This window comes from Actinomyces haliotis (genome assembly GCF_015355765.1).
Lineage (GTDB): Bacteria > Actinomycetota > Actinomycetes > Actinomycetales > Actinomycetaceae > Actinomyces > Actinomyces haliotis.
Window position 1 is genome coordinate 1 of record NZ_JACWNA010000019.1, and the last position, 57671, is coordinate 57671.

The following is a 57671-nucleotide window of genomic DNA, read 5'->3' on the forward strand; positions in this document are numbered from 1 at the left end:
GGCAGGGCCTTGTCGAACAGGCGCTTGCCGTCCCTGTTCAGGGCGGTGGCCCAGTGGTCGGACTTGCCGACATCGATTCCGATGAACACATCGATCTCGTCGGTGCGCATCGCGGTGCTCCTTCGTCTCGCAGGACACGGGGCCAGCCTCGAGCGGCTGGTCCCGCACCCACGTTACGAAAGAACTCGAAGGCGGCCCTTCGGTTCGTTCCCCTGATCAGCGGTGAGCAGCAGCCCTTGCGGTGGCCGGTGACAACACCCCCCGGATCATTGTGAAGACAGGGGCAAGACATCATGCCGACCACCGCTGGCCCGGCCACCGGCATCCCTCGCCGGCAACCACCAACAAGGTAACGGGCAGGACGGCCTGCGCGTGACGAGTCCCTCCACTCCTCGACACCGCGAGATTTCCCTGTGATTCCAACGATCGTGATCCGATCGTGACACGGGTGCGACCGCTGTGGGGATGGAAGGGGAGGGAAGTGGAGTAGGGTGGAGTCGTACGGATCGTCGAGGGGAAGGAGACCCGGAATGTTCCTGGGTACCCACGCCCCCCGGCTCGACGAGAAGGGCCGCCTCATCCTGCCGGCGAAGTTCCGCGAGGAGCTCGCCGGCGGCATCGTCCTCACGCGCGGGCAGGAGCGCTGCCTCTACGCCTTCACGAGCGCGGAGTTCGAGCGCATGTACGCCCAGCTCCGCGAGGCCCCCCTCGCCCAGAAGCAGGCGCGCGACTACGTCCGCGTCATGCTCTCCGGCGCCGACTCGCAGATCCCGGACAAGCAGGGACGCATCACCATCCCCGCCCCGCTGCGCGCCTACGCCGGCCTCGGCCGCGACCTCGCCGTCATCGGCGCCGGGGCCCGCGTCGAGATCTGGGACGCCTCCGCCTGGGAGGCCTACCTGGCCGACCAGGAGCAGGTCTTCGCCGACCAGGCCGAGGAGATCATCCCCGGCTTCTTCTGAGCCGTACCGCCGGCGACGGCCCGCCCGCCGCCACCCACAACACAGCACGCAGGCACGGCGCTCCGACGCCGCCCACGGCCCGTCCCGTGAGGTCTCCGCCCGCCGCGCAGTCCGACGTCACTTCCCCGGCGCCGGAACCTGCGGGAGGAGTCCTGGCGGAACGGGCTCGGGCTGAGCCCGCACCGAACCCGCACTGAATGAGCCAGCACCGTGCCAGCCGAGCCGAGCCGGCACGCACGAGGACACCGAGGAGGATCGCGATGACCGACGCTGCGCAGCGCCACGTCCCCGTCCTCCTCGAGCGCTGCCTCGACCTCCTCGCGCCCGCCATCCAGCCGGCGGGCGCGTCCGAGCGCTCCGTCACCCCGGTCCTCATCGACTGCACCCTCGGCATGGGTGGTCACACCGAGGGCGCCCTGACGCGCTTCGAGAACCTCACCGTCATCGGCATCGACCGCGACCCTGAGGCCATCGCGCTCGCCTCTGAGCGCCTCGCCCGATTCGGCGACCGCTTCCGCGCGGTCCGCACCACCTACGACCACGTCGACGACGTCGCCCGCGAGGCCTCCCCCTACGGCGACGGCACCGTCGACGCCGTCCTCATGGACCTCGGTGTCTCCTCCCTCCAGCTCGACGACGCCGATCGAGGCTTCTCCTACGCCCGCACCGCGCCCCTCGACATGCGCATGGACCAGTCCCAGGGCCGCACCGCCCAGGAGATCCTCGACACCGCCGACGAGCGCGAGATCGGCCGGATCCTGCGCGTCTACGGCGAGGAGCGCTTCGCTCCGCGGATCGCCCGCACCATCGTGCGCCGACGCGAGGACGGCGACCCCGTCGCCACGACCCAGGGCCTCGTCGACGTCGTCCGGGCCTCCGTGCCCGCGGCCGCTCGCCGCACCGGGGGCAACCCGTCCAAGCGCACCTTCCAGGCGCTGCGGATCGCCGTCAACGCCGAGCTCGAGGTCCTCGAGGCCGCCGTGCCGCGAGCCCTCAACTCCGTGCGCGTCGGAGGCCGTCTCGTCGTCGAGTCCTACCAGAGCCTCGAGGACCGCATCGTCAAGCAGGCCATGGTCGCCGGTGCCACGACGAACGCCCCCGCAGACCTTCCCTTCGTGCCCGAGGACGCCGCCCCGTACCTCGAGCTCGTCACCCACGGCGCCGAGCGTGCCGACGAGGAGGAGCAGGCCCGGAACCCGCGCTCCGCCCCTGTGAGGCTGAGAGCCGCGACGCGCCTCCGGCCCGCCTCCGACGCACCAGCCCCTGAGCCTGGTACAGGTACGGGGGGAGCCCGCCGAGACCGTCCCCGGCCCGCCCCGAGCCGCCGGAGCGGCACCCGATCAGACACACGAGACCACGCACGAGCACGAGGGAGGAGGAGCCGATGAGCGCCGCCGCCAGCACCGCCACCACGACGAGGACCGACACGCCGTCGCGCGGCCGCGCGCGCACCGCGCGACGCGCCGTCAGCGCCTCCGCGGCTCCCGCGCGCCGTCCCCGTCAGCGCCGCGAGTCCTCCGAGTCCGAGCAGCCGCAGCTCTACGTCGTGCGCGGCCTCGCCCCGGCCCGCTCGACGCTGCCCTTCATCCTCCTCATCGTCGCCATCCTCATCGGCGCCCTCGCGAGCTCGATGGTCCTCAACGCGCGCATGGCGGACACCGCCTACAAGATGCAGAAGGCCCAGATCGAGCTCAACGTGGTCAACGACCACATCGACACCGTCCAGGGCCAGGTGCTCGACGAGTCCTCGCCCGAGCAGCTCGCCCAGCGGGCCTCGAAGCTCGGAATGGTGCCGGCCCAGGCGCCCGGCGTCATCGACCTCACCAGCTCGACCGTCTCCGGCGGTACCGCCGCCTGGTCGGAGTAGGTCGGCGTGAACCCCAGCCGCCGTCGAGCCCTCCAGTTCCTCGGCGTCGCCGGCTTCGCACTGCTCACCGGGAAGACCGCGTGGCTGCAGGCCGTCGACGGCCCCGCCCTCGCCGCCCAGGCCAAGGCCGAGCGCACCTCCGTCTGGATCAACCGCGCCGCCCGCGGAGACATCAAGGGCCGTGACGGCTCCGTCCTCGCCTCCTCGACGATCTCGTACGACGTCGGCGTCAACCAGGTGACGATCGCCCAGTACGAGGAGACCTCCACCGACGGCTCCACCAGCACCGATGGCGCGCCCGCCGTCGTCGGTCACGGCGCCGTCGCGGCCGCCAAGCAGATCGCGCCGATCCTCGGTGTCGACCCCCAGGTGCTCGGCGCCAAGATGGTCGGCAGCTCGACGTACGCCGTCATCGCCGAGAACGTCGACCCCGACACCTGGCGCCGCATCAACGCGCTCGACATCCCCGGAGTCGAGCCCGACCAGCGCATCCGGCGCCTCTACCCTGCCGGCAAGGTCGCGGGCAACGTCGTCGGGTACACCTACGAGGGCGCCAACCGCCAGCTCATCGGCTCGGCGGGGCTCGAGCTCACCCAGAACAAGAGGCTCACCGGCACCAACGGCAAGGGCAGCGTCGAGATTGGCAAGACCGGGGCCATCATCCCCACGGGGGACCAGACCGACGTCCCAGCGGTTCCCGGGCAGACCGTGCGCACCACGATCAACCCCGATCTCCAGGCCGTCGCCCAGGACGCGCTCGACGAGGTCGTCAAGGTCCAGAACGCCGACTGGGGCTCGATCGTCGTCATGGAGCCGAGCACCGGCAAGCTCCTCGTCCTGGCCGACTCCAACTCGGTCGACCCCTCCGACCCGTCGGCCACCGACGCGAAGGACCGCGACGCCCGCAGCGTCCAGGCCATCTTCGAGCCCGGCAGCGTCGGCAAGGTCGTCACCTTCGCGACGGCGCTCCAGGAGGGGTACCTCACCCCCACGGACTCCTACACCGTCCCCTACCAGTGGACCGCCTCGAACGGGCAGACCTTCAAGGACTCCCACGAGCACGCCGTCGAGTACCTCACGAGCTCCCAGGTGCTCGCCCAGTCCTCGAACGTCGGCACCGTCCAGATCGGCGAGAAGGTCCCGGACGACCTGCGGTACCAGTACATGCAGAAGTTCGGCTTCGGCTCGCTCACGGGCATCGAGATGCCCGCCGAGTCCGCGGGACTCCTCTACCCGCCCTCCAAGTGGGACGACCGCACGCGCTACACGACGATGTTCGGCCAGGGCTACGCCGGCACCGCCCTCCAGGCCGTCCAGGCCCTCGCCACGGTCGCCAACAAGGGCCGGCGCGTCCCGCCGCGCGTCGTCGACGCCTGGATTGACGCCGACGGCAACGAGACCGCCCAGGACCCCGGCGAGGGCGTCGAGGTCATCAGCGAGGACACCGCCTCGACCCTCACCGAGATGCTCATCGGCGTCACCCAGTCCGGCGGAACCGCCCAGGAGGCGTCCCTGGACGGCTACCTCGTCGCCGGCAAGACCGGAACCACCGAGATCCTCACCGAGTCGGGGACCGTCGCCTCCTTCGTCGGCTTCACGCCCGCGCGCGATCCCGCTATCGCGGTGGCCGTCATCGTGTACAGGCCCGACGGCACCTACGGAGGCACGGTCTCCGCCCCGGTCTTCCGCAAGGTGGCCATCGCGGCCCTCCACCAGCTCGGCATCGCCCCGGACCCAACCGTCATCGCCGCCCAGGCCGCCACCGACGCCGAGGCGCAGGCCGAGGCGAAGGCGCAGAAGGCCGCTCAGCAGGAGGCGCAGGCACGCAATGCGGACTGAGCCGGCACCGCACCCCCTCCCCGGCGCGACACGCGTCTCACCGCACCGCTGACCGCCTGCCGCCAGCCCCGCACCCGTCACGACGGACGTCACGATAGATTGAGGAACCATGAGCAACCACGCCTACGAGTCGGCGGCGGCCCTGCGGCCGCACCGCTGCGCGCCGACCGCCCTCACCGAGCTCGCGAGCCGCTTCGCGCTCGCCGCGGCGCCGGGCGCGGGCGACCTCGAGGGCGTGAGCGTCACGGGCGTCAGCGTCGACTCCTCCGACGTCGCCGACGGCGAGCTCTTCACCGCGATCCCCGGCTTCAAGCGCCACGGCGCCGAGTTCGCCGCCCAGGCCGTCGGCGCCGGCGCCGTCGCCGTGCTCACCGACGCCGTCGGGGCGGAGATCGTCCTGCGCGACCGCCCAGGCACACCCGTGCTCGTCACGGAGGACCCCCGCGCCGTCGTCGGCCCCCTCGCCGCCGAGGTCTACCACCACCCCAGCGCCGAGCTCCTCGCGACCGCCGTCACCGGCACCAACGGCAAGACGACCACCTCCTACTTCGTCGAGGCGATCCTCTCGGCGCACCTGGGCGGCTGCATGCTCGCCGGCACCGTCGAGCTGCGGGTGGGGGAGCAGCACGTCGAGTCCCCGCGCACCACGGTGGAGGCCCCGGTCCTCCAGCGGCTCATGGCCCTCGCGCTCGAGGAGGGAGTCCCCGCCGCGAGCCTCGAGGCCTCGAGCCAGGCCCTCGACCTGCACCGCATGGACGGCACCGTCGTCGAGGTCGCGGGATTCACCAACCTCCAGCGCGACCACCTCGACTACCACAGGACGATGGAGCGCTACCTCGAGGCCAAGTCGATCCTCTTCACCCCGGACCACGCCCGGCGCGCCGTCGTCTGCGTCGACGACGAGTGGGGCGTCCGGCTCGCGGAGAAGGTGACCGCCGACGGCGCCCTGCCGCTGGACCGCGTGCGCGCCTACCCCGGCGAGGCGGACACCGACTGGTACGTCACCGACGCCGCCGTCTCCATGACGGACTCCGCGACGACCTTCGTCCTCCACGGCCCGGACGGCGAGGAGATCGCCGCCTCCTGCCCGCTGCCGGGGCTCGTCAACGTCCAGAACGCGGCGCTCGCCCTCGTCATGACGATCCGCGCGGGCGTGCCGGCCGCCACCGCCGTCGAGGCGCTCTCCCACGCCCACAACATCCCCGGCCGCATGCAGCGCATCAGCCAGCGCGACGGCCAGCGCGGTCTGTGCATCGTCGACTTCGCGCACACGCCGGACGCCATGCGCCTCACCCTCGAGGCCGTCCGAGCCATCACGCCGGGGCGCCTCATCGTCGTCTTCTCCTCCGACGGCGACCGCGACCACGGCAAGCGCCCCATGCTGGGCGCCGTCGCCGCCGAGCTCGCCGACGTCCTCGTCCTCACCGACGAGAACCCTCGCAGCGAGGACCCGCAGTCGATCCGCGACGCCATCCTCGAGGGGGTCCGCAGCGTGCGGCCCGACCTCCACGACGTCGAGCAGGTGACCACGTGGCGCGGCGACGCCGTCAAGCGCGGCGTCGAGCTGTGCGGCCCCGAGGACACCGTCATCGTCACCGGCAAGGGCCACGAGCCCTTCCTCGAGATCGGCGGCGAGTTCATCCGCTACAACGACGCCCCCGTCATGCGCGAGGCCGTCGAGGCCAAGTGGGGGCCGGTGGCCGCCGACGAGACCGGAAGGGACGGCCGGGCATGATCGAGCGCACCCTGACCGAGATCGCCGCCGCGGTGGGCGGCGAGCTCCTCGACGCCACCGCCAGCGGCGCGCGCACCGCCGGCACCGAGCCCGCGGCCGCCTCAACCGTCGGCTCCGCCGTCAGCTCTGTCGTGACTGACTCCCGCAAGGCCGGCCCCGGAACCCTCTTCGTCGCCATCGCCGGCGAGCGCACCGACGGCCACGCCCACCTGGGCGGCGTCCTCGCCGCAGGCGGCGCGGCCGCCCTCGTCTCCGACCTGCCCGCCGCCCGAGCCGCCCTCGAGGAGGCTGCCGCCGGGGCGGACGGTGCGCTGGGCGGCCTGCCGCTGATCGTCGTCGACGACACCGTCGAGGCCCTCGGCCGCCTCGCCAGGGCACACCTCGCGGACCTGCGCGAGCGCGCTGTCGCACGGGGGAGCGAGCTCACCGTCGTCGCCATGACCGGCAGCGTCGGCAAGACGACGACGAAGGACCTCACCCGCCAGCTCCTCGCGGCCCAGGCGCCGACCGTCGCGCCGGTCGCCTCCTTCAACAACGAGATCGGCCTGCCCCTCACGGTCCTCGAGACCGACGAGTCCACCCGCTACCTCGTCCTCGAGATGGGCGCCTCCGGCTTCGGGCACATCGCGTACCTCACGGACATCGCCCCGCTCGACGCGGCCGCCGTCCTCATGATCGGCCACGCCCACATGGGCGGCTTCGGCTCCGTCGACGGCGTCGCCAAGGCCAAGTCCGAGATCGTCCAGGGCCTGGTGCCCACCGGCACCGCGGTCCTCAACCGCGACGACGAGCGCGCCTGGGCCATGCGCTCCATCGCCCCCGGCACGGTCCTGTCCTTCTCCGCGAGCGGCGACCCGGCAGCCGAGATCCGCGCCGAGAACGTCGAGGCGGACGCCGAGGCGCACGCCGTCCTCGACCTCGTCGCCCCGGGCGCACCCACGACGCGCCTCCGCCTCGGCCTGCCCGGCCTCCACAACGTCGGCAACGCGCTCGCCGCGGTCGGCCTCGCGATCGCCGCGGGTGTCCCCGCCGCCGCCGCCGTCGCAGCCCTCGGGGACGCGGTCATCGAGAGCCCTCACCGGCTCGACGTGCGTGCCGTCGGCGCGCCCGCCGGCGGCGAGCTCCTCCTTATCGACGACTCCTACAACGCCAACATCGACTCCATGACGGCCTCGCTGGCCTCCCTGCCGGCCCTCGCCGGCGACCGGCGCCGCGTCGTCGTCATCTCCGAGATGCTCGAGCTGGGGGAGTCCTCCGACGCCGACCACGCCCGCACGGGCGAGCTCGTGGCCGGCGCGGGCGCGAGCCTCCTCGTCACCATCGGCGAGGGCGCCGCCCCCGCCGCGCGGAGCGCTCGAGCCGCCGGCGTGGCGGAGGTCGTCGAGCTGCCCGACGCCGACGCCGCCCTCGAGCGGATCGACACCCTCGTCCGCCAGGGCGACGCCGTGCTCGTCAAGGGCTCGAACGGGTCCGGCGCCTGGCGCGTCGCGAACCATCTCGCTGAACGACCCGTCGAAGGGACACCGGGAGGCACCGAACGATGACCGCCATCCTCATCGCCGCCGCCGTGGGCATGGTCGTGACCCTGCTGGGTACGCCCGTGCTCATCGGCTTCCTGCACAAGCGGCAGTACGGCCAGTTCATCCGCCAGGACGGGCCCCAGGGCCACTTCACCAAGCGTGGCACGCCCACGATGGGCGGCCTCGTCATCATCGTCGCCACCGTCCTCGGCTACGCGGTCGCCAACCTCTCCGAGCTGCGAGCGCCACGGGCGAGCGGAGTCCTCCTGCTCTTCCTCATCGTGGGACTGGGCCTCATCGGCTTCCTCGACGACTTCGAGAAGATCTCCAAGCAGCGCTCCCTGGGCCTGACACCCTGGCAGAAGATGCTCGGGCAGGCCTTCATCGGCATCACCTTCTCCGTGTGCGGCCTCTTCTTCGCGGACCGCAACGGGCTGACGCCGGCCTCGACGCGCATCTCCTTCGCACGGGACTCGCACCTCGACCTCGCCTTCGCGGGCGTCGGGCTCGGCATCGTCCTGTTCATCCTGTGGTCGAACTTCCTCATCACGGCGTGGTCCAACGCCGTCAACCTGACGGACGGCCTCGACGGCCTGGCGGCGGGCTCCTCGGCCATGGTCTTCGGCGCCTACACGCTCATCGGCGTGTGGCAGACGAACCAGTCCTGCCTCTACGGGCACGCCGACGTCGTCGTCACCACCTGCTACCAGGTCCGCGACCCGCGCGACCTCGCCATGATCGCCGCGGCCCTCATGGGAGCCTGCTTCGGCTTCCTGTGGTGGAACGCCTCCCCGGCCAAGATCTTCATGGGGGACACCGGCTCACTCGCCCTGGGCGGCGCCGTCGCCGGCCTGTCGATCCTCACCCGCACGGAGTTCCTGGCCGTCATCCTGGGAGGCCTCTTCCTCGCCGAGGTCATGAGCGACGTCATCCAGATCGCCTCCTTCAAGTCGACCGGCAAGCGCGTCTTCCGCATGGCGCCCCTCCACCACCACTTCGAGCTCGGAGGGTGGAGCGAGGTCAACGTCGTCATCCGCTTCTGGATCATCGCCGGCGTGTGCGTCGTCGCGGGGCTCGGCGTCTTCTACACGGAGTTCCTCCTCTCCTGACCCGCTACGCACGCCCTCTCGCGCACGACTCGTTGCGGGAGGGGTCGTGCGAGCAGGTCGCTGGTCGACCGCTGACGGTGCACCGCGCCGCGCGTGACGTCGGCCGCGTCGCGCGCGTGGCTCCACCTCCCTCCCAGGTCGATGGGGGAGCATCGACCACGACGCCGGACCTCGCCCGACGCCCCGGCGCCGCCCAGCACGGGCCCGCCGTCCGCACCACAACCCTCCCGACGCCCGGCCCTACGGCTCGCCGGCCGCCCACAGACAGGAACGAGAGACCCCGTGACCAGCAGCGGCACCAGCACCCTGAGCACGAGCGACCTCACCGGCGCGCGCGTCGGCGTCGTCGGCCTGGGCCGCACCGGACTCGCGGTCGTCGACGTCCTCACCACCCTCGGCGCCCAGGTCACCGTCCTCGACTCGCGTGAGAGCGCCGTCGAGGAGGCTCGAGCCGGTCACCCCGGACTCGCGGGCGCCGTCGCGGGAGACGACGCGGCCGTCGCGCAGGCCGTCACGGGCTCCGACCTCCGCCTCCTCATCGTGTCGCCCGGCGTCCCCGCCACCGGTCCGGTCCTCACCGGTGCCGCGGCAGCGGGCCTGGAGACGTGGAGCGAGATCGAGCTCGCCTGGCGGCTCCAGCAGGCTCAGGACCGCGAGACCGGCCGCACCGTGCCGTGGATCGCCGTCACCGGAACCGACGGCAAGACGACGACCGTCGGCATGCTCTCCGCCATCCTCACCGCTGCCGGGCTCAACGCGCCGGCGGTCGGCAACATCGGCGTCCCGACGATCAGCGTCGTGGCCGAGGGGCGTGCCGACGCCCTCGCCGTCGAGCTCTCCAGCTTCCAGCTCCACACGACGCGCACCCTGAGCCCGTTGGCGGCGGCCTGCCTCAACCTCGCCCCCGACCACCTCGACTGGCACGGCGGCTTCGAGGCCTACGGCGCGGACAAGGCCCGCGTCTTCGAGCGCGCCCAGAGGGCCGCCGTCTACAACGTCGCCGACCCCGCCACCCAGGCCATGGTCGACGGAGCCGACGTCGTCGAGGGCTGCTACGCCGTCGGCTTCACCCTCGGCGTGCCCGCCCTCGGACAGGTGGGCGTCGTCGAGGACATCCTCGTCGACCGCGCCATGCACGCCGACCGCTACCGCGCCGGGCTCGAGCTCGCCACCCTCGACGACCTCGCCCACCTCGCGCCCGGCGGCCAGGCCGACCGGCTCCCCGCCCACGTCGCCGCCGACGCCCTCGCCGCCGCCGCCCTCGCCATGGCGCACGACGACGTCGCCGCCCACCCCGTCGCGGTCCGGGAGGGCCTGCGCGCGTACCGCCCCGGCGCCCACCGCATCGTCACCGTCGGCACCACCGACGGCGTCACCTGGGTCGACGACTCCAAGGCCACGAACCCGCACTCCGCCCAGGCCGCCCTCATGAGCCTCCCCGAGGGAACCGGCGTGTGGATCGCCGGCGGTGACGACAAGGGCGCCGACTTCCATGAGCTCGTCCGCGCCGTGCGCCCCGCCCTGCGTGGCGTCGTCGTCATCGGTCGTGACGAGGAGCCCCTCCTCGCCGCCCTCGCCGACGAGGCGCCCGACGTCGCCCTGACCCGCGTCCCGGACGGCTCCTCGCAGGCCGTCATCGACGGCGCCGTCGAGGCCGCCGCCTCCCTGGCCCAGCCGGGCGACACGGTCATGCTCGCCCCGGCCTGCGCCTCCTGGGACCAGTTCACCTCCTACGGCGAGCGGGGAGACATGTTCGCCGCCGCCGTCACCAAGCGGATCCCGGGGGCCCGCGGTTGAGCCCCGCACGCACCAGCCGCCCCGGCGAGCGCCCGGGGAAGCGGCGGACGGAACGTAGCCGCGGCACGGCCCGAGCCGATCGGACGCCGGGCCGGGGCCGTCGCGAGGCCCCGAGCGCCTCGAGCGCCTCGAGCGCCTCGAGCGCCTCGAGCGCCTCGAGCGCCGACGGCCCCGAGAACGCCTCTGAGCCCCGCCGCCGGCGCACCCTGCGCCCGGGATCTCCCGCAGCCTGGTGGCACCGCGTCTCCGGTGCCGACGGACCCGTGCGGGGCGAGAGCCCCGTCGTCACCTACTACGTCCTCCTCGTGGCGACCTTCATGCTGCTCTTCATCGGCCTCATGATGGTCTACTCGGTGCAGTCGGTCTCGAGCGCCGCCGCCGGGACGAACAGCCTCACGGCCTACGCCAAGTACCTCGTCTTCGCCGTCGTCGGCGTCGCCAGCATGCTGGCGGTCTCCCGCGCCCGGATCTCCACGCTCAAGAAGAGCGCCTGGTGGGTCATGGGCCTCGCCCTCGCCCTTCAGTGCCTCGTCTTCGTGCCCGGCGTCGGCATCGACATCATGGGCAACTCGAACTGGATCAGGCTCCCGGGCGGGATGACCCTCCAGCCCTCCGAGTTCATCAAGCTCGGCCTCTGCCTCGTCCTCGGGCGCACGGCCTGGAAGCACGCCGCGGACATGCGCGACGGCGTCCGCACCTGGGCGGAGACGAAGCCCTTCCTCCTGCGCGTCGGCCTTCCCGTCATGCTCGCCGTCGGCCTCGTCCTCGGCGGCGGCGACATGGGCACGTCGATCGTCATCGTGGTCGCCGCCTTCGGCGCCATGTGGATGGCGGGACTCTCACGCCGCTGGTTCGTCGGCGTCGGCGCCTTCGGGCTCGCCGGCTTCGCGCTCGTCTCCATCCTCAGACCGAGCCGTCGCGCACGCATCACGGCCTGGCTCAACCCCGACGGCTCCGACCCGCTCGGCCTGGCCTACCAGCCGAACCACGCCAAGTACGCCCTCGGCACCGGCGGACTGCTCGGCGTCGGACCCGGCGGGTCGCGTCAGAAGTGGGGCTACCTCACCCAGGCGGACTCGGACTACATCTTCGCGATCGTCGGCGAGGAGCTCGGCCTGGTCGGAACCGTCCTCGTCATCGCCCTCTTCATCACCGTCGGCTGGTGCTGCGTGCGCATCATGCGGCGCAGCCGGGACCGCTTCGCCGTCGTCACCGCGGCGGGCCTCATGACCTGGATCGTCGGGCAGGCGCTCATCAACATGAGCGTCGTCGCCGGGCTGCTGCCTGTCCTCGGCGTACCGCTGCCCCTCATCAGCGCCGGAGGCTCCGCGCTCATCGCCGTGCTCGGCGGCATCGGGGTGCTCCTCGCCCTCGCCCGGCACGAGCCCGGGGCGCAGGAGGCCCTCTCCGCCCGCGCGGGCTCCGTGCGCCGTACCCTCACCGTCATCACACCCCGCAGGAGGAACCGTGCCTGACACGTCCCAGAACGAGCCCACCGGACCCCGGGCGCTGCGGGTCCTCCTGGCCGGCGGCGGCACCGCCGGCCACGTCAACCCGCTCCTCGCCACCGCGGCCGCCCTGCGCGACCCGGCAGCCGGGGGAGACCCCGCCACCGAGATCCTCGTCCTCGGCACCCGGCAGGGGCTCGAGTCACGGCTCGTCCCCGAGGCCGGGTACGAGCTCTCCTACGTCCCCCGCGTCCCGCTCCCGCGCCGCCCCAGCCTCGACCTCCTGCGCCTGCCCCGGCACCTGCGACAGGCGGTCGACGCCGCCGGACGTGCCATCGAGGCGGTCGGGGCCGACGTCGTCGTCGGCTTCGGGGGCTTCGTGTCCACGCCCGCCTACCTCGCCGCCCGGCGGGCCGGCGTCCCCGTCGTCATCCACGAGCAGAACGCCCGCCCGGGCCTCGCCAACCGCCTCGGCGCCCGCTGGGCCGCCGCGGTCGCCCTCACCTTCGCCTCCACCCCGCTCAAGGCCGCGACGGGCAGCACCACCGTCACCGGCCTCCCGCTGCGGCCCGCCATCGGCGAGCTCGTCGCCCAGCGCGGCACCGAAGAGGGCGCCCGCGTCGCCCGCCTCACCGGGGCGACCGCCCTCGGCCTGGACCCCGAGGCCACGACCCTCCTCATCACGGGTGGCTCGCTCGGCGCCCAGCACCTCAACGAGGTCGTCGCCGCCGCCCTCGGCGACCTCCCCGCCGGGCTCCAGGTCCTCCACCTCACCGGCAAGGGCAAGGACGAGCCCGTCCGCGACGCCCTCAGCGAGGCCGTCGACGCCGGGCGCGCCGCCGCCGACCTCGCCGGGCGATACCACGTCCTGGACTACCTCACGGCCATGGAGCAGGCCTACGCCTGCGCCGACGGAGTCGTGTGCCGCTCCGGCGCCGGCACCGTCGCCGAGCTCACCGCCCTCGGGCTGCCGGCCCTCTACGTCCCCCTGCCCATCGGCAACGGCGAGCAGCGCCTCAACGCCGCCGACGTCGTCGCCGCCGGCGGAGGGCGGCTCGTCGCCGACGGCGACCTGATCCCCGCTGACGTCGCCGGCTTCGCCACCGAGCTCGCCGACGACGAGCGCCGCGCCGCGACCGCGAGCGCCGCCGCCTCCACCGGCGTGCGCGACGGCGCCGCCCGCCTCGCGGCCCTCGTGCGAGCCACCGCCCAGGACGCCCCGACGACCAAGGAGAAGAACGCGTGAGCACCACCACAGCCACGACCGACCCGTCCGGGGCCCAGGAGCGCAGCCTGGCCGGACGCGCCTTCCACCTCATCGGCGTCGGCGGCGCCGGCATGAACGTCGTCGCCCAGCTCCTCGCCTCCCGCGGCGCCACCGTCACCGGCTCCGACGCGCACGGCGGCCCCGCCTTCGAGCACCTGCGCGACCTCGGCCTCGACGTCACCCTCGGGCACGACGCCGCCAACGTGCCGGTGGACGCGACGGTCGTCGTCTCGACCGCCATCAAGGAGACCAACCCCGAGCTCGTGGCCGCCCGCGAGCGCGGGCAGGAGGTCATCCACCGCTCCCAGGCCCTCGCCCTGGCCGCGCAGGGCCGCGCCTTCGTCGCGGTCGCCGGCGCCCACGGCAAGACGACCACCTCCGGCATGCTCGCCGAGGCCCTCACCGCCGCCGGTGCGGACCCCTCCTTCGCGATCGGCGGCGTCGTCCGCGCGCTCGGCACCGGCGCGCACCTGGGCTCGGGACCCGCCTTCGTCGCCGAGGCCGACGAGTCCGACAAGTCCTTCCTCAACTACGCGCCGACCATCGAGGTCGTCACCAACGTCGAGCCCGACCACCTCGACAACTACGGCACCGCCGAGGCCTTCGCGGCGGCCTTCGTGGACTTCGCGGGCAGGCTCGTGCCCGGTGGTCTCCTCGTCGCCTGCGCCGACGATCCCGGCGCGCACCGGCTCGCCGTCGCTGCCGCGGCTGACGGGCACCGCGTCCTCACCTACGGCACGAGCGCGGCCGACGCCCTCCCCGGTGGGCCGGTCCCCGGCTTTGAGGCTCACGTCCGGCTCGAGGTGACGGGCCGTCGCGGATCGGGCACGTCCGCCCGCCTCACCCGCACCGGCTCGGACGGCGCCGTCACCGCCGGCCCCGTCGACCTCGAGCTCGCCGTGCCCGGTGACCACGTCGCCCTCGACGCCGCGGGCGCCTGGGCGGCCGGCCTCGAGCTCGGCGTCGCCCCCGCGACGATGGCTGACGGGCTCGCCGAGTTCGGCGGCACCGGCCGCCGCTTCGAGGACCGCGGCGAGGCCGACGGCGTCCGCGTCGTCGACGACTACGCCCACCACCCCACCGAGGTGGCCGCCCTCCTGACGACGGCCCGCGAGGTCGCCGACGAGCGCGGCGGGCGGGTCCTGGCCCTCTTCCAGCCGCACCTCTTCTCACGCACCCGCAACTTCGCCGACCGCTTCGGCGAGGCACTCACCTCGGCCGACGTCGTCGTGCTCGCCCCGATCTACCCGGCCCGCGAGACCCAGGCGGACTTCCCGGAGGTCACCGGCGCCACCGTCGCCGACCTCGTGCCCGGCGCCCGCTACGTCGCCGACCGCGTCGCCTCCGCCGAGGCCGTCGCCGACGCCGCCCGCCCCGGGGACCTCCTCCTCACCGTGGGCGCCGGCGACGTGACGGAGCTGGCGGACGTCGTCCTGGCGCGCCTGCGTCGGCGCGAGTCACTGACTGGGGAGACCACCGCCCGATGAGGAAGCCCTCCCGTCCGCGCCCCGTGAGCCAGCAGCCGTCCCACGACGCCTCCGAGGTGCCTGTCCGCCCCGGCCGCGTCCCGGCCGCGGGCACGGCAGGCACGGCCGACTCAGCGGACTCGGCCGCCACGGCCGGTCGACCCGGAGGCGCGTCCCGTCGCCGGCGCACGGGCACTGCGCCGTCCGCCGCCTCGAGCCGGTCGACCGCCTCCGCCGCGTCGAGCGTGGAGCCTCCGACCGCCTCGACCCCGGAGCTGCCCCCGCGCCGTGACCACGACGCCCTTCAGCCCGGTGGTCGCGCCCTGACGCTGTTCGGGCGCCGCTCCGGCCGCAGCGCCGTCACGGCCGACGAGGGCCGGGGGAGCGGTGCGGTCGCGTCGCCCGCCGACCGCGTCGTCTCGACCGGGTTGACGGACCGTCTCGCCGAGCGCCGACGCGCCGTCCGATCGCTGCGGCTGCGCCGCGCGGGCGCCGCGGCGGGCGTCGTCGTGCTCGTCGCGGTGCTCGTCTGGGCGCTCCTCTTCTCCCCGCTGCTCGCGCTGCGAACCTCGGCCGTCACGGTCAAGGGCTCGGACGGCACGGTCAAGGCCGCCCAGGTCCGCAAGGTGCTCGAGAAGGACGAAGGCACCTCGATCCTCAGGCTGAGCACCGGGGACGTCGAGCAGGAGGTGACCGACGCCCTCGTGCGCGTCCGCTCGACGAAGGTCTCCCGCGACCCCCTCCACGGTCTCACCGTCACCCTCACCATGCGCGTGCCCGTCGCGGCACAGGAGACGGACGCCGGCTGGAAGGTCATGGACGGCGACGGCGTCGTGCTCGGGACCGCCCAGGAGCAGCCGAGCGGAGTCGTCGTGATCGCGGCGCCGGACGGGCAGACCGCGCTCACGGGCACCCAGGTCAAGGCAGTCGCCAAGGCGGTCGGCTCGCTGGACAAGACCACCCGCGGCAAGGTCGCCCAGGGCACGGCGTCGTCGACCGGCCAGGTCACCCTCACCCTCACCTCGGGGGCGAAGGTGGTGTGGGGCGACACCTCCGAGTCCGAGCTCAAGGCGCGGGTGCTGGCGGTGCTGCTCAAGCAGGGGGCTCAGACCTACGACGTCTCGAGCCCGCGCACCCCGACGACCGCCTGAGGGAGAGCACGGACACGCCGAGCCCGGATGGCGTCAGCGGTGCGAGCGCGATAACGTTGCCCTCGTCATCGACAGAATGACATAAGTATAAACCTTCACCTGAGGTTGAGGGTTGGCACCGGGGCTCCACCAGGGGAGTCCCACTGAGCTCGTGGAGGCAGACAGTGGCTGAGTCGCAGCACTACCAGGCAGTCATCAAGGTGGTGGGCGTCGGCGGCGGCGGCGTCAACGCCGTCAACCGCATGATCGAGGCCGGCCTTCGCGGCGTCGAGTTCATCGCGGTCAACACCGACGCGCAGGCCCTGCTCATGTCCGACGCGGACACCAAGCTCGACGTCGGCCGGGACCTCACCCGCGGGCTCGGCGCCGGCGCCGACCCCTCGATCGGCCGCAAGGCCGCCGAGGACCACGAGGAGGACATCAAGGAGGCCCTCGACGGCGCCGACATGGTCTTCGTGACCGCCGGTGAGGGAGGCGGCACCGGTACCGGCGCCGCGCCCGTCGTCGCCAAGGTCGCCCGCAGCCTCGGCGCCCTCACCATCGGCGTCGTCACCCGTCCCTTCGCCTTCGAGGGCCGCCGCCGCGCCAACCAGGCCGAGGACGGCGTCCAGAACCTCCGGGACGAGGTCGACACCCTCATCGTCATCCCCAACGACCGCCTCCTGCAGATCGCGGACCGCAACATCTCCGTCGTCGACGCCTTCAAGCAGGCCGACCAGGTCCTCCTCCAGGGTGTTCAGGGCATCACCGAGCTCATCACCACTCCCGGCCTCATCAACGTCGACTTCAACGACGTCAAGTCCGTCATGCAGGACGCCGGCAGCGCCCTCATGGGCATCGGCTCCGCCACCGGCGAGGACCGCGCCCTCACCGCGACCGAGCAGGCCATCGCCTCCCCGCTCCTCGAGACCAGCATCGACGGCGCCCACGGCGTCCTGCTCTTCTTCCAGGGCGGCTCCGACCTCGGCCTCTTCGAGATCTCCGAGGCCGCCAACCTGGTCCGCGAGTCCGTCCACCCCGAGGCGAACATCATCTTCGGCAACGTCGTCGACGGCGCCCTCGGCGACGAGGTCCGCGTCACCGTCATCGCGGCCGGCTTCGACGAGGAGCCCGTCGCCACGGGCAAGCTCGAGAAGGCCGCCGCGGGCGCCCAGTCCGCGCAGTCGCCGGCCCAGACGGCCCAGCGCCCGGCCCAGACGCGCTCCACCTCGAGCCTGCGCCCCGCGCCCTCCGCCGCCTCGGCCTCCCTCGCCGGCTACTCCCGGGCCTCCGTCGTCGAGCCCCCGGCCGTCCGCTCGGCCCACTCGGCCGCCGCCGCCCCGGGTTACCGGACGGCCGCCCCGAGCGCCGCGTCCAGCGAGGTCCCCGCCTACGTCGACGACGCGGCCCCGGCCGCGCGCCGCCCCGAGCTCGACGTCCCGCCGGTCATCGGACGCGACGCCGAGCCGGACGACATCGACCTGCCGGACTTCCTGCGCTGACCGCGCACCGTCCCGGCGTCCGGAACCGGCCCACCTGGAGGGCCGTGGCAGACTGGCGCGCCGCAGGGACGGTCGTGTGACACTGGTGCCATGCGCACCAGCACCACGCGTGACGACCTCCTCATCGAGGTCGACCTGGGCCCCCGCGCCCGTGGGTACTTCACGACCCGCGGCACGGGGGCCCCGTCCGTCCCCGAGGCGACCACCGGTCCGAGCGCGGGGGAGGGGGACTACGCCGGACTCAATCTCGCCGCCCATGTCGGCGACGACCCTGCCCGCGTCGCCGCCTCCCGCGCTCTCCTCGAGGACGCCCTCGGCCTCGAGCGCGGCGGGATCGCCTGGATGAACCAGGTCCACTCGGCCACCGTCGCACGGGCCGTCCCGGGCGACGTGCCGACCGCCGACGCGCTCCTCCTCGACACCCGCGGCGCAGGCCCCCGCCCGCAGGCGGCAGCCGTCCTCGTCGCCGACTGCGTCCCCGTCCTCCTCGCCTCCGACGACGGCGCCGTCGTCGCCGCGGTCCACGCGGGCCGCAAGGGGATGCTCGACGGCGTCGTCGAGGCGGCTCTCGGGGCGATGGCGGAGGCCGGCGTCGAGCCGTGCGCCGTCCACGCCGCCATCGGGCCCTGCGTGTGCGGGCGCTGCTACGAGGTCCCGGAGGACACTCGTGCCGAGGCAGGTCTCATCGAGCCGACGAGCGCCTCGACGACGAGCTGGGGAACCCCGGCCCTCGACGTCGCCGCCGGCGTCCTCGCCCAGCTCGAGCGCAGTGGCGTCACCTCCATCACCCGGACCGGGCTCGGCGCGCACGCGGGGGAGGGGTCCTGGTGCACCCTCGAGGACGAGCGCTTCTACTCCTACCGCCGCGACGGCGTCACCGGCCGGATCGCGGGCGTCGTCGTGGCCGCGCCGCGGGACGGACGGGGCTGAGCGCGGTCCCGGGCTGGGGAGCTGACCCGGGCGCGCCTGACCGGGACCCCGGGCAGGTCACGGTGACACGCCGGTGCGAGATGAGGTGCCGGTTTCCGCCCACCCGATAACGTCTGCGTGTCCGGGCCGCCAGGGATCCGGACGGACAAGGAGCCGAACGATGAGCGCGCTGCGCAAGATGACGAACTTCCTGGGCTACTCAGAGCCCGCCGAGGACTCCTACGCGGACGAGGGCTACGCCCCCGTCGGCGAGGGGTACGCCGAGGACGGCTACGCCGCGACCGGCGCCACCTCCTACGCGCCCGCCGAGGAGACCGGCGAGTACGAGGCCTACGACTCCTACGAGGACGATGCCGCGCCGCGGCCGGTCGCTGTCCCCGACCTGCGCCGCATCGTCACGGTGCACCCCTCCACCTACAACGAGGCCCGCGTCATCGGCGAGTCCTTCCGCGACGGCGTCCCGGTCATCGTCAACCTCACCAACATGAGCGAGTCCGACGCCCGCCGCATGGTCGACTTCTCCGCCGGCCTCGTCTTCGGCCTCCACGGCGCCATCGAGCGCGTGACCCCCCGCGTCTTCCTCCTCACCCCCGCCAGCGTCGAGATCGACGGTGGCGACGGCGCCGAGGAGCCCCACGGCCGCTTCTTCAACCAGTCCTGAGCGAGGGCGCCCACGTGAGCGTCCTCTCGCCGATCCTCTCGATCATCTCGAGCCTCCTGGGGCTCTACCTGCTCATCCTCCTGGTTCGCGTCATCCTGGACTGGATCCAGCTCTTCGCGCGGCAGTGGCGTCCGAGCGGCGTCGTCCTCGTCATCGCGAACGTCGTCTACGGGCTCACCGATCCCCCGCTCAACTGGCTCCGTCGAGTCGTGCCCGTGCTCCGCATGGGCGCCATGGGGATCGACCTGTCCTTCCTGGTGCTGTACTTCGTCGTCGTGCTCGTCCAGAACCTCCTGGGCTTCACCTCGCGGCTCATGTGACCGGGGGAGCGCATCGGTCGACGCCCCCGTGCGTCAGCCGCTGCGGCCCCGTCCGCCCGACGCCCTCGCCGATCCCCTCGGCGAGGGCGCCCTCGTGTTCCGGCCTGCCCCCGTGCCTCGTGCCCAGGGGCGTCGGGGTCCTCCCGGGGCCGGCGCGGGATGCGGCGCCGCACACGGCCGGCCGCCTCGTGGGAGGGGGCGCGCTCACAGGGTCCTCCCAGTGCGCTGATGGGGCGCCGCAAGGGTTTCGGGTACTCTGTTGTCACGAGCGGCTACCGGTCGCACGATCAATCTTCCGCACAACATGAGGTGACGACTATGACGCTGCTTGCAGACGACGTCCTCAACAAGAAGTTCACGGCGACCAAGTTCCGCGAGGGCTACGAGCAGGACGAGGTCGACGAGTTCCTCGACGAGGTCGTCGAGGCGATGCGTCAGCTCGAGGCCGAGAACACCGACCTCAAGGCCAAGCTCGACGCCGCCAACGCGCGCGTCGAGGAGCTCAGCGAGGGCGGCACCACCGCGTCCTCCATCACCCCTGTCGAGGAGACCAGCACCGTCTCCGACGAGCCCGCCGAGGTCGTCGTCGAGGAGGAGTCCGTCGAGGAGACCGCCGCGCCGGTCGCCACCACCTCCGCCCAGGAGGCCGCTCCCGTCACCGCCGCTCCCGCGACCAGCACCTCCGCCCCGGCTGACGCCGCCGGCATGCTCGAGCTCGCCCAGCGTCTCCACGACGAGCACGTCGCCAACGGCAAGGCCGAGGAGCAGCGCCTCATCTCCGAGGCCAAGGCCTCCAGCGAGCAGATCCGCAAGGACGCCGAGGACCAGCGCGACCGCACCCTCGCCCAGCTCGAGAAGGAGCGCTCCGGCCTTGAGCACAAGATCGACGAGCTGCGCCGCTTCGAGTCGGACTACCGCGCCCGCCTCAAGAGCTACCTCAACAACCTGCTCACCCACGTTGAGGACGGCGACGACTCCGCCTCCCCGAGCCTGTGAGCCCTTCGCGGCGCTGAGACGCCCCGCCCACCCGAGGCGGACGCACCGGCACCGCACCCACCGTCGAACGAGGGCGGCGACCCGCACCCGGGTCGCCGCCCTCGCCGCAGCCACCGCCCCTGGAGGATCAGCACGTGACCACCGAGCCCGAGCATCACGGCTTTCGACGACTCGCCCACGGCCGACGCGCCGCGAGCTCGGCCGACGCCGCACCCGCCACGAGGCGGACCTCCCGGACGGCGCCCCGGGTGGAACCGCATGAGGAGGCGGAGCCCTTCGCCCGGACGCGGGCCGTGCCCGGAGGCCGAGCCGTGCTCGCGCTCCTGTGGGGCGTCGCGATCGCCGTGCTCGCCGTCGACCAGCTCACCAAGCTGTGGGCCGTGGCCTCGCTGTCCGACGGCCACCGCGTCAACGTGATCGGCGACTGGCTCACCCTCTACCTCATCCGCAACCCCGGCGCCGCCTTCTCCTTCGCGACCGGGCAGACGTGGATCTTCACCATCATCGCGGTCGCCGTGGCCGTCATCGTCGTGCGGGTCTCCCACCGGCTCGCCTCGCGGGCGTGGGCCGTGACCCTCGGCCTCGTCCTCGGTGGCGCCGTCGGCAACCTCATCGACCGGCTCGTGCGCAGCCCCGGGATCTTCCGGGGCCACGTCGTCGACTTCATCTCCTACGGCAGCCTGTTCATCGGCAACGTCGCGGACATCGCCATCGTCGTCGCCGCCTTCACCATCATGGCGCTCTCCCTCGTCGGCCTCGGCCTCGACGGCTCCCGGGCCTCGGGCGAGCGACGGGACGGGGAGAAGGCCGCCGCCGCCGTCCTCGGCGAGGGACCGGCGAGCCCGAGCAGCCCCTCGGGCGGCACGGCCGCCGGCGCACGGGCCGACGAGGGCCGGCCCGCCCTCGAGCTCGCCGAGCCGGATGACCGGGACGGGGAGAGGGCCTCGGACGACGGCCTCACCGCAGCGGAGGGCGCTGAGCCCGAGCGCGGCCAGGCCGATGGCGTGACCCCGCTCGGCTCCAACGGCCTCGAGGACGCGGAGGACGCTGAGGACACGGGCGCGGCCGGCCCCCTCGCCCCCGAGGAGGCCGAGCAGGACCTCGCCGCCGACGCCGCCACGGGCCACGGCGACGCCACCACGGCCGTCGGGCGCGCTCTGGACGAGGACACGACCGGCCTCGGCCACGCCAGCCTCGAGTCCGAGCCCAACGAGGTCCTCGATCCCGTCGAGGCCCCGGGCGGTCGCTCCCAGCACCACGTCGCCGAGCAGCAGCGCCGTGCCGAGGCCCTCGAGTCCGAGGACGAGGTGCCGCTGCTGTGAGCCTGCGCCTCATGCCCGTGCCCGACGGCCTCGTCGGTGAGCGCGTCGACGTCGCCCTGTCACGCATGACGGGCCTCTCCCGCTCCAAGGTCGGTGAGCTCTGTGCCGACGGCGGCGTGCGCGAGGGCGGCCGGGCCCTCGGCAAGTCCGACCGCCTCGCAGAGGGCGCCCTCCTCGAGGTCGACCTCCCCGACCCCAGGCCCGCGGAGCCGGTCGCCACGCCCGTCGTGGGCATGGGGATCCTCTACGAGGACGAGGACGTCGTCGTCGTCGACAAGCCCGCCGGCGTCGCTGCCCACCCCTCCATGGGCTGGGACGGCCCCGACGTCCTGGGCGCCCTCAAGGCGATGCACGTGCGCGTCGCGACCTCGGGCGCCGCCGAGCGCCAGGGCATCGTCTCCCGCCTCGACGTCGGCACCTCCGGCTGCATGATCGTCGCCAAGGGGGAGCGCGCCTACTCCGTGCTCAAGCAGTCCTTCCGCGAGCACACGGTCGAGAAGATCTACCACGCGCTCGTCCAGGGGCACCTGGACCCGACCTCCGGCACGATCGACGCCCCGATCGGCCGGCACCCGAGCCGCGAGTGGAAGATGGCGATCATCGACGGCGGGCGCGAGTCCGTCACCCACTACGACGTCATCGAGTCGATGCCGGCCGCCGACCTCGCCGAGGTCCACCTCGAGACCGGTCGCACGCACCAGATCCGCGTCCACATGTCCGCCGTCGGGCACCCCTGCGTCGGTGACGAGACCTACGGCGCCGACACCGATCTCACCGCGCGGACCGGCCTCGTGCGCCAGTGGCTCCACGCGCGTCGGCTCGGGATCGCGCACCCCATCACGGGGGAGTGGATGGTCTTCGAGTCGGAGTACCCGGACGACCTCGCCCACGCCCTCGACGTCCTCCGCCTGCCCTGAGGCGGCACGGTGGGCTGAGCCCGGCCGATCGACGCGGCGCGCCACGTCGCGTGCCGCCGGACCGCCGCCCACCCAGCCTGCCCGTTCCCCACCGAGACCGACCGCTGGAGCACCTGCCCCGGCGGGAGAGCGTCAGTCTCGACGCACGACGGCGGGGCACGGCAGGATGACCGTATGACCGCGTGCGACACCGCCACGTCCACCCGCCCCGGGTTCCCCCAGCTGTGCATCGAACCGGTGCGCGCCGTCGCCGAGCCCCTTTCCTTCGCCACCGCGCGCGGCGACGACGCCGATCCCGCCCTCGACGACCTGTGCCGCGGCGTCGCCGACGTCCGACTCGAGGTCTTCGTCGGGGAGCAGGAGGTCCCCTTCATCGAGGAGATCGACGCCCGGGACTTCGAGGCGACGACCTGGCACGTCCTCGCGTCCGGCGCCGACGGCGTCCCGCTCGGGGCCGCGCGTCTCCTCCTCGAGCCCGAGCATCCCGGCCAGGTCCACCTGGGCCGGCTCGCGGTTCGCCGGGCGACCCGCGGCACGGGCCTCGGAGCGCGACTCGTCGCCGCCGTCGAGGCCGCCGCCCTCGAGCACACCGCCGCGCCCCTCGACGCCGAGACGGCCGTCGCGGCTGGCGTCCCGAAGGGAACCGGGGCCGTCACCGTCGTCCTGTCGGCGCAGGAGCAGGCCATGGGCTTCTACGAGCGCTGCGGCTACCGGACCGTCAGCGGGGAGAGGTACCTCGACGCGGGGATCTGGCACCAGGACATGGCGCGTACCCTCACCTGGTGACGCCGGCCGGGCACCCCTCCCGCGGGCGGCGTGCGCTTTCTCGCACGGCACCCACGGCGCCGCCGGAATACCGCACGGTTCCAACGATCGGAGGTGCCCCGTCCCGCTCGTAGGCCCCTCCCGTCGCGCCCGCGCCAGCCCCTAGGATGCAGCCATGGCGGACACGAGCAGCACGGGGAACAACGGCGCGACCCAGGAGACCGGACCCAAGGACGACTTCGTCCACCTCCACGTCCACACCGACTACTCGATGCTCGACGGCGCCGGCAAGATCAAGGACTACGTCGCCGAGGCCAAGCGACTCGGTCAGCCCGCCCTCGCCATCACGGACCACGGCTACATGTTCGGCGCCTACGAGTTCTACGACGCCTGCAAGTCCGCCGGTATCAAGCCCATCATCGGCGTCGAGGCCTACATGACGCCCGGCACGTCCCGCTTCGACAAGACCCGCGTCTTCTGGGGCGACGAGTCCCAGCGCTCCGACGACGTCTCCGCCCGCGGCTCCTACACGCACATGACCCTCCTGTCCCGCAACGACGAGGGGCTCCACAACCTCATGCGGCTGGACTCCTACGCCTCCCTCGAGGGCCAGTTCGGCAAGAGCCCCCGCATGGACCGCGAGCTCCTGTCCCGCTACAGCGCCGGGCTCATCGGCACCTCGGGCTGCCCCTCCTCCGAGATCCAGACCCGCCTGCGCCTGGGGCAGTGGGACGAGGCGCTGCGCTGCGCCGGCGAGCTCCAGGACATCTTCGGCAAGGAATTCTTCTACGTCGAGCTCATGGACCACGGGCTCGAGATCGAACGGCGCGTCACCAAGGACCTCCTGCGCCTCGCCAAGGAGATCGGCGCCCCGCTCATCGCCACGAACGACTCCCACTACGTGCGCCCTGACGACCGCGTCGTCCAGGACGCCATGCTGTGCATCAACTCCGGCTCCGTCCTCACCGACCCGGACCGCTTCCACTTCGACGGCGACTCCTACTACCTGCGCCCCGGCCACGAGATGCGCGAGCTCTTCAAGGAGATGCCCGAGGCCTGCGACAACACGCTCCTCGTCGCCGAGCAGTGCGACGTCCACTACAAGAGCGTCGACGAGGGCGCCTCCTTCATGCCCGCCTTCCCCGTCCCCGAGGGCGAGACCATGGAGTCCTGGTTCATCAAGGAGTGCTGGGAGGGGATGGACAAGCGCTTCCACGGCAACATCCCCGACGACTGCCGCGCCCAGGCCGAGTACGAGATCGGCGTCATCGTCCAGATGGGCTTCCCCGGGTACTTCCTCGTCGTCGCCGACTACATCAACTGGGCCAAGGACCACGGCATCCGCGTCGGGCCGGGCCGAGGCTCCGGCGCCGGCTCCATCGTCGCCTACGCCATGGGCATCACCGAGCTCAACCCGCTCAACCACGGCCTCATCTTCGAGCGCTTCCTCAACCCCGAGCGCATCTCGATGCCCGACATCGACGTCGACTTCGACGAGCGCCGTCGTGAGGAGGTCATCGACTACGTCAAGGAGAAGTACGGCGCCGACAAGATCAGCCAGGTCGTCACCTACGGCGTCATCAAGGCCAAGCAGTCCCTCAAGGACTCCAGCCGCGTCATGGGCTACCCCTACGCCGTCGGCGACCGGCTCACCAAGGCGATGCCGCCCTCCATCCAGGGCAAGGACATCTCCATCAACGGCATCTTCAACCCCGACGACAAGCGCTACGGGGAGGCCGAGGAGTTCCGCAAGCTCCACGCCGAGGACCCCGACGCCCAGAAGATCGTCGACCTCGCCCGCGGGCTGGAGGGCATGACCCGCCAGTGGGGCGTCCACGCCTGCGCCGTCATCATGTCCTCCGCGACGCTCACCGACGTCATCCCCATGATGCAGCGCCTCCAGGACGGCGCCTACATCACCCAGTTCGACTACCCGACCTGCGAGCACCTCGGCCTGCTCAAGATGGACTTCCTGGGCCTGAGGAACCTCACGGTCATCTCCGACGCCCTGGAGAACATCGTCGCCAACGGCAAGGACCCGGTCGACATCGACCACATCGAGCTCGACGACCGCGAGACCTACCAGATGCTCGCCCGCGGCGAGACCCTCGGCGTCTTCCAGCTCGACGGCGGCGGCATGCGCACCCTGCTGCGCCTCATGAAGCCCGACAACTTCGAGGACATCTCCGCCGTCGGCGCCCTCTACCGCCCCGGCCCCATGGGCGCGGACTCGCACACGAACTACGCGCTGCGCAAGAACGGTCTCCAGGAGATCGTCCCGATCCACCCCGAGCTCAAGGACGCCCTCGAGCCCATCCTGTCGACGACGTACGGCCTCATCGTCTACCAGGAGCAGGTCATGAAGATCGCCCAGGAGCTCGCGGGCTTCTCCCTGGGCAAGGCCGACAAGCTCCGCAAGGCCATGGGCAAGAAGAAGCCCGAGATCCTGGCCAAGGAGTTCGTCGGCTTCCGGCAGGGCATGCTGGACAACGGCTACTCCGAGGAGTCCATCCAGACCCTGTGGGACGTCGTCGTCCCCTTCTCCGCCTACGCCTTCAACAAGGCGCACTCGGCGGCCTACGGCGTCGTCACCTACTGGACGGCCTTCCTCAAGTGCCACTACCCGACCGAGTACATGGCCGCGATCCTCACGTCCCAGAAGGACAACAAGGACAAGCTCGCCGTCTACCTCGGCGAGTGCCGCCACATGGGCATCCAGGTGCTCCCGCCGGACGTCAACGACTCGCGCGCCCAGTTCTCCGCCGTCGGGGACGACATCCGCTTCGGCCTGGCCGCGATCCGCAACGTCGGCACGAACGTCGTCGACGGGATCATCGCCGCCCGCGAGGAGAAGGGCGCCTTCACCAGCTTCGAGGACTTTCTCGACAAGGTGCCCGCCGTGGTCTGCAACAAGCGCACCATCGACTCCCTCATCAAGGCCGGCGCCTTCGACTCACTCGGCCAGACCCGGCGCAGCCTCCAGGCCTGCCACGAGGACTTCGTCGACGAGGTCATCGGCGTCAAGCGCAACGAGGCCGCCGGCCAGTTCGACCTCTTCGCCTCCCTCATGGGCGGCGACGACGCCGGCACCGACGACGTCTTCGGCAACGGCCCCGTCTTCTCCACCGAGGTGCCCAACCTCCCCGAGTGGGACAAGAAGGACAAGCTCGCCTACGAGCGCGACATGCTCGGCCTGTACGTCTCCGACCACCCGCTGCTGGGCCTCGAGGGCGTCCTCGGCAAGCTCGCCGACGTCGAGATCGCCGACCTCATCGAGAACGAGGAGCGTCCCGACGGCGCCATGGTGACCGTCGCCGGCCTCATCACCTCCCTGCAGCGCAAGACGACGAAGCAGGGCAACCTCTGGGCCATCGCCCAGATCGAGGACCTCGGGGGAAGTGTGGAGGCGCTGTTCTTCCCGAGCACCTACCAGACGGTCTCGACGATGCTCGCCCCGGACACGGTCGTGACGGTGCGCGGGCGCCTCAACCGCAGGGACGGCCAGGTGGCGCTGTACGCGCAGGAGATGACGATCCCGGACGTCTCCTCCGCGACGCACGAGGCCGTCACCATCACGCTGCCCAGCAACCGCTGCACCGGGCCGCTCGTGGAGCGGCTGCGCGACGTTCTCACGAAGCATCCCGGGATGTCGACGGTGCGCCTCAACCTCACGAGCCCGGGCCGCGAGGTACGCACGCAGCTCGACAACTCCCTACGAGTGGAGGCCTCGCAGGCCTTCTACTCCGACATCAAGGCCCTGCTCGGCCCGGGGTGCCTGAGGCACTGACGGGGGCGGGCGCGCCGTTCAGTCGGTGAGGGCGACGACGGCGCCGTCGGCTCCGGAGGGGAGCTCGACCTCGACGACGTCGCCGTCGGCGAGGTGGTGACCGCGGCGCGTCTCCACCTCGCCGTTGACGAGGACGTCGCCGGACTGGACGGCGACGCGCGCCTCCGAGCCGTCCTCGACGAGGTTGGCGAGCTTGAGGAACTGACCGAGCTTGATCTCGCCGCGCACGGGCACGGCCGGGTAGCTGGAGGCAGGGGACGTCGTCATGGCGTCAGTCTCCCAGAGAGCGGCCGCCCGGGTCGCCACGGCGCCCCAACGGGACCGGAGGGATGCCCCGGAACGAATGATGCCGAATCCCCGTTAGCACGATTCGTCGCAGGTGACATACAGAAAATACCGGTTTGCTAGCACGAGCCGGCAGTCGTTGCAACCGTCACAAGGCTCTGAACTGCGATTTTGCGGTGCAAACGTGCCGCTCCCCACTCAAGGTCGCTCTTGCGTCACGGCATGGTCACAATACGATAAACGCACCTCACTCCCTCACGACTGGAGCATCCATGCGTCGGCTCGTCGCAGCCCTCACCTCCCTCCTCCTGGGACTGACCCTCATGACCCTCGCGGTTCCGACGGCGCAAGCCGCGGGTCGCACCTACCACGTCTCACCATCGGCCTCGGCTGGGGGCGACGGTTCCGCGTCGAGCCCGTTCCGCACCATTGCCGCGGCGCTCGCCAAGGCCGGTAACGGCGACACCATCGAGCTCGCCAACGGCACGTACCGGGAGGGGAACCTGTACGTCCGCAAGGCCGTCGCCATCCGCGCCGCGTCGGGAGCGCACCCCGTCATCTCCGGCGCGACCACGGTCAGCGGGTGGGCCGCGAGCGGCAACGGGACGTGGAGCGTCGGCAACCAGGTCCGGTACTGCACCGTGTGCACGGCGGACGCCGACCCCACGAAGGAGGGGATGGCCGCCCATCCCGAGCAGGTCTTCGTCGACGGCTCGCCCCTGACCCAGGTCGGCTCCCGCTCGGCGGTCACCGCCTCGAGCTTCTACGTCGCCGACTCGGACCCCGTCACCCTCAAGTCCGCGCACAACAACCGCGCCGGCTACAACGTCAAGCCGCACCGCGGTACTACTTACGTCATCGGCGTCGACCCGAGCAAGCACCGCGTCGAGATCGTCCAGCACGCCCGGGCCCTCACGGTCGCCGCCAACGGAGCCTCCATCAGCGGCCTGACGGTCGAGAAGTACTCGCCCGTCCAGCAGTCCGACTACAAGGATCCTGAGATCGGCAACGCCACCGGCTCCTCCATGGTGACGATCTCCGGGACGAACACGTCGGTCACCGACTCCACCTTCCGGTACTCCGCGGCGGGCCCGGCCGTGTCCGTCTCGAACGCGACGAGCACGACGCTGCGCAACGACTCCTTCGTCAACAACGGCGGCAACGGCCTCGGCGGCTTCCAGTCCTCCGGGATCACGGTGGAGCGCAGCTCCTTCACGGGCAACAACAGCGCCGGCTTCGTCTCCGCCTCCTGCGGCGCCTACTGCGTCGTCGCGGACACGAAGATCGTGCGCTCCACGGACGTGCGCTACGCCTACAACACGGTTGACTACTCGGACGCCGGGGTCGACTACGCCGACCCGGACGTCTTCGCCAACGAGCGGCGCGCCGCCGTCTGGTTCGACGAGGGCGTCATCAACTCCCAGGTCGTCGGAAACTACTTCGTCAACAACCCCGTCGCCGTGCTCGATGAGGTCTCCAAGGGCGACGTCATCGCCTCCAACCTCATCGAGGGGGCCGGCGTCGGCATCCACGTCGCCGGCTCCGAGGACACCCGGATCTGGAACAACACGGTATCCCACGCCCTCACCAGCGTCATCATCCGCGAGGACGACCGGACGGACGCCTGCCAGTCGCGTGACTCCGCGAAGCGCTGCACCTCCTACGAGACCTGGTCGAAGAACCACGGCCTCACCTGGAACGTCCACGGCACCGAGCTCTACAACAACATCCTCTCCTCCGAGGAGATGGCCACGAGCGGGGACGTCTACGCGTACTCCCCGATGCTCCAGGTCGTCGGCGCGACCAACGACGACGGCGTCACCCAGGTCTGGGCGAACCGGATGATCTACGGCATCGACTACAACGTGTACTACCGGGCGAAGGCGTCGACCACCTCGACCGCCATCCTGTGGCGCTCCGGCCCGAACCGCGGCACCGACGGCATCAACGCCGTCCACCTGTCCGACTTCCGCAACAGCCCGGTCGTCCAGACGCGGGGCGAGGAGCTCCACGGCCTCGAGCTTCTCGGTACCCGAGCGGCGAACCCGATCTTCGTGCGCGAGTCCGCGAACCCGAGGGCGTGGAAGACCTCGGACTTCCACCTCAGCGCGAGCAGCCCGGCCCACGCCAAGGGAGCCAAGCTGCCCGACGACATCGCCTCGATGCTGGGCGTTCCGGCCGTCGAGGGGGACCGGGGCGTGCTCGTCAACGCCGCGTGGTGAGAGCGCTGACGATCTGAGACGGGACGGGTCCCGGCTGCGTGTCGCGCGGCCGGGACCCGCTCGCTTCCCGGGGTTCGTGCCCGACTGGCGAGAAGCCGCGTGCGAGCGACAGACGATCACAATAGGATCACGGTGTACGGGGCGCTCCCTCGCGTCCCGTACCGCTGATTCGACGACCGGTTTTCCCTGCGAACCGTCCGCTCCCGTGACTCGGGGTGCGCGCGGACCCGGGACGCCTCGGGGACCGTCGCGCCGAACCAGGTCCCGCGCAGCGGTCGTGCGTGACGCGCGCCAGTGGGGGTGCGCTGCGACGCGCTCCGCCGGCCGGCTCCGGGAGCGGGGTGGGGGAGGATGGGGTCCATGACCACGTTCTCCCCCTCCTTCGTGTCCGGGGACCTCCCCGGGGGCGCGCCGCAGGTCGCCCCGTCTGCGGGGTCCGACGACGCGGCCGCGGACGACGTCGTCGACCTGGACGACGCACTGACCTGCGACGCCGTCCCGTCCCTCGTCCTCACAGAGGGCGAGCGGTACCCCGTCGGCGAGCGACTCTTCACGCTGACCCCGCGCCTCGCGGAGGCGACCCGCCGCGCCCGCGCCGTCCTCATCGAAGCGGCCCGCCACGGGGAGGTGCTCACCTACGGCGAGCTGTCCGAGGAGATCGACGGGATCGTCCTGCCCCGGCACATGGGGCCGCTCATGCACATGCTCGGCCACGACTGCCGCCTGCGCGACGAGCCGCTCCTTCCCGCCCTCGTCGTCAGCAAGGCGAAGGGCGAGGTCGGCTCCGACGACGACGCCTGGGCCGCCCCGGAGCGCCGGGCCGCGTGGGAGTACTGGGGCGAGCGCTGACCGAGCCCTGGCCGAGCACGGAGGCGCTCCTGCACGGCTGCGGTGCCCCGCAGGTTTCCGGCACGTGACGCACGAGCGGCTGCTCGACTCGTTCCCGAAACGTGTCCGTGATCTCCTGCCAGGCGGCAGCGCCGTACCCCGCGGCGTCCCCTCCCGGAGGTGAACGATGTCGTCAGAACCGGTGGTCCACGCCTCGAGCGACCTGCGGCACGCCGCGCTCAACACTCTGCGCGGCTGCCTCGGCAACCTCGTCGAGTGGTACGACGTCTACACGTACACGGTCTTCGTCACCTACTTCGAGGCCCAGTTCTTCGACCCGGCGGACAAGAACTCGACGATCTACGCCTACGCCGTCTTCGCCATCACCTTCGTCATGCGGCCGCTCGGCTCCTGGTGGTTCGGGCGCTTCGCGGACCGTCACGGACGCCGCGCCTCCCTCAGCCTGTCCGTGACCATCATGGCGGGGGCGAGCCTCGTCGTCGCCTGCCTGCCCACGCGGGGCTCGATCGGCGCCTGGGCCGCGGTCCTCCTCATCTGCTGCCGCCTCGTCCAGGGATTCGCCACCGGCGGCGAGTACGGCACATCCGCCACGTACATGTCCGAGACCGCGACCCGCGACCGCCGCGGATTCCTCTCCAGCTTCCAGTACGTCACGCTCGTCGGCGGCCAGGTCCTCGCCCAGCTCACGCTCCTCATCCTCACCAGTGTCCTCACCGACGCCCAGCTCCACGCCTGGGGCTGGCGCATCCCCTTCGTCATCGGCGGCCTGGGCGCCTTCGTCGTCCTGTGGATCCGCCGCTCGATGGAGGAGTCGCTCTCCGAGGGGCACCTCCAGGAGATCGCCGAGGGCAAGGACCGCCAGTCCGGCTCCCTGTCCGAGCTGCTCACGCACTACTGGCGCCCGCTGCTCCTCGTCTTCCTCATTACGCTCGGCGGGACGATCGCCTTCTACGTCTACTCGGTCAACGCTCCCGCGATGGTCAAGGCCGCCTACAAGGGGCAGCCGGGCACCGCGACCTGGATCAACCTCGCCGCGCTCGTCATCCTCATGGTCCTCCAGCCGGTGTACGGCCTCATCTCGGACCGGATCGGCCGCAAGCCACTGCTCGTCTTCTTCGGCTGCGGCGCGCTCGTCTACACCTACGTCCTCATCCACTTCCTGCCGCGCACGACGACCCCGGCGATGAGCCTCCTGCTGCTCGTGGGCGCCTACGTCTTCCTCACCGGCTACACGTCGATCAACGCCCTGGTGAAGGCGGAGCAGTTCCCGGCGCACGTGCGGGCCCTCGGCGTCGGTCTCGGCTACGGGCTCGCGAACTCGATCTTCGGCGGGACCGCGCCGATGATCTACGAGTGGGCCAAGTCCCGCGACGCCGTCGGCGCCTTCATCGCCTACGTGACCGTCTGCGTCGCCATCTCGCTGGTGGTCTACGTCTTCTTCCTGACGAACAAGGGGGACACGCACCTCGACTCCGAGCAGGGTCACTCCTTCCGCCGCGACTGAGCAGGCGAGGACGGCGGGCGGGCCGTCATCGGTCCCGAGGAGTGAGCCCCGTCATCAGGGTGCAGCCCGGGATCGCCCTGTCTGAAACACGGCGGGCGTGTCATGACGGCGCCCGTTGAGACGCCCCACATGCTCCCGCCCCTGGAAGGAACCCCGTCATGCCGACGACGCCGACCACCGCCCGCCCGCTCATCGAGCGCGGCGGGGCCACGATCAGCGAGGAGGTCGCCGCCGCCGTCCCGCTGCTGAGGAACACCTGCCCCTTTGACGTCACGCACCACCCGGGGCTGTCGATCCCCGCCGGCGAGGTGGACGGGCTGCCCGCCGGGATGATGTTCGTCGGCAAGCACTTCGACGAGGCGATGCTGTACGGGTCTCCGCCGCCTACGAGGCGACGGGGGAGGGCTTGTACCGTTGACGGGCGCTGCGATGCGTCGGCGTGGACTCAGCGCTCGAGCGCACGCACCGCGCGGTGGGAGGAACGAAGCATCCACGGCACGCAGGCCAGGGCCCCGACCCCGACGGCGATGCCCGCCGCACCCACGGTGCTCTGGGTAGCCGAGGGGGAGAGGAGCCCGGCGGTGCAGGCGATGCCCGCGGCGAGGCAGATGATGGCCGCGAGGCCGCAACAGGCCGCCATGGCACCAGCCGCCGACGCGGCGGCTCGCTGGGCCGCGTACCACGCCTCGTCCGAGGCCATCGACCAGCTCGTGCGCACGCCCGCCCAGTGCTGCCGCGGCAGCACGTCCGCCAGCGAGCGGCGACACACCCAGGCGACGGCGGCTGCCGCCGCGCCCAGGACCAGTGCCATCGGGAGGGCGAGGGCGACGGCCGAGGTGGTGGTCGGGGTCATGGACTCATTCTTGCCTGGGTAGCGGTTCTTCGGGGAGTGTGCGTCGTTCTACCGGCGCTCGCTCTCCGTTCTGGTGCAGCGACGTCCCGCCTCACACCCGGATGGGCTCATGTTGATCTCGATGATGTGCATCAACGCTATGGATTGAGCCCTCGGACTCGTGGAGCAACGCCACGTGCCCTCCCGGGACCTCGATGGACAGGACGCGGGCACTGGATGGAGCGAACCTGAATGGTGAGTGAAGTCGTGCCGCAGCGCATTAGTGTTGCGTGTATCCGATCCACTCGGAGGAGGAGCCACGTGACAGAACGACTCGAGGACACGGTCGCGCGCCTGCGCGCATTCAATGAGGAGCGTGACTGGGACCAGTTCCATTCGCCTGAGAACCTCGCCAAGTCGATCTCCATTGAGGCTGCTGAGCTCCTCGAGTGCTTCCAGTGGGGCCCGCCGGCGGACGATGCCGGCGTTCGAGAGGAGCTCGCTGACGTCCTCTCCTACTGCCTTCAGATGGCCGACCGACTCGGCTACGACCCGCTCGAGCTCGTCCTCGACAAGCTCGAGGTCACCCGGCGGAAGTACCCAGTGGAGCTGGCCAAGGGACGGAGCACAAAGTATGACCGCCTCTGACCAGTCACGGGTCCCCGCCCCGGAACTTGCCGACGGTGGCTGGCACGTTCACGACTCGCCGTTCAACCGGGACGCGGTCACTGTGTGGGCGGCTCATGATCCGCGTCTCGGAAACTGGCCTGTTGTCTATCTCATCGATGGCACCGGGAAACGGATCTACGTCGGCGAGACGCTGCACGCGACGTCGCGCATGCGTCAGCATCTCGACAACCCCGACCGAGAGGGACTCAAGCACGTCCGGGTCGTTGTTGACCCGACATTCAACAAGTCAGCCGCTCTCGACTTCGAGTCTCGCCTCATCCAGTGGGTCCACGCGGACGGCCGTTACGTCGTCGACAATCGCAACTCGGGAATCGTCGATGCCGACTACCACGGTCGTGACTGGTACCGGCAGCGCTTCGAGGACATCGTTGCGAGTCTCGAGGCGTATGACGGTGGCGCGCTCCTTCGGAGCACCATCGACCAGCTCGAGAACTCAGACCTCTTCAAGCTGTCGCCCTTCAAGACACCCACCGATGACCAGTACCGAGCAACTGAGCTCATCCTGAGCCAGATGTTGGACGCCATGCGCGAGGAGCGGCTGGCGACCGAGGCAACTGCAGGATCTGTGTTGGCAACCAGCCGCCCGCGGAGCCCCTTCGTCGTACGCGGCGAGCCTGGAACCGGCAAGACGATCGTTGCGATCTACCTCATCAAGCTCCTGATCGACATCAGCCGTCGAGGCGGCGATGAGGCCTACCTCGAGAACGGAGACGAGGTCACGGGGCTCGACTCGTTCTTCACCGCGGCGAACCAGAAGCTTCTCGACGGAATCCGCGTCGGATTCGTTATCCCGCAACAGTCACTTCGGGAGTCCGTCAAGCAGGTCTTCAAGAGGACTGCTGGGTTGAGCAAGACGATGGTCCTCTCGCCGATGGAGGTAGGGGCTGCGGACGAGGACTTCGATCTCCTCGTCGTCGATGAGGCGCATCGTCTCTCGCGCTATGCGGCGCAGTCGATGGGCACCGTGACGAAGCAGTTCAAGGAAGTTCACGCCAGGCTCTTCGGTGCCGACGACCGCGACCGCACACAGCTCGATTGGGTCATCGCTCGTAGCCGGTTCCAGCTCTTCCTCGTTGACCCAGAGCAAGCGGTCCGGACATCCGACGTGCCGATCGAGGCGCTTGAGGCTCTTGTCGACGATGCCCGACGCGATCATCGCTACTCAGAGCTCAGCACACAGATGCGAGTCGTGGGCGGTCAGGACTACATCCGCGAGATCAAGAACGCGCTTGCCGGCCGTCCGGTCTCCATGGCCTCGTTCAGCGACTACGACTTCCGTGTCTACGACGACCCTGAGGAGATGCACCAGGCCATCCTTCGCAGGGATGCCGAGCACGGCCTCGCACGGATGGTCGCCGGTTACGCGTGGCCCTGGGTCTCGAAGCAGACCAAGAGCAATCGGCAGCATCCCGTGTACGACATAGTCATTGGTGACCTCGCCATGCGCTGGAACTCCGTTGACCGCGACTGGATCGCCTCACCCAACTCCTTGAATGAAGTGGGCTCCATCCACACGGTCCAGGGCTACGACCTCAATTACGCCGGGGTCATCATCGGCCCAGATCTTCGCTATGACCCGATCGCTGGAACGACGTACTTCGACCGCTCGCAGTACGCGGACCGTGGCGCCAAGGCGAATAACCGCATGCTTGGGATTGAGTTCTCGGACGACGACCTGCGCAACTATGTCCGCAACATCTATGCCGTTCTTCTGACGAGAGGCATGCGCGGCACCTATGTGTACGCAGTGGACGAGCCGCTGCGCGATCGGCTCAAGGTCCTCTTTCCCGGGGCAGTAAGGGCGTAGTCGCCCGCACCCGCGGCACAATCACCCCCGTGAACACCGCTGACTTCGTGCCCGTCGCCGCCGTGACCCGCGGTGGCCGCGCTGACGCGCCCACCGTCGAGTCCCTCCACCTGGGCGCCGTCGTTGCACTCGAGCCCTCCGGCGCCAGCGCCTACGAGGCCGGCAACCCGGGCGTCGCCGTCTTCGCCCGCAGCGCCCTCAAGCCCCTCTTCGCCGTCGGGATGCTCCGGGCTGGCCTCGAGCTCGACGAGCCCCAGCTCGCCCTGGCGTGCGCCAGCCACTCCGGTGGCCCCGAGCACCTCGAGGTCGTCCGCAGCATCCTCGCCCGCTACGGCCTCACCGAGTCCGACCTGCGCAACACCCCCGGAGTGCCGCTCGGCGTGGCCGAACGCCTCGACTTCACACGTGCCGGCCTGCCGAAGGACAGGCTCCACCAGAACTGCTCCGGCAAGCACGCGGCCATGCTTGCCACCGCCGTTGCCAACGGCTGGGACCCGGCCGGGTACCTCGACCACGACGGCCCCGTCGCCACCCTCCTGCGCGACGCCGTCGCCGAGCTCACCGGCGCCACCATCGACCCGGCCACCGTCACCCGCGACGGCTGCGGCGCCGAGGTCTACCCGCTCCCGCTCATCTCCATGGCCCGCGCCTACGCCCGCCTCACCGCCGGCGAGCCGGGCACGCCCGAGAGCGCCGTCGCCGATGCCATGTCCGCCCACCCCGAGCTCGTCGCCGGCCGGGGGAGGGACGCCACCGCGATCATGGAGGCGATCCCCGGCTCGATCGCCAAGGACGGCGCCGAGGGCTTCCTCGCCATCGCCCTGCCCGACGGCTCCGCGCTCGCCGTCACCATCGCCGACGGCGCCATGCGCGCCACCGTCCCCGCGGCACGACCGGCCCTGCGGGCATTGGGCGTGAGCGAGGAGCAGGTCGGCGGCCTGCCCGCTCAGGACGTGCTCGGCTGGGGGAAGCCCGTCGGCGCCGTCGTCGGGCTCGAGGTCTGAGGAAGCTTTGCCCACACGGCCCTGTGCCTAGTCGGCCCGGCCATCTACGCTTGGTCCATGCCCCCAACGGCCGAGAGTCTTCTACGACGCGATGCGCTCCGTGTCCATCGCGCCGAGATTGACGCCTTGCTCGCAGCGTATGGAGCCTCGACCCCCCGGCTCTTTGGCTCGACCGCACGGGGTACGGCTAACCGAGGTTCGGACGTTGACCTACTCGTGGAACTCAACGGGGGAACGGGCAATCCGCTCATGCGCGTCGCGGGGCTGAGTGAGGAGCTCAGCGACTTGCTGGGAGTTCGAGTCGACGTCGTCGCACCTGAACTGCTCCGCGACGGGGTCTCAGACGCGGCACTGGCTGACGCGAGGCCGCTGTGAGCCGCTCCGACGAGCCAATGGCCCAGGACGTCCTCGGTTGGGGCAAGCCCGTCGGCGCCGTCGTCGGGCTCGAGGGCTGACGAAGGCGCCGAGGCGTAGCGCCCGGCTCAGTCGAGGAGCCCCGCCTCCACCATGGTCCGGCCGGCCGCGATGACCGCCTCACGGCCCGGACGCTGCTCCCAGCCGAGGACCCGCGTCGCCTTCTCGTGCGAGGCCCGCCGCTCGTAGCCGAGGTCGGCTGCGTTCGCCCGCATCTCCGTGCTCGCCAGCCCGGCCGCGCGCATCACCCAGCCCGGCATCGAGCGCCGCGGAACCTTGCGCGCCGCCGGGCCCAGCGTGACGCGCAGCAGCCGCGCGATCTCCGCCATCGGCAGCGCCGGACCATCGCTGAGCAGGAAGCGCTCGCCCGCGGCCTGCAGCGACTCGAGCGCGAGGACGTGCGCCTCGGCGACGTCGCGCACGTCGACGATCGGCATCCGGATGTCCGGCGTCGCCGGCACCCGGCCCGTCAGCAGCATCCGCACGACACCGTTCGACCCCGTCACGCTCGGCCCCATGGCCGGGCCCATGACCGCCGTCGGCAGCATCGTGACGAGCTCGAGCCCCGCGCCCTCACCGCGCACGAAGCCCCAGGCCGCCTGCTCCGCGAGCGTCTTCGAACGGCCGTAGGCGTCCGTGCCCGGGCCGTCGAGAACCGTCCAGTCGTCCTCGGTGAAGACGTGCTCGTCGTGCGGGTGGCCTCACGCGACCGCGTGGAAGGCGCTCGTGAGCACCACCCGCCGCACGCCGGCGTCGTCGGCCGCGCGCAGCACACGCAGCGCGCCCTCCCGGGCGGGCCGGATGACCGCGTCCTCGTCCTCGACGTGCCCCGGCGCGACCGGAGACGCGACGTGGAAAACGCCGGTGACGCCCGCCATCGCCCCGGACCAGCCGGCGTCGGAGAGCGGGTCCGCGGCGACGACCTCGAAGGTGCCCTGGTCCGTGAGGCCGGCCTCACCGAGCCAGCCGCGCATCGCCTCCTCGCGCGCGAGGGAGCGGACGGTGGTCCGGACCCGGTAGCCCGCCCGCGCGAGCCGAAGGACGCAGTGGCCGGCGATGAACCCCGAACCGCCCGTGACGAGGACGGCGCCGCGCTGGGCGTTGGTTGCGGAGGAGGCCGTCATGGCGCGCATCCTCGCACCTCGGTTCCCGGACGACTGCACAGCTCGGCACCGACGTCCCGACCGAGCCCACCGTCAAGGCCACCGAGCCGAGCCTCGACGACGCAGCGAACGTCACGGCCGACTCCTTCAGCTACGGCGGACCCGGCACCGGGAGCTGCCAGAAGAAGTGAGTGACGACGGCGGTCCCGTGCACGGCGAGGCGCCGCCCTTCCGATTGCGTTGACCTTCGGCACTTCGTGGTATCAGCTTGATACCATCGCGGCATGGCCATGACACTCCGCCTCGACCCCGAGCAGGACCAGCTTCTTCAGGAGCTCGCTGACGCACAGGGCGTCTCCAAGCAGGAGGCTGCCAGCCGCGCGATCGTCGAGACCGCGCAGCGCCACCTTCACTCCGCTCGCGTCTCGGAGCTCTCCGCACAGGCCCGCGAGAGGTACGCCGACGTCCTGCGGCGGCTGGGCGAGTGAACGTCACCTACCTCGACCTGGAGGACCTCCTGGCCCTGGCCGAGGACCTCGGCGTGCTCCAGGTGAGGGACGTCGGGCTCCTCGCCTCGGCCTCACAGCGCCCAGCCACCACCCTGTACGGTGAGGCCGCGTATCCGGCGCTCGCGGACAAGGCGGCTGTCGTCCTCGAGTCGATCGTTCGCAACCACCCACTCGTCGACGGCAACAAGAGGCTCGGCTGGCTCGCGACCGTCGTGTTCCTGGGGCTCAACGGGGTTGATCTCGACATCGCTGATGACGACGCCTACGACCTGGTCATCTCTGTCGCCGAGGGACGGCGGTCGTGGCAGGAGACCGCGCAGTGGCTCCGAGAGCGTGGCGTCACCGGCTGACTGCCGCCCGCCCCGTCGCCCACTTGCGGATGCAAAACTGTGTCCACGGACCGTCGAACTGACCTGCGCCCTCCTCCGACATCACCCGTCTGACAGAGAGGTCAGTCATGGCCCTGTACGAAGTCCCCTTCGCGTCCGCCAACGGCCGCGACGAGATCCAGGCCTGGATCCACACCCCAGCCACCACCCCGCGCGCCGCGGTCCAGATCGTCCACGGACTCGGCGAGCACTTCTGCCGCTACCAGCACCTCATCACAACGCTCCTCGACGCCGGCTACGTCGTCACCGGCGACGACCACGCCGGCCACGGCCGCACCGCCATGGTCTCCGGCGTCTGGCAGGACGCCGGAGAGGACGGCGCCCGCGTCGTCGTCGAGGACGAGCAGCACCTGCACGAGATCGTCTCCGAGCGGTTCCCCTACCTGCCCTACGTCGTCTTCGGCCACTCCCTGGGCTCGATGATCGCGCGCGCCCTGGCCGCCACCCGCCCCGAGAGGCTCGCCGGCCTGGCGCTAGGAGGCGTCGTCTCCCAGATGAAGGGGCTCGAGAACGAGCAGCTCGTCGCGGCCCTGGAAGCCGCCATCGCCGAGCGCGGCGGCGACGCCCTCGACTCCGACGGCGTCTCGGCCGGGTTCTTCGAGGGCGTCATGGACCACGACACCGACGTCCAGGGCCCCACCGACTGGGTCGCCCTCGACCGCGGCGTCGTCGCCGACCACGCGACCGATCCCTTCACCAACTTCGGCGCCCCCATGACGCTGCGCTTCGCCCGCTCCTTCGTCGACATCTACCACCAGGTCAACGACCCCGGCTGGTGCGAGTCCCTGCCCGCCACGCTGCCCGTATTGCTCCTCGGCGGCGACCAGGACCCCACCGCCCACTTCGGCGAGGGCACGTACCACGTGGCCAGCTCGCTGTGGGACCACGGCCTGCGCGACGTGCGCACTCACGTCTACCCGGGCGTGCGCCACGAGCCCCACAACGAGCCGAGCACCCGCGCCGACGTCGAGGGGGAGATCGTCGCCTTCGTCGAGCACTGCGCGGACAGGGCTGCTGAGCGGGGCTGAGCGACCTTGAGGCGAACGTTAGGCCCCGGCCAGCGCCACTGCCGCGTGGACCAGGGCTCTTCGTGGCGCGCCGCCGGGCCGAGGACTTGACGTCGCCACGGGTGACGCGCCGTGGACGTCGGTCCTGCGGCCCTGAGCGATTCGCCCCGGCGGCCGGTTCAGTCTCCTAGCCCCGCCAGCGCCGTCGCCCGTGCGAGGTCGCGCAGGTCGGCGGCGCGCCGCTCCGCGCCGTCCGGGCGGCGCGGCAGGCCGTGGACGGCGTCCGCCCACTCCGCGGGGACGCTGGACGCCCCGAGGTAGGAGCCCGCCATCGCGCCCGCGATCGCCGCGACAGTGTCCTTGTCCTGCGCGCCCTCCAGCGCGTGGCGCAGAACCGCGCCCATCCAGCGTCGCGCCGTCGCCGCCCGGTCCACGGAGAAGAAGCCCTCGTCGCGCGCCGAGTAGTTCGCCTCCGTGAAGGCCAGCACCGCCTTGCCGAGCGCGTCCACCGTGAAGCCGTCCGACGCCGGTGCCCCGTTGAGCGCCCACACGGCCGGGTCGTAGGTGCCGCCGTCGAAAAGCTCGTGCCAGTAGCCCTGACGCTCAGCCGGCAGGAGCTCGATCGCACGCAGGACGGGTGCTCCTGAGTACGGCATCCCCGACCACTCGGGGCCGGCCACGTTGGCGCGGATGACCTCCGCCTGCAGGACGCAGGAGTCGCCGGCCAGCGGGTCCGCGTGGGTGAGCTCGGCGACCGCGCGCGCCGCGGCCGCCGTCGCCTCCGGGTCATTGAGGCGCGTCAGCCCCACGATCCCGTTGCGCATGAGGGCACCGTTGCCCGCGGTGCGACCCGTGGCGGCGTGCAGGGCGACGGCCGCCTCGCGCATCCGCGCAGCGATCCCGGGCTCGTCACGGCTCGCGGCGACGGCGTCGATGACCTGCCTCGTCTGGGAGCCGACGTCGGTCGCGCCGTCCTCGACCACCCACCGGCACCAGCCCCGCGCGATCTCGTCGAGCGTCTCCTCGCTGGTGAGGTCATCGCCCGTGGCGGCGACGTCGGCGACGTAGATCGCCATCTGCGTGTCGTCGCTCCACTCGGCCGGGGCGTAGCCCCCGTAGCCGCCACCGAGCATCTCCGGGGCACCGGTGAGGGGTACGTCGCCGGGCTCGTACGGGACCCCCATCGCGTCCCCGACCGCCTGCGCGAGCAGGACCCCCTCGGCGCGGTCGAGCTGGGAGGGCGTGAGGGCGGAGTCGGTGGCGACCATGCCGACAGGGTAGGAGGCATGCCAGGAGAGGATGCGCGGTGCGCGGGCAGGGCGTCCTCGCGTGCCGGGGGCTGCCCCGTCGTCGGAGCCGTCCCTGAGACCAGTCCGGGTCCCAGCGGCCACGCGGATACGATGCGACCATGCTGAGCCGCATCGACCTGCGCGAGACCGACCTGACCGCCCGCGAGCTCGCCGAGGCCCTGCCGCGCGCCGAGCTCGACGTCGCCAAGGCCCTCGACGCCGTCGCCCCCACCATCGAGGACGTCCGCGACCGCGGCGCCGCCGCCCTGCGCGACGCCGCCGAGCGCTTCGACCACGTCAGCCCCGAGCACCTCCGCGTCCCCGCCGAGGCGATCGAGCAGGCTCTCGAGTCCCTCGACGCGGACGTGCGCGAGGCCCTCGAGCTCTCCATCGCCCACAACCGCGAGGGGCACACCGCCCAGCTGCCCACCGAGGTGCGCACGGAGATCGTCCGCGGCGGCGTCATCACCCAGCGCTGGATCCCCGTGCGTCGCGTCGGGCTGTACGTGCCCGGCGGACTCGCCGTCTACCCGAGCTCCGTCGTGATGAACGCCGTGGCCGCGCAGGTCGCCGGCGTCGAGCAGATCGCCCTGGCCTCCCCGCCGCAGGAGCGCTTCGGCGGCCTGCCCCACCCGACGATCCTCGCCGCCTGCGCCCTGCTCGGCGTCACCGAGGTCTACGCGGCCGGCGGCGCCCAGGCCATCGCCATGCTCGCCTACGGCGCCAAGGCCGAGAACGACGTCGACCGCGCCGACATCACCGCCGCCGGCGGCACCGGCGACGTCCTGTGCGAGCCCGTCGACGTCATCACCGGTCCAGGCAACGTCTACGTCGCCGCCGCCAAGCGCGCCGTGCGCGGCGTCGTCGGTATCGACGCCGAGGCCGGCCCCACCGAGATCGCCGTCCTCGCCGACGCCACCGCCGACCCCGAGCTCGTCGCCGCCGACCTCCTCAGCCAGGCCGAGCACGACCCCAACGCCGGCAGCGTCCTCATCACCGACTCGCCCGAGCTCGCCGACGCCGTCGACACCGCCCTCGAGCGCCGCGCCGACGCGACCAGGCACACCGAGCGCGTCCACGTCGCCCTCGGTGGGGACCAGTCCGGGATCGTGCTCGTGCGCGACCTCGAGCAGGGGATCGCCGTCGCCGACGCCTACGCCGCCGAGCACCTCGAGATCCAGACGGCGGACGCCGCCGCCGTCGCCCACCGCGTCCGGAACGCCGGCGCGATCTTCGTCGGCCCCTACTCACCGGTGCCGCTCGGCGACTATCTCGCCGGCTCCAACCACGTGCTTCCCACCGGCGGCACGGCTCGCTTCGCCGCGGGTCTCAACGTCATGGCCTTCATCAAGCCCGTCCAGCTCATCGAGTACTCGGCCGAGGCGCTCGAGTCCGTGACGGACCCGCTCACCGCGCTCGCCGAGTCCGAGGACCTGCCCGCGCACGGCGAGGCCGCTCGAGCCCGCCGCCGCTGAGGACACGTCAGCACGTCGCCCTCACAGCACCTCGCCAGCTCACGAGCGTGACGTCGTCGGACGAGCCTGGCACCGACGGCGCCGTGCTCGTCCGAGGACGCCGCGCTCCGGGTGCGCGCGTGCGCGTGCGTCGGGAGACCGGAGCTGCCGTCGGGGGCCGTGGGGGTCAGGCCTCGCTCGGCCGCACACGGGTGCGGAACCGGGCCAGGATCGTGATCGCCAGCGACTGGACCGCCGCTGCCCCGAGGATGAGGAACTGGCTGTAGTACGCCGCGACGACGTTGACTCCGCCGAGCATGAGGAGCAGGGCGGCGATGCCGAGCTCCGTGCCGGACGTGAGGCGCTCGTCCGAGGCGTCCGGTGACAGACGTCGGATCGCGAGCCAGGCGAGGACGCCTGCGGCGATCCCGAGCGCGGCCGCGATGGCGGCGAGCGTCCAGGTCGTCGCCGCCGGGTGCTCACCGATCGGGCTGTCGACCCCGCCGAGGGGGACGGGGCTCATGAGCTGCCACACCGACAGGGCGAGCAGTCCGGGCCCGGCGAGCAGGCAGATGAGCGTGAGCACCACGAGGAGCCCCCGGCCGAGCCTGCGGGCGCGGCGCAGTGGGAGCGCACGGGCCTCGTGGTCGACGTACCAGGTCATGAGGCGCTGAGACCATGCCGCGTCCTCTCCCTCAGCGACGTGCTCGGCCGCCTCGTCGACGGCGTCGCGGAGCCCGGCGACGAGGGAGCCCTGCTGCGCGGAGAGCTCGTCGTCCTCGAGGGCGCTCAGGTGCTTGCGCGCCTTCGCCAGCTGACCCGCGGTCATCGGCCCGTCGGTCGCGAACTTCATGTCCTCGAGCAGGGCGTAGAGGTTGCCGCGCGTCCCGCGCCTGCTCCTCAGGTCCACCAGGAGCCCGGCCGCGCCCAGGAGCGCGAGGAGCGTGTAGCACAGGGGCGCGGCCAGCGGGTGGAAGTAGTCGTTGTCCTGGGTGATGAACTTGCCGATCTCGTCCAGGAAGAGCCCGACGCCGACCCCTCCGAGCACGGCGGCCACAGGGTAGGCCCAGCGGTTGGCGAGGGCGAGGACCAGGGCGAGAGAGATCATGAGCAGCAGACCGCCCCACACGGCGTGGGCGATGTGGAACTCGCTGCCGCCCACCTGCGGGTACCCGGACAGCGCGAGCGCCACGCGCGTGATGAGGATCGTGAGCGCGGCGACGCCGGTCATCCCCGCGATGAGGACGCCCGCGCGAGGGCGGGTGAGGGCACGACGCTTGAGCGGCTTGGCCAGCCGGGGGCCGGTGCTCGTGCGCGATCGATCGCGGTGGCCGCCAGCGTCCCCGGAGCCGTTGGTGGACGGGTTCCCGGATGAGGAGGGGGTGGCGGTGCTGGGCATGTCAGGCTTTCTGGGTCGGGATGCGGGTGCCTCCGTCATAGCCGACGGTCCTGGGAGCGGCCTGGGGCGCTCGGGTCGACGGGGCGATCAGATCCAGTCGTTGCGGCGCATGAGGGCGTACACGACCGCGGCCGGCACGATGACCAGGATGACGGACCAGATGAAGCCCCCGAGGGTGCCGTTGCCGGGGTAGGGCACGTTCTGGCCGAACCAGCCGGTCACGAGCGTCGGGATCGAGATGACCGCGGCCCAGCCCGCGAGCTTCTTCATGACGTTGTTGAGCCGCTGGTCCTGGAGCGACAGGTGCGTCTCGAACACGGACGTGATCATGTCTCGCAGGGACTCGGTCCACTCGGCCGCCCTCAGGGCGTGGTCCGTCAGGTCCGAGTAGTACGGGTCGAGCTCGCGTACCTCCTCGGGCCTGTGGCGCCAGATGACGTTGATGACCTCACGCATCGGCAGGACGACGCGGCGCAGCGTGACGAGCTTGGTGCGCACGTCGTAGGCCTGGCGCTGGAACTCGGTGGAGCGTGACTCGGGGGAGAAGAGGTCGTCCTCGAGGTCCTCGATGGCGTCATCGAGCTTCTGGACGGTGTCGAAGTAGCCGTCGACGATGACGTCGAGGAGGGCGTGGACCAGGGCCGGCGTGCCCAGGCGGAGCAGGTCGCGGTTCGCCTTGATCCGGGACACGACCGTGGCGAGGCTGAGGGCGTCGCTCGTGCGCACGGTGACGAGGCCGCCGGGGAAGGCGAATCCGGCGACCTTGCTCAGCTCGTCCTCCTCGTCACCGTCGGTGGTGGCGAACATGCGCAGGGTCGCGTAGGTGACGAAGTACGTGTAGTCGTCGAGCTGCTGGGCCTTGGCCCGCTCGTGCGGGGCGACGGCGTCCTCGATGGCGTTGCGGTCGACGCCGAGCTCGTCGGCGAGGACCGCGAGGTCGTCCAGCGTGGGGTGGACGAGGTCCGCCCACAGGAGCATGTCCGGGTCGGCGAGGGCCTCGCTGACGCCGGAGATGTCGGTGGGGGCATCCGTGGGGACGCCGTCGCGCCAGGCGAGTGCTCGGAAGGTCATGAGCGCATGGTGCCACCGCCGCGTCCGCCTGCTCGTGGTGAGACGGGCGACCGGGGTGTGATGCTCGTCGGGGCGCGCTCGCTCAGCGCTGCGAGAGGACAAAGGGGTGCACGCTCGCGGCTCCTCCGCGCAGGAGCATCGCGCCGGCCACCGTGAGGGTCCATCCCGAGTCTGTCCAGTCGTCGACGAGGACGACCCGCGCCCCCTGCAGACCGGCGAGCGCGTTCCGGTTCCAGTCCGCCATCGTGAGCGAGCGGGCGACGTCGGCCAGGCGGAAGGCTGAGCCGACGTCGTGGCGCCCGGGCTCGCCAGTCACCCCCATGATCCCGAGCGGGCGGGCCGCGAGCTGGTGGGCGACTGCCCGTCCCAGCTGCCGCACCAGCTGCGGGCGGCGCCTCGACTCGACGATGACGACGACGAGCTCGCCGGCCCCTCCCGCACCGGAGGCGTCGAGAGCGTCCAGCGGCCCCTCGCTGCTGGGGAGCCCGTCGTCGTCCGCGTCTCCTGAGCCGATGAGGGAGCCGAGCCGGTCCGCGACCTCGAGGACGGGGCCGCGGAGCACGCCCGGGACCTGGCCGTCCTCTCCCGACTCGACGAGATCGCGAAGCGCGCCCGAGATCCCGAGGCCGTCGAGGCGACCCACGGCCATGCCCTCGCGGAGCCGCTCCGCCTCGCCGATCTTGCCCTTGAGGTCCGGGAGGCCGAGCCGGGCCATGCCGGTGGGCCACTGCTTGCGCGGCTCGAGGCTCACGCCGACGCGGGTCAGCGACTCGCGCGCCGCCTCGACCTCGGTCGCGCTGGCGGCGGCGGCGAGATCGAGCCCGCCGCACAGGTCGCACTTGCCGCAGCGCCAGCCCTCCGGCATCTCGGGGTCGTCGAGGGCGGCGCGCAGGAAGGCCATGCGGCACTGGGGAGCCTCGAGGCGCTCGTACCGGAGCATCGAGTCTTGCTCACCCAGCCTGGCCGCCTCGACCCGCTGGTAGCGCTCGGAGTCGTAGACCCAGGACTCGCCCGTGGACTCCCAGCCGCCGCGCACCCGGCGAACCGCGCCGTCGACGTCGAGGACCTTGAGCATCGACTCCAGGCGCGTGCGCCGCAGGCTCGTCACCGTCTCGAGGACGTTCGTGCTCATGACGCCGTTGCCCTCGGCTCGAGCGGCGTCGAGGCCGGCAAGGACCTCGCGGACGTCCGGCTCCGGAGGGAAGCCCTGCGCGCCGAACCAGTCCCAGATGGAACGGTCCTCGGCACCGGGCAGGAGGACGACCTCAGCCCGGGCCACCCCGCGCCCGGCGCGGCCGACCTGCTGGTAGTACGAGACGGGCGAGCTCGGGGCGCCGACGTGGACGACGAAGCCGAGGTCCGGCTTGTCGAAGCCCATGCCGAGCGCGCTCGTCGCCACGAGCGCCTTGACGCGGTTCTCCTTGAGGCTCACCTCGAGCCGCTCGCGCTCGGCCGGGTCCGTCTGACCGGTGTAGGTCGCGACCTGCAGCCCGGCCTCGCGCAGGCGCTGGGCGACCTCGCCGGCGGCGGAGACGGTGAGGCAGTAGACGATCCCGGAGCCGGGCTGGGAGCGCAGGTAGTCCGTGAGCCACGCGAGCCGCGTGGCCGCGTCCGGCAGGGTGCGCACACCCAGGTGGAGGGACTCGCGCTCGAGCGTGCCGCGCAGGACGAGGACCTCGGGCGCCTCGTGCCCCATGGCCCGCCCCGCGAGCTGCTCGGCGACGTCGTCGGTGACACGCTTGTTGGCGGTCGCCGTCGTCGCGAGGACCGGGGTGGCGGGCGGCAGCTCGGCGAGGAGCGTGCGGATGCGTCGGTAGTCGGGACGGAAGTCGTGGCCCCAGTCGGAGATGCAGTGCGCCTCGTCGATGACGACGAGCCCGGCGTCGGAGGCGAGGTGGGGGAGGACCTCGTCGCGGAAGACCGGGTTGTTGAGGCGCTCGGGGGAGACGAGGAGGACGTCGACGGCGCCGTCGCGGACCTGGCCCTCGATCTCGTCCCACTGGGTGGCGTTGGCCGAGTTCATCGTGACGGCGTTGATGCCGGCGCGCTGGGCGGCAGAGACCTGGTCCCGCATGAGCGCGAGGAGAGGCGAGATGATGACTGTCGCGCCGGCGCCCGTGCGCGCGCCCGGCGAGGGGATCGGGTCGCCGTCGTGCCAGCCGGCCCAGTCCTCCCGCAGAAGGACGGTGGAGACGAAGTAGACGGCGGACTTGCCCCAGCCGGTGCGCTGGACGACGAGGGCGCGGCGGTGGTCGACGACGAGGGCCTCGATGGCGCGCCACTGGTCCTCGCGCAGGGCGGCGTCCGGCCGGCCGACGAGCTCGCGCAGGACGACCTCAGCGCGCTCGCGGATGGGGGAGTGGGCGTCGGGGGTGCTCGTCTCGCTCATGCCGTCACGCTAACGCCTCACTCCGACGTGAACTCGTGGGCCGTACATGAGTGACGCAGAACGTACAGGAACCTGCTGTACCTGCTTGACGAGGTTTAACAGGAGCCTGTAACGTCACCCTCGTCAGAAACCGACAGGTACCCGTAGAAAGGTGCCCATACGACTCAGGAGAACACCATGACGACCGTGGAATCGAACTCGGACCCGAACCAGAACACCAACCGTCCCACCGACGAGCCCGTCGACGCCGGCGCCGCCGACCAGGACGCCCGCCCCGACCGCTCCGCCGTCGAGACCCGGCTTCACCGCCTCCAGCACCTCCTCCGCCGCCGTCACCACGAGCAGCGCGGCCCCCACGGCGCCGGGCGCTTCGGCGACGCGACCCGCGGCCGCGGCCGCGTCATCGCGGCTCTCCAGATGCAGAGCCCCATCCCCACCCGCGAGCTCGCCTACCTGCTCGACATCCGCCAGCAGTCCCTCAACGAGCTCCTCAAGAAGCTCGAGGGCGACGGCCTCGTCGAGCGCACCCCCTCCGAGAAGGACAAGCGGGTCATGCTCGTCTCCCTCACCGACGTCGGCCGCGCCGCCGAGGTCGGTGCCGCACGGGCCGACTACCTGGCCGCCCTCACCGACGACGAGGCCGCGACCCTCTCCGGGCTGCTCGACAAGGTCATCGACTCCCTCGAGGCCGAGCTCGGCGTCGACGCCGACGAGGACCCCGCCGACTGGCAGGCCGAGGCCCGTCGCCGCATGGGTGACGAGCGCTTCGAGGCCATGATGCGCATGCGCGAGGAGGGCTTCGGCCCCCGCCCCTTCGGCCCTGGCCCCTTCGGACGCGAGGACGGCCCCTTCGGTGGGCCCCACCACGGCGGCCCGCACGGGATGAACCAGGGCCACCGCCGCGGCCCGGCGGGCGAGGACGGCCCGCGCCGCGGCGAGTTCGGCCCTGGCTTCCCCGGCGGCGAGGTGCCCGAGCGCGGCGCCCGCGAGTTCCGCGGCGGCCGCCGCCTCGGACGCTTCGGACGCCCGAGCAGCTCCGGCCTCGAGGGCTGGGGCGAGCGCGCCTGACGGCCCGAGCCTCAGCGCTCCACCACGAGCCGGACCTTCCTGGACCAGCACGACGCCGACGGCGCCCGGCTCGTCCAGGGAGGTCTGGCTCGCGCTCGTCTGGGCGGGCACGGGGGCGTGCGCGTGTCGGTGCGTTCGCCCGCGGCGGCGCCCCGGCTCCGTCTCGGCTTCTGGGAGCGCCGCGCCCCGACTTGCGACGCTCCCGCCGTCGTCGGTTATGCTCCGCCCACAACCATCCCGAGCGGCTGAGAGACCTGGCTCCACGACGCCGCAGCAACCACGTCCACGACGGGCGAGGTGCTCCAGCCAGGAACGATGGAAGGCACACATGAACACCACCCGATGCGAGGCGGACGCCCCCGGCGCCTGTCGCCGTACCGTGAGGACGGAGTCTCCCCTGCCCGCGCAGCCGCGCGGTGCAGGGGCGGTCATGCCCCGCTGAGGCGCCCGGTCGTCTCAGCCCCAAGTCGTGCGACCCGCCCGGGTCACGACGCCGGTCCCCGAACGCAAGCCCGCGGCGCCGCCGCAGCCACGAAAAGGACCACCATGACCACCCGCATCCGCACCACCCACGTCGGCTCCCTCCCGCGCACCGACACCCTCCTCAAGGCCAACGCCGACCACGCCGCCGGAAGCCTCTCCGACGCCGAGCTCGCCGACGTCGTGACCCGGGAGACCGACGCCGTCGTCGCCCGCCAGGCCGAGATCGGCCTCGACGTCGTCAACGACGGCGAGTACGGCCACGCCATGACCGAGAAGGTCGACTACGGCGGCTGGTGGTCCTACTCCTTCGAGCGCTTCTCCGGCCTCGAGATCCTCCACGAGCTCCCCGAGCACAAGCCGACCCCCGCCGGCAAGCTCGAGCTCGACGACATGGGCGACCGCCGCGACTGGGTGGCCTTCGCCGACGCCTACTCCGACCCCACCAGCGGCATCCACCTCGCCACCGCCCCCGCACCCGTGTGGCCCACCGTCACCGGCGAGATCCGCTACACCGGCCAGGACGTCGTCTCCCGCGACATCACGGCCCTCAAGTCCGCCCTGGAGAAGGCCGGCAAGCCCGTCTCCGACGGCTTCATCGCCTCCATCTCCCCGGCCGCCGCCGCCCGGATCGGCAACCAGTACTACGAGGACGACGAGGCCGCCGTGTGGGCCTGGGCCGAGGGCCTGCGCGAGGAGTACAAGGCGATCACCGACGCCGGGCTCACCGTCCAGATCGACGCCCCCGACCTCGCCGAGTCCTGGGACCAGTTCAAGGTCGCGCCGTCGGTCGAGGACTACCGCCGCTTCTCCGCCGTCCGCATCGATGCCCTCAACCACGCCCTCGAGGGCATCGACCCCGACCAGGTCCGCTACCACATCTGCTGGGGCTCCTGGCACGGCCCGCACTCCACGGACCTCGGCCTCGACAAGATCGTCGACCTGGCCCTCGCCGTCAACGCCAACGGCTTCACCTTCGAGGCCGCGAACGCCCGCCACGAGCACGAGTGGCGCGTGTGGAAGGGCCTCGTCGAGGACGGCGGGCTCGCCGACGGCAAGTACCTGATCCCCGGCGTCGTCTCCCACGCCACGAACGTCCTCGAGCACCCCGAGCTCGTCGCCGAGCGCATCGAGCGCTTCACGAGCATCGTCGGCCCCGAGCGCGTCGTGGCCTCGACGGACTGCGGCCTGGGCGGGCGTGTCCACTCCCACATCGCCTGGGCCAAGCTCGAGTCCCTCGCCGAGGGCGCCCGCATCGCGAGCGAGCGGGTCTGAGCGGCACCCGCCGCGAGAGGATCAGCAGCATGACTCACATCCGTACCACGCACGTCGGCTCCCTGCCGCGCACGCCCGAGCTCCTCGACGCGAACCTCCGTCGCGCCGACGGCTCCATCACCGAGGAGGCCTTCCACGACGTCCTCACCGACGCCGTCGCCAAGGTCGTCGCCCGCCAGCACGAGATCGGCCTCGACGTCGTCAACGAGGGCGAGTACGGCCACATCACCTCCGGCGCCGTCGACTACGGCGCCTGGTGGAACTACTCCTTCTCCCGCCTCGGCGGCCTCACCATGACCGACGAGGACCGCTGGGCGAGCACCGAGACCGTCCGCTCCGAGCCCGGGCACATCCGTCTCACGACGATGAGGGACCGCCGCGACCGAGTCCGCTTCAACGAGGCCTACGAGGACCCGACGACCGGCATCCTCACCGGCCGCAGCGTCGTCGGGAACCCCAAGATCACGGGCCCGATCACGTACATCGGCGACGACGCCGTCAAGGCCGACGTCGACCTCCTCGTCCAGGGCCTCAAGGACAACGGCCTCACGCCCGCCGACGGCTTCGTCGCCGCCCTCTCCCCGGGGTCCGCCGCGCGCATGAAGAACGCCTACTACGACGACGAGGACGCCCTCCTCGACGACTGCGCCGACGCCATGCACGAGGAGTACAAGGCGATCACCGACGCCGGGCTCACGGTCCAGCTCGACGCCCCCGACATGGCCGAGTCCTGGGACCAGATCAACCCCGAGCCGACCGTCGCCGACTACCGCGAGTTCATCGCCAAGCGAGCCGCCGCGGCGAACCGCGCCCTCGAGGGGATCCCGGCCGAGCAGGTCCGCTTCCACGTCTGCTGGGGCTCCTGGCACGGCCCGCACACGACCGACATCCCCTTCAAGGAGATCGTCGACATCGTCCTGAAGGTCAACGCCGGCGGCTACACCTTCGAGGCCGCCAACGCCCGCCACGAGCACGAGTGGAGCCTCTGGAAGGGCGTCAGCCTCCCCGAGGACAAGGTCATCATCCCGGGCTGCGTCTCGCACTCGACCAACGTCGTCGAGCACCCCGAGCTCGTCGCGGAGCGCATCACGCGGTTCGCCGAGATCGTCGGCCCGGAGCGCGTCATCGCGTCGACCGACTGCGGCCTGGGCGGGCGCGTCCACCCGCTCATCGCCTGGGCGAAGCTCGAGTCCCTCGCCGAGGGCGCCCGCATCGCCTCCGAGAGGTTCTGAGCGCTCCCGAGCGGGCACCGCGCGCTCGGACGTACGGTCCGTCCTGGGCGTGGCGCTGGCTACCCTGGGCGCGTGGAGACCCTCGTCATCGCGGTCCTCGGCCTGCTCATCATCGCCGCCTGCAACCAGCTCGCGCCCAAGGTCGGCGTCGCCTCGCCCCTCATCCTCCTGGCCGTCGGGGTCCTCGTCGGCTTCCTGCCCTGGGTGGGCACAGTGAGCGTCGACCCCGAGATCATCCTCGAGGTCGTCCTCCCGCCTCTGCTCTTCGGCGCCGCCGTCGGCATGCCCGTCATGGACTTCCGCCGCGAGCTGCGCAGCGTCGCCGGTCTCGCGATCGGCCTCGTCGTCATCTCCGCGATCGTCATCGGCCTCGCGGTCCACGCGCTCGTCCCGGCGGTCTCGCTCGCCTGGGCGATCGCTCTCGGCGCCGTCCTCAGCCCCACCGACGCCGTTGCCGTCTCCATCGCACGCGGTGCCGGGGTCAACCACCGGATCATCACGATCCTCGAGGGCGAGGGCCTCTTCAACGACGCCACCGCCCTCGTCCTCCTCTCCGCCGCCGTCTCCGCGGGCCAGGCCGGCGGAGAGGGCGTCACCGCGTGGGGAGTCGCCGGGGAGTTCGTCCTCGCCCTCGGCGTCGCCGTCGTCATCGGGCTCGTGGTGGGCGAGATCGGGGTCCGGGTGCGCGGGCGCATCACCGACCCCGCCGCGGACACCGTCTTCTCCTTCGTCATGCCCTTCCTCGCCTCGGTGCCCGCCGACCACCTCGGCGGCTCCGGGCTCGTGGCCGCCGTCGTCGCCGGGCTCGTCGTGTCCCGGCGGCGGGTCTCCGTCATGGGCGCCCAGAACCGACGCTTCGCCCAGCAGAACTGGAAGACCGCCGAGCTCGTCCTCGAGGGCGGCATCTTCCTGTTCATGGGGCTGCAGGCCTACGGCATCTACCACGAGGTCGACGTCCTGCCCGGGGGGCCCGGCGTCGGCCGCGCGGTCCTCGTGGCCGTCACCGCGGGTGCGCTCACCGTCGTGCTCCGCGCCGTCTTCGTCGCGCCGCTGCTCGCCTGGCTCGCCTCCGCGCGCCACCGCAACGCCCGCCGCGTCGCGGTCGGCGCCGAGCGTCTTGAGCAGTTCGAGGAGCGCCTCTCCCACGCCTGCGACGTCGATGACGAGATGCTCGCCGCCCGCAACCTCACCCAGGACGACTGGGCCCGCGCCCTGGACCGGTGGCGGCATCGCCTCGACCGCGGCCACCGCAAGCAGAATCGCGTCGCCGGCGACCTCGCCTACTGGACGCAGACCCCGCTCGGGCCCCGTGAGGGAAGCGTCATCGTGTGGGCGGGGATGCGCGGGGTCGTCACCCTCGCTGCCGCCCAGACCCTCCCGTTCACCGCACCGATGCGCCCCGTCCTCCTGCTGGTCGCGCTGCTCGTGGCCGGAGGCTCCCTCGTCATCCAGGGGCTCACCCTCGTCCCGCTCATCGCCCGGGTCAGGCCCCAGACGGCCGACCCCGAGGAGGAGGCCGCCGAGCAGAGGCGCCTCCTCAAGCTCCTCGGCCACGCTGTCAAGGACACTGCCCTGGCCCGCGCGATGCAGGAGCAGTACGAGGCCGGCAACACGGCCACGCGCGACGCCGGCCGCTCCCTCTCGCTCGTCGGCCGGACGGGTCTGGCGCAGCAGCGCGCGCGGAGGGACGACGACGTTGAACAGCCCGTGCCGCAAGCCGCGCCGGTCTCGCAGGAGGCGGACCAGCACGACGCCGTCGAGGCCGCCGAGGAGGCCATCGAGCCGCTGAGCCGCGAGCAGGTCCGTGACCTCGCCATCGAGGCGATCCAGACGCAGCGCGACGCCCTCATCGAGGCGCGCGACGAGGGCCTCTTCCACTCGTCGGCCCTGGAGCTCGCCCTCGAGCGCCTCGACGCCGAGGAGATCATGCTGTCCTCCCACTGAGGCCGCTCCGCGGAGCGCTCGCTCGCGCGCCGGTGGCCGGCCGGATCGGGCGGCCCCCCGTCCGTGAGCGTGCCCACGAGCCCCGGGGGGGGCACCCGCCCGCCGCGCGGTCCGAGCGGTGCGCGCCTAGGGTGGCCCGGTGCAGACCCTCGTCATCGCGGTCGCCGGGATCCTTGCCGTCGTCGTCTCCAACCAGCTCGCGCCGCGCGTCGGCGTCGCCTCCCCGCTCATCCTCCTGGCCCTCGGCGTCGCCGTCGGCCTCACGCCGTGGGGCGGTGGCCTCACGGTGGACCCGGAGGTCATCCTCGAGGTGGTCCTGCCGGCCCTCCTGTTCTCGACGGCGGCCTCGCTGCCCGTCATGGACTTCCGACGCGAGGTCGTCGCCGTCTCCGGGCTCGCGATCGGCCTCGTCCTGGCCACGGCCGTCCTCCTCGGCCTCGTCCTGGACGCCCTCGTCCCCGCCCTCACCCTGCCGTGGGCGATCGCCCTGGCCTCCGTCATCAGCCCCACCGACGCCGTCGCCGTCTCCATCGCCCGGGGCTCGGGCGTCGGACGCCGTGTCATCACGGTCCTCGAGGGCGAGGGCCTCTTCAACGACGCCTCCGCCCTCGTCCTCCTGTCCAGCGCGACGGCGGCCGGCCTCGCTCACGACGACGGGGAGCTCAGCCCCGGCGCCCTCGTCCCCGACTTCCTCCTCGCCCTCGTCGTGGCCGTCGTCATCGGCTGGGCGGTGGGCGAGCTCGCCGTGCGGACGCGAGCCCGCGTGCTGCGCGCCCCGATGGACACGGCCCTGACCTTCACCATCCCCTTCCTGGCCTCGGTGCCGGCCGAGCACCTCGGCGGCTCCGGGCTCGTGGCCGCCGTCGTCGCGGGACTCGTCCTGTCCTACCGAGGTCCGCGCCTCCTCCCGCCGTCCTACCGCCAGGCCGGCGACCGCAACTGGCAGACGATCGAGCTGCTCCTCGAGGGCCTCATCTTCCTCACCATGGGGGTCCAGGCCTTCGGGATCGTCGCGGAGGTGGAGCGGGACGGCCTCGGCGTGGGCACGGCCGTGCTCGTCGCCGTCGTCGCCGCCGTCGTCACGATCAGCGTTCGCGGCGCGTTCGTCGCGGTCCTCATCCCCGGGCTCCGGCTGCTGGGACGCGGCCGACGGCACCGCCACAACCGGCACGCCGACGCCCTCGCCCGGATGGAGGAGCGTCTGACCGCCCTGTCCGCCGACGGCGTCGGCGGACCGGGCGACGACGCTGACGGGACCACCGACGGCGGTGACGACGGTGCCGGGCCACGGCAGGCCCCGGCGGCCACCCGGCTCAGTCCCGTCGGCCGGAGCCTGCGCCGGGAGCGGCGGCGCGCGCGCCGGCTCGGCGCGGACCTCGAGTACTTCCGCAACGAGCCGCTCGGCTGGCGCGAGGGTGCCGTCATCGTGTGGGCGGGCATGCGAGGCGCCATCACACTGGCGGCCGCCCAGACCCTGCCCACCGCGACGCCCTCGCGTCCCTTCCTGCTGCTCGTCGCGCTCGTCGTGGCCGCGGGCTCGCTGACCGTCCAGGGCCTCACCCTCCCGTGGCTCATCACGCTGGTCCGCCCTGCCATGGCGTCCGAGATGACGGACCGTGAGGAGCGGGACCGGCTCGTCCGCCTCCTCGCGTCGGCCGCGAAGTCCTCAGCCCTGTCCGAGGCCATCGCCGACCACGCCTCCGACGAGGCAGGCCCGCAGCGCGTCGCCCGCGTCATGACCGGGTGGTCGACCCTCGGACGGGTGCTCCATCACCACCACGGCGAGGGCAGCCCCGTCGAGGCGGCCGACGCGACCCTCGCCGAGCCTGGTGCGTCGGGCGACGACGTCGCCGCCGAGCAGGCGGTGGACGAGGAGATGGCGGCCGACCAGGCGGCCGCCCGCGCGGGCTCCGCGCAGGCCTCCGAGGCTCTTGACGCAGCGCACGTGCGCGAGCTGGCGATCGACGCGATCCGTCAGCAGCGCGACGCCATCCTCGACGCCCGCGACGAGGGGATCTTCTCCTCCGGCACCCTCGCCTACGCGCTGGCGCGCCTGGACGCCGAGCAGATCATGCTCGAGACGCACCGGTGAGAATGCTGCGCCAGCACCCGGACCGCTCGTCGGCCGCGTCGGCGCCGCCCGTAGACTCCCGGGCATGAGCACGCTGCCCCTGCGACCCGGGCTCGAGGGCGAGACGCCCTACGGCGCCCCCGAGCTCGACGTCCCCGTCCGCCTCAACGTCAACGAGAACCCCTACGCGCCGTCCGAGGCCGTCGTCGCGTCGATCCGCGACGCCGTCGCCGAGGCCGCCACCGGGCTCAACCGCTACCCGGACCGAGACTTCCAGGCCCTGCGCGGCGCGCTCGCGGATTACCTCGACGTGGAGTCGGGCGTGCGCGTGGCGCCGGAGCAGGTGTGGGCCGCCAACGGCTCGAACGAGGTCATGCTCCACGTCCTTCAGGCCTTCGGCGGCCCCGGGCGCACCTGCCTCACCTTCACGCCCACGTACTCGATGTACCCCGAGTACGCGCGCGACACCCTCACCGAGTACGTCACCGAGCCGCGCGCCGTCGACTTCACCCTCGACCTCGACGTCGTTCGCGAGGCGATCGCTCGCACACGCCCGGCCGTCGTCATCCTCGCCAGCCCGAACAACCCCACGGGCACCGCCCTCCCGCTCGACGACGTCCGCGCCGTCCTCGACGCCGCCCGCGGCGCCGGCCCGCTCACGGCCGACGGCGAGCCCACCGACGCCGTCGTCGTGATCGACGAGGCCTACGGCGAGTTCCGTCGCCCCGGAGTCCCCTCCGCCCTCGAGCTCCTCGCCGACAACCCGCACCTCGCCGTCTCGCGCACCATGTCCAAGGCCTTCGGCATGGCGGGGCTGCGGCTGGGCTACCTCGCGGCCTCCCGCGAGCTCGTCGACTGCCTGCGCGTCGTCCGCCTGCCCTACCACCTCTCCGCCGTCAGCCAGGCCGCGGCGCTCGCGGCGCTCTCGCACCGCGAGGAGCTCATGAGCCAGGTGGCCTCCCTGCGCGGCGAGCGCGACGGACTCGTCACCTGGCTGCGCGAGCAGGGCTGGAACGCCTACGAGTCCGACTCCAACTTCGTGCTCTTCGGCCCCTTCGAGGACCGCGAGGCCGTCTTCGAGGCCCTCCTCGAGCGCGGCGTCCTCATCCGCGTCGTCGGCCCGGACGGGTACCTTCGGGTCTGCATCGGCACGCCCGAGGAGATGGAGGCCTTCCGCACCGCCCTCACGGCCGTCGCCCCCAGCAGCGAGGAGAGGAACGCATGAGCCGCACCGCCCGTATTGAGAGGACGACGAGCGAGTCCAGCGTCGTCGTCGAGATCGACCTCGACGGCACCGGCCGGACGGACATCGAGACGACCGTCCCCTTCTACAACCACATGCTGACGGCCCTGGGCAAGCACTCGCTCATCGACCTCACCGTCCGCGCCAGCGGCGACACGGACATCGACGTCCACCACACTGTGGAGGACACCGCCATCTGCATCGGCGAGACGCTCAAGGAGGCGCTGGGGGACAAGCGTGGCATCCGCCGCTTCGGCGACGCGACCGTCCCGCTCGACGAGGCCCTCGCCCAGGCGGTCGTCGACATCTCCGGCCGCCCCTACCTCGTTCACGACGGCGAGTCCGAGGCCTTCGTCCACCACCTCATCGGCGGGCACTTCACCGGCTCCATGGTGCGCCACGTCCTCGAGGCCATCGCCTACCACGCCGGCATCTGCCTGCACGTCCGCGTCATCTCCGGCCGCGACCCGCACCACATCGCCGAGTCCGAGTTCAAGGCCCTCGCGCGCGCCCTGCGCCAGGCCATCGAGCCCGACCCGCGCGTCGACGGCATCCCGTCCACGAAGGGGGCCCTGTGATGCACGACGGTCACGGAGCGGGCCCCACGGGTCCTGACGCCACAGACGGCGCCGACGAGCCGCAGGACATCGACGCCGAGTTCGCCGCCATGATGGAGGGCCTCGAGCTCCCCGCCGAGATGCAGGCGGACCTCGCCGCCCTCGACGAGGCGCAGCCCTCCGACGACGACCGCGCCGGCGAGACCGACGCCGACGACGCGCAGGAGCCCGAGCGCAACGAGAC

46 protein-coding genes, 2 pseudogenes and 1 riboswitch (1 of these 49 running past the window's edge) are annotated in these 57671 nt (G+C 72.1%); of the genes and pseudogenes, 41 read left to right on the plus strand and 7 right to left on the minus strand.

Translation table 11 applies throughout. The features are described 5' to 3' along the window. Positions 1-530: 530 nt before the first annotated feature. The 21 genes from mraZ to dnaE all read left to right on the plus strand — a co-directional run bounded on the left by mraZ (position 531) and on the right by dnaE (position 27340). A complete protein-coding gene (gene mraZ / locus IXW69_RS08740) occupies positions 531-962 on the plus strand; it encodes a division/cell wall cluster transcriptional repressor MraZ (RefSeq protein ID WP_194785962.1) in 432 nt (143 codons plus the stop codon). A 260-nt stretch (positions 963-1222) separates the two neighbouring features. Beyond that, complete coding sequence (gene rsmH, locus IXW69_RS08745) at positions 1223-2350, plus strand: 16S rRNA (cytosine(1402)-N(4))-methyltransferase RsmH (protein ID WP_194785963.1); 1128 nt, start codon at positions 1223-1225, stop codon at positions 2348-2350. After that, positions 2347-2829 (plus strand): hypothetical protein, encoded by a 483-nt coding sequence (locus IXW69_RS11720; protein ID WP_228525172.1) that lies wholly within the window; start codon positions 2347-2349, stop codon positions 2827-2829. The genes rsmH and IXW69_RS11720 overlap by 4 nt, the downstream gene beginning before the upstream one ends. A 6-nt stretch (positions 2830-2835) precedes the next feature. Further along, positions 2836-4668, plus strand: a complete 1833-nt coding sequence (locus IXW69_RS08755) for a peptidoglycan D,D-transpeptidase FtsI family protein (protein WP_194785964.1) — start codon at positions 2836-2838, stop codon at positions 4666-4668. 109 nt (positions 4669-4777) lie between these two features. After that, complete coding sequence (locus IXW69_RS08760) at positions 4778-6403, plus strand: UDP-N-acetylmuramoyl-L-alanyl-D-glutamate--2,6-diaminopimelate ligase (RefSeq protein WP_194785965.1); 1626 nt, start codon at positions 4778-4780, stop codon at positions 6401-6403. Next, a complete protein-coding gene (locus tag IXW69_RS08765) occupies positions 6400-7947 on the plus strand; it encodes a UDP-N-acetylmuramoyl-tripeptide--D-alanyl-D-alanine ligase (RefSeq protein ID WP_194785966.1) in 1548 nt (515 codons plus the stop codon). The genes IXW69_RS08760 and IXW69_RS08765 overlap by 4 nt, the downstream gene beginning before the upstream one ends. Then, entirely contained in the window at positions 7944-9032 is a 1089-nt protein-coding gene (gene mraY, locus IXW69_RS08770) for a phospho-N-acetylmuramoyl-pentapeptide-transferase (RefSeq protein ID WP_194785967.1), read from the plus strand. The genes IXW69_RS08765 and mraY overlap by 4 nt, the downstream gene beginning before the upstream one ends. Positions 9033-9314: 282 nt before the next feature. Next, positions 9315-10829, plus strand: coding sequence for a UDP-N-acetylmuramoyl-L-alanine--D-glutamate ligase (gene murD, locus IXW69_RS08775; protein ID WP_323745256.1), 1515 nt, complete (start codon positions 9315-9317; stop codon positions 10827-10829). Positions 10830-11092: 263 nt separating this feature from the next. Continuing rightward, complete coding sequence (locus IXW69_RS08780) at positions 11093-12304, plus strand: FtsW/RodA/SpoVE family cell cycle protein (RefSeq protein WP_323745257.1); 1212 nt, start codon at positions 11093-11095, stop codon at positions 12302-12304. Continuing rightward, entirely contained in the window at positions 12297-13523 is a 1227-nt protein-coding gene (locus IXW69_RS08785; protein ID WP_323745258.1) for a UDP-N-acetylglucosamine--N-acetylmuramyl-(pentapeptide) pyrophosphoryl-undecaprenol N-acetylglucosamine transferase, read from the plus strand. Before IXW69_RS08780 ends, IXW69_RS08785 begins: the two co-directional genes overlap by 8 nt. Next, the gene (gene murC, locus IXW69_RS08790) at positions 13520-15031 is read left to right on the plus strand and encodes a UDP-N-acetylmuramate--L-alanine ligase (RefSeq protein ID WP_194785969.1); all 1512 of its coding nucleotides are present in this window, start codon (positions 13520-13522) and stop codon (positions 15029-15031) included. The genes IXW69_RS08785 and murC overlap by 4 nt, the downstream gene beginning before the upstream one ends. Further along, positions 15028-16161 carry a cell division protein FtsQ/DivIB gene (locus tag IXW69_RS08795; RefSeq protein WP_194785970.1) on the plus strand — a complete coding sequence of 378 codons (1134 nt, stop codon included), beginning with the start codon at positions 15028-15030 and terminating at the stop codon, positions 16159-16161. Before murC ends, IXW69_RS08795 begins: the two co-directional genes overlap by 4 nt. 164 nt (positions 16162-16325) lie before the next feature. After that, the gene (gene ftsZ / locus IXW69_RS08800) at positions 16326-17642 is read left to right on the plus strand and encodes a cell division protein FtsZ (RefSeq protein ID WP_194785971.1); all 1317 of its coding nucleotides are present in this window, start codon (positions 16326-16328) and stop codon (positions 17640-17642) included. Between the two features lie 90 nt (positions 17643-17732). Next, positions 17733-18572 (plus strand): polyphenol oxidase family protein, encoded by an 840-nt coding sequence (locus IXW69_RS08805; RefSeq protein WP_194785972.1) that lies wholly within the window; start codon positions 17733-17735, stop codon positions 18570-18572. Positions 18573-18732: 160 nt separating this feature from the next. After that, positions 18733-19233, plus strand: coding sequence for a cell division protein SepF (locus IXW69_RS08810; RefSeq protein ID WP_194785973.1), 501 nt, complete (start codon positions 18733-18735; stop codon positions 19231-19233). Between the two features lie 14 nt (positions 19234-19247). Next, the gene (locus IXW69_RS08815) at positions 19248-19553 is read left to right on the plus strand and encodes a YggT family protein (RefSeq protein ID WP_194785974.1); all 306 of its coding nucleotides are present in this window, start codon (positions 19248-19250) and stop codon (positions 19551-19553) included. 318 nt (positions 19554-19871) lie between these two features. Continuing rightward, complete coding sequence (locus IXW69_RS08820) at positions 19872-20549, plus strand: DivIVA domain-containing protein (RefSeq protein WP_194785975.1); 678 nt, start codon at positions 19872-19874, stop codon at positions 20547-20549. A gap of 134 nt (positions 20550-20683) precedes the next feature. Further along, the gene (gene lspA, locus IXW69_RS12070) at positions 20684-21871 is read left to right on the plus strand and encodes a signal peptidase II (RefSeq protein ID WP_323745259.1); all 1188 of its coding nucleotides are present in this window, start codon (positions 20684-20686) and stop codon (positions 21869-21871) included. Continuing rightward, on the plus strand, positions 21868-22788 hold the full coding sequence (locus tag IXW69_RS08830; RefSeq protein WP_194785976.1) for an RluA family pseudouridine synthase: 921 nt from the start codon (positions 21868-21870) through the stop codon (positions 22786-22788). The genes lspA and IXW69_RS08830 overlap by 4 nt, the downstream gene beginning before the upstream one ends. A 174-nt stretch (positions 22789-22962) precedes the next feature. Beyond that, entirely contained in the window at positions 22963-23574 is a 612-nt protein-coding gene (locus IXW69_RS08835; protein WP_194785977.1) for a GNAT family N-acetyltransferase, read from the plus strand. 154 nt (positions 23575-23728) lie between these two features. Then, positions 23729-27340, plus strand: a complete 3612-nt coding sequence (dnaE, locus tag IXW69_RS08840; RefSeq protein WP_194785978.1) for a DNA polymerase III subunit alpha — start codon at positions 23729-23731, stop codon at positions 27338-27340. 18 nt (positions 27341-27358) lie between these two features. Here the strand turns inward: dnaE and IXW69_RS08845 are convergent, their stop codons facing one another. Next, a complete protein-coding gene (locus tag IXW69_RS08845; protein WP_194785979.1) occupies positions 27359-27607 on the minus strand; it encodes an RNA-binding S4 domain-containing protein in 249 nt (82 codons plus the stop codon). 290 nt (positions 27608-27897) lie between these two features. Here IXW69_RS08845 and IXW69_RS08850 point away from each other — a divergent pair, with 290 nt between their 5' ends. From IXW69_RS08850 to IXW69_RS12210, 4 genes and pseudogenes are all read left to right on the plus strand, one after another. Continuing rightward, on the plus strand, positions 27898-29847 hold the full coding sequence (locus IXW69_RS08850; RefSeq protein ID WP_194785980.1) for a NosD domain-containing protein: 1950 nt from the start codon (positions 27898-27900) through the stop codon (positions 29845-29847). 468 nt (positions 29848-30315) lie between these two features. After that, positions 30316-30696, plus strand: a complete 381-nt coding sequence (locus IXW69_RS08855) for a hypothetical protein (protein WP_407646559.1) — start codon at positions 30316-30318, stop codon at positions 30694-30696. A 166-nt stretch (positions 30697-30862) separates the two neighbouring features. Continuing rightward, positions 30863-32200, plus strand: a complete 1338-nt coding sequence (locus IXW69_RS08860) for an MFS transporter (protein WP_194785981.1) — start codon at positions 30863-30865, stop codon at positions 32198-32200. A 158-nt stretch (positions 32201-32358) separates the two neighbouring features. After that, a pseudogene (locus tag IXW69_RS12210) lies at positions 32359-32556 on the plus strand (hypothetical protein); the annotation flags it as partial. Between the two features lie 89 nt (positions 32557-32645). Here IXW69_RS12210 and IXW69_RS08870 read toward each other — a convergent pair. Next, positions 32646-33053: an SdpI family protein gene (locus tag IXW69_RS08870; RefSeq protein WP_194785982.1), complete on the minus strand. Its 408-nt coding sequence runs from the start codon at positions 33051-33053 to the stop codon at positions 32646-32648. Between the two features lie 300 nt (positions 33054-33353). Between IXW69_RS08870 and IXW69_RS08875 the strand changes: the two genes are divergently transcribed. From IXW69_RS08875 to IXW69_RS08890, 4 genes are read left to right on the plus strand one after another with little or no spacing between them, the layout of a single operon-like run. Then, positions 33354-33680, plus strand: a complete 327-nt coding sequence (locus tag IXW69_RS08875) for a nucleotide pyrophosphohydrolase (RefSeq protein ID WP_323745260.1) — start codon at positions 33354-33356, stop codon at positions 33678-33680. Further along, positions 33667-35529 carry a DUF2075 domain-containing protein gene (locus IXW69_RS08880; protein ID WP_194785984.1) on the plus strand — a complete coding sequence of 621 codons (1863 nt, stop codon included), beginning with the start codon at positions 33667-33669 and terminating at the stop codon, positions 35527-35529. Before IXW69_RS08875 ends, IXW69_RS08880 begins: the two co-directional genes overlap by 14 nt. 29 nt (positions 35530-35558) lie before the next feature. After that, on the plus strand, positions 35559-36533 hold the full coding sequence (locus IXW69_RS08885; RefSeq protein ID WP_194785985.1) for an asparaginase: 975 nt from the start codon (positions 35559-35561) through the stop codon (positions 36531-36533). A 57-nt stretch (positions 36534-36590) separates the two neighbouring features. Continuing rightward, on the plus strand, positions 36591-36908 hold the full coding sequence (locus IXW69_RS08890) for a nucleotidyltransferase family protein (RefSeq protein WP_194785986.1): 318 nt from the start codon (positions 36591-36593) through the stop codon (positions 36906-36908). Between the two features lie 107 nt (positions 36909-37015). On the opposite strand, the pseudogene IXW69_RS12075 reads toward IXW69_RS08890, so the two are convergent. Next, positions 37016-38080 (minus strand): annotated as a pseudogene (locus IXW69_RS12075) (SDR family oxidoreductase). Between the two features lie 254 nt (positions 38081-38334). On the opposite strand from IXW69_RS12075, the gene IXW69_RS08900 reads away from it, so the two are divergent. The 3 genes from IXW69_RS08900 to IXW69_RS08910 all read left to right on the plus strand — a co-directional run bounded on the left by IXW69_RS08900 (position 38335) and on the right by IXW69_RS08910 (position 39976). After that, positions 38335-38538 (plus strand): CopG family transcriptional regulator, encoded by a 204-nt coding sequence (locus IXW69_RS08900; protein WP_194785987.1) that lies wholly within the window; start codon positions 38335-38337, stop codon positions 38536-38538. Next, the gene (locus IXW69_RS08905; protein ID WP_194785988.1) at positions 38535-38909 is read left to right on the plus strand and encodes a type II toxin-antitoxin system death-on-curing family toxin; all 375 of its coding nucleotides are present in this window, start codon (positions 38535-38537) and stop codon (positions 38907-38909) included. The genes IXW69_RS08900 and IXW69_RS08905 overlap by 4 nt, the downstream gene beginning before the upstream one ends. A 107-nt stretch (positions 38910-39016) precedes the next feature. After that, entirely contained in the window at positions 39017-39976 is a 960-nt protein-coding gene (locus IXW69_RS08910) for an alpha/beta fold hydrolase (RefSeq protein ID WP_194785989.1), read from the plus strand. Between the two features lie 158 nt (positions 39977-40134). Here IXW69_RS08910 and IXW69_RS08915 read toward each other — a convergent pair whose 3' ends face one another. Continuing rightward, positions 40135-41223: an ADP-ribosylglycohydrolase family protein gene (locus tag IXW69_RS08915; protein ID WP_194785990.1), complete on the minus strand. Its 1089-nt coding sequence runs from the start codon at positions 41221-41223 to the stop codon at positions 40135-40137. Between the two features lie 140 nt (positions 41224-41363). On the opposite strand from IXW69_RS08915, the gene hisD reads away from it, so the two are divergent. Continuing rightward, a complete protein-coding gene (hisD, locus tag IXW69_RS08920; RefSeq protein ID WP_194785991.1) occupies positions 41364-42719 on the plus strand; it encodes a histidinol dehydrogenase in 1356 nt (451 codons plus the stop codon). A 166-nt stretch (positions 42720-42885) separates the two neighbouring features. Here the strand turns inward: hisD and IXW69_RS08925 are convergent, their stop codons facing one another. The 3 genes from IXW69_RS08925 to IXW69_RS08935 all read right to left on the minus strand — a co-directional run bounded on the left by IXW69_RS08925 (position 42886) and on the right by IXW69_RS08935 (position 47557). Further along, the gene (locus IXW69_RS08925; RefSeq protein ID WP_194785992.1) at positions 42886-44097 is read right to left on the minus strand and encodes a hypothetical protein; all 1212 of its coding nucleotides are present in this window, start codon (positions 44095-44097) and stop codon (positions 42886-42888) included. Positions 44098-44184: 87 nt separating this feature from the next. Next, positions 44185-45168, minus strand: a complete 984-nt coding sequence (locus IXW69_RS08930) for a magnesium transporter CorA family protein (RefSeq protein WP_194785993.1) — start codon at positions 45166-45168, stop codon at positions 44185-44187. Between the two features lie 82 nt (positions 45169-45250). Next, positions 45251-47557, minus strand: a complete 2307-nt coding sequence (locus IXW69_RS08935) for a RecQ family ATP-dependent DNA helicase (protein ID WP_194785994.1) — start codon at positions 47555-47557, stop codon at positions 45251-45253. 177 nt (positions 47558-47734) lie between these two features. On the opposite strand from IXW69_RS08935, the gene IXW69_RS08940 reads away from it, so the two are divergent. The 8 genes from IXW69_RS08940 to IXW69_RS08975 form a co-directional block, all read left to right on the plus strand. Beyond that, positions 47735-48625 (plus strand): MarR family winged helix-turn-helix transcriptional regulator, encoded by an 891-nt coding sequence (locus IXW69_RS08940; protein ID WP_194785995.1) that lies wholly within the window; start codon positions 47735-47737, stop codon positions 48623-48625. Positions 48626-48854: 229 nt separating this feature from the next. Beyond that, positions 48855-48947, plus strand: a riboswitch (SAM riboswitch). Positions 48948-49171: 224 nt separating this feature from the next. Then, the gene (locus IXW69_RS08945; protein ID WP_194785996.1) at positions 49172-50380 is read left to right on the plus strand and encodes a cobalamin-independent methionine synthase II family protein; all 1209 of its coding nucleotides are present in this window, start codon (positions 49172-49174) and stop codon (positions 50378-50380) included. A gap of 29 nt (positions 50381-50409) precedes the next feature. Then, on the plus strand, positions 50410-51612 hold the full coding sequence (locus IXW69_RS08950) for a cobalamin-independent methionine synthase II family protein (protein WP_194785997.1): 1203 nt from the start codon (positions 50410-50412) through the stop codon (positions 51610-51612). Positions 51613-51684: 72 nt separating this feature from the next. Further along, positions 51685-53556, plus strand: coding sequence for a cation:proton antiporter (locus IXW69_RS08955; RefSeq protein ID WP_194785998.1), 1872 nt, complete (start codon positions 51685-51687; stop codon positions 53554-53556). 139 nt (positions 53557-53695) lie between these two features. Next, on the plus strand, positions 53696-55648 hold the full coding sequence (locus IXW69_RS08960; protein WP_194785999.1) for a cation:proton antiporter: 1953 nt from the start codon (positions 53696-53698) through the stop codon (positions 55646-55648). 64 nt (positions 55649-55712) lie between these two features. Next, positions 55713-56852, plus strand: a complete 1140-nt coding sequence (locus IXW69_RS08965; protein ID WP_194786000.1) for a histidinol-phosphate transaminase — start codon at positions 55713-55715, stop codon at positions 56850-56852. Continuing rightward, positions 56849-57448 carry an imidazoleglycerol-phosphate dehydratase HisB gene (gene hisB, locus IXW69_RS08970; RefSeq protein ID WP_194786001.1) on the plus strand — a complete coding sequence of 200 codons (600 nt, stop codon included), beginning with the start codon at positions 56849-56851 and terminating at the stop codon, positions 57446-57448. Before IXW69_RS08965 ends, hisB begins: the two co-directional genes overlap by 4 nt. After that, positions 57448-57671, plus strand: the start of a protein-coding gene (locus IXW69_RS08975) for a hypothetical protein (protein ID WP_194786002.1). It continues 730 nt past the right edge of the window; the window shows 224 of its 954 coding nt (coding positions 1-224); the start codon lies at positions 57448-57450; the stop codon falls past the right edge of the window. Before hisB ends, IXW69_RS08975 begins: the two co-directional genes overlap by 1 nt.

What these genes read in the sequence shown, in the direction of transcription:
- mraZ (WP_194785962.1), top strand. Translation starts at nt 531, where the DNA reads ATGTTCCTGGGTACCCACGCCCCCCGGCTCGACGAGAAGGGCCGCCTC.
- rsmH (WP_194785963.1), top strand. Translation starts at nt 1,223, where the DNA reads ATGACCGACGCTGCGCAGCGCCACGTCCCCGTCCTCCTCGAGCGCTGC.
- IXW69_RS11720 (WP_228525172.1), top strand. Translation starts at nt 2,347, where the DNA reads ATGAGCGCCGCCGCCAGCACCGCCACCACGACGAGGACCGACACGCCG.
- IXW69_RS08760 (WP_194785965.1), top strand. Translation starts at nt 4,778, where the DNA reads ATGAGCAACCACGCCTACGAGTCGGCGGCGGCCCTGCGGCCGCACCGC.
- IXW69_RS08765 (WP_194785966.1), top strand. Translation starts at nt 6,400, where the DNA reads ATGATCGAGCGCACCCTGACCGAGATCGCCGCCGCGGTGGGCGGCGAG.
- mraY (WP_194785967.1), top strand. Translation starts at nt 7,944, where the DNA reads ATGACCGCCATCCTCATCGCCGCCGCCGTGGGCATGGTCGTGACCCTG.
- IXW69_RS08795 (WP_194785970.1), top strand. Translation starts at nt 15,028, where the DNA reads ATGAGGAAGCCCTCCCGTCCGCGCCCCGTGAGCCAGCAGCCGTCCCAC.
- IXW69_RS08805 (WP_194785972.1), top strand. Translation starts at nt 17,733, where the DNA reads ATGCGCACCAGCACCACGCGTGACGACCTCCTCATCGAGGTCGACCTG.
- IXW69_RS08810 (WP_194785973.1), top strand. Translation starts at nt 18,733, where the DNA reads ATGAGCGCGCTGCGCAAGATGACGAACTTCCTGGGCTACTCAGAGCCC.
- IXW69_RS08820 (WP_194785975.1), top strand. Translation starts at nt 19,872, where the DNA reads ATGACGCTGCTTGCAGACGACGTCCTCAACAAGAAGTTCACGGCGACC.
- IXW69_RS08835 (WP_194785977.1), top strand. Translation starts at nt 22,963, where the DNA reads ATGACCGCGTGCGACACCGCCACGTCCACCCGCCCCGGGTTCCCCCAG.
- dnaE (WP_194785978.1), top strand. Translation starts at nt 23,729, where the DNA reads ATGGCGGACACGAGCAGCACGGGGAACAACGGCGCGACCCAGGAGACC.
- IXW69_RS08845 (WP_194785979.1), bottom strand. Translation starts at nt 27,607, where the DNA reads ATGACGACGTCCCCTGCCTCCAGCTACCCGGCCGTGCCCGTGCGCGGC.
- IXW69_RS08850 (WP_194785980.1), top strand. Translation starts at nt 27,898, where the DNA reads ATGCGTCGGCTCGTCGCAGCCCTCACCTCCCTCCTCCTGGGACTGACC.
- IXW69_RS08860 (WP_194785981.1), top strand. Translation starts at nt 30,863, where the DNA reads ATGTCGTCAGAACCGGTGGTCCACGCCTCGAGCGACCTGCGGCACGCC.
- IXW69_RS08870 (WP_194785982.1), bottom strand. Translation starts at nt 33,053, where the DNA reads ATGACCCCGACCACCACCTCGGCCGTCGCCCTCGCCCTCCCGATGGCA.
- IXW69_RS08880 (WP_194785984.1), top strand. Translation starts at nt 33,667, where the DNA reads ATGACCGCCTCTGACCAGTCACGGGTCCCCGCCCCGGAACTTGCCGAC.
- IXW69_RS08890 (WP_194785986.1), top strand. Translation starts at nt 36,591, where the DNA reads ATGCCCCCAACGGCCGAGAGTCTTCTACGACGCGATGCGCTCCGTGTC.
- IXW69_RS08900 (WP_194785987.1), top strand. Translation starts at nt 38,335, where the DNA reads ATGGCCATGACACTCCGCCTCGACCCCGAGCAGGACCAGCTTCTTCAG.
- IXW69_RS08910 (WP_194785989.1), top strand. Translation starts at nt 39,017, where the DNA reads ATGGCCCTGTACGAAGTCCCCTTCGCGTCCGCCAACGGCCGCGACGAG.
- IXW69_RS08915 (WP_194785990.1), bottom strand. Translation starts at nt 41,223, where the DNA reads ATGGTCGCCACCGACTCCGCCCTCACGCCCTCCCAGCTCGACCGCGCC.
- hisD (WP_194785991.1), top strand. Translation starts at nt 41,364, where the DNA reads ATGCTGAGCCGCATCGACCTGCGCGAGACCGACCTGACCGCCCGCGAG.
- IXW69_RS08925 (WP_194785992.1), bottom strand. Translation starts at nt 44,097, where the DNA reads ATGCCCAGCACCGCCACCCCCTCCTCATCCGGGAACCCGTCCACCAAC.
- IXW69_RS08930 (WP_194785993.1), bottom strand. Translation starts at nt 45,168, where the DNA reads ATGACCTTCCGAGCACTCGCCTGGCGCGACGGCGTCCCCACGGATGCC.
- IXW69_RS08935 (WP_194785994.1), bottom strand. Translation starts at nt 47,557, where the DNA reads ATGAGCGAGACGAGCACCCCCGACGCCCACTCCCCCATCCGCGAGCGC.
- IXW69_RS08940 (WP_194785995.1), top strand. Translation starts at nt 47,735, where the DNA reads ATGACGACCGTGGAATCGAACTCGGACCCGAACCAGAACACCAACCGT.
- IXW69_RS08945 (WP_194785996.1), top strand. Translation starts at nt 49,172, where the DNA reads ATGACCACCCGCATCCGCACCACCCACGTCGGCTCCCTCCCGCGCACC.
- IXW69_RS08950 (WP_194785997.1), top strand. Translation starts at nt 50,410, where the DNA reads ATGACTCACATCCGTACCACGCACGTCGGCTCCCTGCCGCGCACGCCC.
- IXW69_RS08965 (WP_194786000.1), top strand. Translation starts at nt 55,713, where the DNA reads ATGAGCACGCTGCCCCTGCGACCCGGGCTCGAGGGCGAGACGCCCTAC.
- hisB (WP_194786001.1), top strand. Translation starts at nt 56,849, where the DNA reads ATGAGCCGCACCGCCCGTATTGAGAGGACGACGAGCGAGTCCAGCGTC.